This is a genomic window from Serratia sp. NPDC078593 (genome assembly GCF_050268245.1).
Classification (GTDB): domain Bacteria; phylum Pseudomonadota; class Gammaproteobacteria; order Enterobacterales; family Enterobacteriaceae; genus JBNNGK01.
In genome coordinates, this window is record NZ_JBNNGK010000004.1 from 172223 (window position 1) to 229893 (window position 57671).

Sequence of the window (57671 nt, forward strand, 5' to 3'; positions counted from 1 at the left end):
TGCCCCACTCGGCAGCGCCCCGTTGAGCGTATCGGCGGCGGCATTGGGCAGCAGCCCGGTACTGACCTATATCAACGATTACGGCGGCCGTCCGCAACTGACCTTCAGTTGTGCAGGCACCTCGTGTCGCGTTGTGCCAGACAAAAAGTAACCAGTAACGGCAGCGACACAGACAGCGGAGAAAAATACCTATGCGGAACGGACAACCCTTTGCACGCTACCAACGGCGCCTGATCGGCCTGACGGCAGCAGCAGCGATGATGGTACCGCTTACGGCGAGCATGATGTTCATGCTGTTGCCATCGGCACGCGCAGTCGATAACTGGGACGTAGAGGGGGCTAATGGCGTGTTGCACGTTTATGGCGCTCTGACGGAAAGCGCGTGCAGTCTGGAAATGGCCTCGGCGCGACAAGAAGTCTGGTTAGGTGAAACCGGTAGCGCGCACTTTCAGCAACCGGGCGATCGCGGTACGCCGGTGGCCTTTGAACTGAAATTGAAAGATTGCCTGCGCGCCCCGGCCAGCAATCGGGACACGTGGACCGGTGCGCTAGCGTGGAACGGCAGCCAGCCTGCGGTGTCGGTGGGCTTTATGGCCGCCGCCGATGACGATGCACCGATGCTGGTGAAAGTGAGCGGCGTCAGCGGGCTGGCGTTGCAACTGGCCAACAGCGACGGCCAGCCGGTGCGGCTGGGGACGCGCAATCCTCCGATGTTGTTGTCGCCGGGACAAAACACGCTGACCTATACGGTGACACCGGTCCGAACGCCGGCAACGTTGGGCGTGGGGGCCTATCGCGCGACGATCGACTTCCGGCTGTATTACGACTAATCGCCGGATAACGGCAAGGAACGGTGAGCGCAATGCGAATAAAGGAGAGTGACACCATGAGCGCGAGAACCATCGCCCGTCGCGGTAGCGCGTTGCTGGGCATCGGGCTGTTAGCGGTCGGGCTGGCCATGCCACCCGCGGTCGCCGATGAGAATATGCGCTTTCGCGGCGCATTGGTCGCAGAACCCTGCGTGATCCCACCCGGTGAAGAACAGATTCAGCTCGATTTTGGCACCATTGTGGATAAATACCTGTATCTGAACACCCGCACGCCTAGCCAACTTTTTACTTTGCATCTGGCGGAGTGCGATCTCAGCCTGGGGAATACGGTATCGGTGACGTTTAGCGGCACTGAGAACGCCAAGTTGCCCGGGTTGCTGGCGTTAGACAGTGCCAGTAGCGCGTCAGGCATAGCCATTGGATTGGAAGATCGTGAGGGTCAAGCCCTGCCGTTGAACAGCGCGAGTGACAAATACCGCCTGACGGCGGGCAGTAACCTGATTGCGTTACAGGCTTACGTGCAGGGCGAGCCGCAAGCGATTCAAAGCAAAACCATTGGCCGTGGGGAATTCAGTGCGACAGCAACGTTCAGTTTGGAATACGAATAATGCGCTGGTGGCGTGCTTTATCGCGCTGTTTGCCGTGTCGCTGTGTTATTTCCCGAATATGGGCGGTGTGGGGCTGGGTTTACCGCTCAATACGCTGACTTATGCGCTGCTGGCGGGGATGGTGCTGCTGATCAGCGTACGTGGCGTGAGCCGACGCGGTGGGTTTATCACGCCAACGGCGATGTATTTCTCCTGCGGCGTGCTGTTGCTTTGCCTACCGCTGGCTTTCAGCCCCGCAGGGGACACGAGTACCTCGGCCTGGCGTGTTGCAGGATTGTTGGCGGGATGGGGACTGTATTGCGCCTGGCTGCAACGGCGGCTTAATGCACGCTGGCGCGGTGCGCTGGTGGTGTGCCTCGTGCTGATGGTGAGCGTTCAGGCGGCGATCGCGCTGTTGCAGCTTTTCCTACCCGCCTGGAGCTGGGTGCCCATGCGCGGGTCGCGGGTGTTTGGCATCTTCCAACAGCCCAACGTGCTGGGCAGTTTTCTGGCCACCGGTTTGGCGCTGACGCTGATGCTGGCGTTATTACCCGGATATGTACTGCCGTCGGCTGTCTGGGAGAAGGGGCGAAAAGCGACGTTGTCGCTGCTGTTGCTGGTGTTGACAGCCTTGCTGGTTTGGGTGCAGTCACGCACCGGTTGGTTGGCGGGGGCGTTGGTGCTGCTGGGATATTGGGCGGTATGGGGAAGGCGCTTTCCTCGTCAGTTAGTCGTGCTCGGCGGATGGATGTTACTTGGCTGCGCATTGGGGCTTGGCGTGCTGCTGGCGGCCGATGAAGGGGGCGGGCTGCATTCCCATGCGATGTCGAATCAGGCGCGGCTCGCCATGTTGTTGGACACGCTGAAAATGATTGCCGCACATCCGTTCGTTGGCTGGGGTTACGGCAGTTTTGAGGCGGCGTTTCAACAATTTCGCATTAGCCAGCAGCCGCCAACGGCGGTGCTGGAAATCGCGCGCCATCCCCACAATGAAATTTTGTTGTGGTGGCTGGAGGGCGGTGTGGTGGCGTTGCTCGGTATGTTGGCGATCGTCGCAGGCGCAGTGCGCTTGTGCGTTCAGGCGTTGGCACACGATCGCCGCGCTTTTGCCGCCGGGCGCGGTGATGCCGGAGAGGCAACCTGCCTGTGTCTGGCCTTGCTGCCGATGGCGTTACACAGCCAACTGGAATACCCGTTTTACCTGTCGGCGCTGCATTGGTTGGTTTTTGTGCTGCTGTTGGCGACGGTTGACCGTCTTTCCTGCCGCCACTCTCGCTTGATTGGCACTGCCGGTCACGGGCTGATTGCCGTACGCGGTGGCGTCGCGCTGCTGTGTCTGGCGGGCATGGTATTGATGCTGGAGATATTTCGCGGTGGTCTGGCGTTAACCATCGTTGAACGCGGCGGGCTGCGGGATATGCGACCGTTGCAATCCATGTCGCCGCTGGCGAAATGGGGACTGCAACAGCGCAGAAGCTTTGATCTACAAACGCATCGGTTATTGGCCTACAACGTTTCGCGCGATGACGCTGAATTGGATCGCTACGCCGTTTGGGCGCAGCACTATCTGACGACGCGGGTTGATGCCAACGTTTATGCCAATTTGATCGCTATCTTGCGCCACCAGCAGCAAAGCGCGGTAGCTGAACGTTATCGCTCCAGCGCGGCACTGTTATTTCCACGTGACCGGCGTTTTTACCCGCCGACGGCAACATCAAAAGTGTAAATAAAAAGGAAGTTGAAGATGATCACAAAGCGTATGACGTTGCCCCTGCGGGCGGGGATTTTAACTGCCGTGCTAATCGGCGGGGTGGCGTGTCAGGCGACAAAAACCTCGAAAGCGGGGCAGCAGAGTGCAGCCGCCGCGCAGCCTGCGCCTTCGGAAGACGCGTTGCGTAAGCAGCGCGAGGCGGAGCGTTTGCAGCAGTGCCAACAAGAGTTGGGCGCATTGCGCACGGTGAACGAAAAACAGTTCCAGCACTATAAGCAGGCTTTTGACAGTTTGATGAGCGGCGCTTCGCTGTATGCCGGATTGCGCACCAAAGTGAATGGCGAGACACAAGAGACGGTGGACGCCCTGTATCGCTACAAGGTCAACCGCCTGTGTGCTGAGGTGAACCAAGCGGTGTTGACCGGTCTGGCTGAGCGCGGGGAACAGGTTAAATGAAGCAGGCACTGCGCACGGCGCTGGTAACACTGACTCTTGCTCAGGTGCCTTGCGGCGTTCAGGCCGATGATGGTGTACCGGCACTTCTGCAATTTGCAGAACAGTATCAGCAACAGACAATGCAGCGTGATCCGGCTCCCGAAGCGCAGGCGGCGAAACCCCCTGCGGCGAACCACAACGCGGAAACGCATCACCGTCGTCCCCCAGCAACATCTGCAACGACAACGGCTACCGCTACCACCTTTACGCTGCGCCGGGCATTGCTTGAACGTGAGAATCAACTGGCGCGGCAACGCGTGGAGCTGGGCGCCTTGCGTCAGGAACTGGCGGCGTTACGTGAGCAAAAACCGCTTGAACCGCCGGCACCCAGATTGCCTGATTTAGCCCCGTTGCAGCAGTGGTTGGGTGGATTACGGCAGGCCTGGCAAGGTACCCCGGATGCACAACGCAGTGCGGCATTGCTCAAGCGGGCTACTGAGCAACTGACTCAACTGGAAAAACAGCGGGCTGACAGTGACGCGCGTTATACCCGCGATCGGCTGGCGTGGCAGCAACAGCTCAAGACGTTGCAACAGTGGACGCTGACACCGAACCAACTGAAAGACCAGACTCACCGGCTGTCTTACGCGGCGGGTAGTGCGTTGGGGCGCGATATTCAGACGTTAATGGCAGAGCGCCAGGGCTGGGGGGTACCGGTTGACCGCAACAGCCTGTTGGCTGGCGTACTGGATAGCGTATCGGGCAAGCCACTGTTACCCAAAGAGGAGTTAACGGCGCTGATAGCGCAAGCCGACGCCGCCGCGAATACGGCACGCGAGCAGGTGATTAAACGGCAAGCGCAGCAAGACCGGGAATACGTTGCGCACTTTAGCCAGCAGAAGGGGGTAAAACGTGCGGATATGGGCTTTTGGTATCGGGTCGATTATGCCGGCGATCGGCCGTTGAGCGACGATGCGGTGATTGATGTGGTGGTGAAGGAGCAACTGACGGATGGCACTGTTATCCAAGATATGGCGCTCAGCGGTAAAGTGTTGTCGCAGCCATTATCCGCCTATCCACCGCTATTCCGTGCGGCAATCAGTCAGTTGAACGATCACGGCTCGTTGACCATGGTGGTGCCGCCAGCCTTGGCTTACGGCGAAAGTGGTTATCCTCCCCACGTTCCCCCTAATGCCACCATGGTTTATGAGTTGCGCATCGACAATAGCCGTCAACCGCAATAGCGAAGGAGAGCGAGCATGAAATCCGTGATGTCATTGGCTATATTTGACGAGAATAGCTATTTTGCCGAGGGGCTATTCTCTGCGTTAGCCGCCCATTTCGCTGCCCTTAACATTGAGACGCATCGCGTTGATCGGCAGCATGTGCATGAGGCTGATTTGATTTTTCACTATTTCCCGTTCGGCAACCCGAGCTGTTTTTGTCACTATGCGTCGCTGGTCGGCGCGTCTAATCCGCTGTATTTTGCCCTGCGTCGCCCAGAGAATCGGCGTAAGCGGCGGTTTTCCCCTCACTGTTTGTCGGAATGCGGTGTGATTTACCATGATATGTCGCGGGCGGCGATAGTGCATAAGGTGACGGTGGCGCTGGGGCAACGTCAGGCTCAACCGAACGATGTATATCATCGCGTTGACGACTGTAGCTGTTTGCAGCATTTACTCACGCAGCGTGAACAGGAAATCATGCTGTGTATGAAGCAGGAAATGCGGATTTCCGACATTGCCCGCAGCTTGGATATTAGCGTCAAGACTGCCAGTAATCACAAAATGAGCGTCATGCGCAAAATGGGATTTCAGCGTAATACCGAGCTGTACTGCTGGTTGAGGCAGGGGATCGTGGCGTTACAATCGCCTGTTTTACGGCAGAATCAACTTTCCCCACAACGTTAGCGGCATGGTCTATAGTTACCTTCATCATGGAGGAGGGGCTATGCGCTTTATCGTCGTCAGACATGCAGAATCACAAGGAAATCGTGACGGGATCATTCAAGGACAGCTTGATAGCCCGCTGACGGTAGAAGGCCATCGGCAGTTGGCTGCGCTGATGGGGGTGTTGAAACATTGCCAGCTTTCACAGATTATCAGCTCCCCTTCTGGCCGTGCGATGACCACCGCACAGGCGCTGGCGGCCTACTGCCATTGCAATGTGAGCAGTGATGTACGCTTATATGAGCAGCATTTTGGTTGTTACCAAGGCCAGCCCTATCATCAGGCGTTGTCCCGCGATCCCGCAGGTTTCGCCCAGATTTTTTCCGGGGTACCGTCTGCCATTGCCCCGCAGGGGGAATCGGCCGTGCAGGTGGTGCAGCGTTTAATGTCATTTTTCGCCAGCTTTTCCCCCCATCACCGGGGTACGGTGGGCGTCGTCACCCACGGTTATGCGTTACAGGCGTTGATTTGGCAGTTGCAAGGTGCCAATCTGCGCGAGGAAACCAGTAAATACAGTCACCTCAGTTGCAGCTATTCCATTGTGGACACCACGGCCAGTGGGCTGACGTTACAGCATTGGGGCATTGCGACCCACTTGCTTGCGCTACGTCAAGCGCCGATCTGAACGCCGCATTGTCCTGCCTAGTGTTAATTCCTGTTAGACGAAGCCAAACAGGCTGAAAGCGTCATCCTGCGGATGGTAATTCAATAGGTGGGAGGTTTCAGTCAATGACAGCCGTTTATAACGGTTGTTGGAGATGCCGTGAACCACTGCGTGATGTACGTCTTTGATACGAATGCAGCGATCGAGCAGATCGACGGCGTCGCGATGGCTGAGATAGGCGCTCATTTCACGGGCGCTGGGGTGGTGTTCGGTCGTCAGCGTGGTGAAGTTGGCGATACGCACCGACAGCGCGGAAAGCTTTTCCTGATGGGCAAAATAGGCGGCGATACCTTCCCCAAACGCTTTGCTCGCGCCGTATAAATTCTTTGGTCGTGGGGCATCGGCCGGGCGCACCTGATAATCCAACGGATAACCTTCTACCGCCTGTGCGCTGCTGGCGAATACCACTCGCCGACACCCGGCGTCTTTTGCGGCGCGAAAGATATTAAAAGTACCGAGAATATTATTGTCTTTCAACGAGTCACAAAAATCCGCGTCAGGCGAGGGTTCGGCCGCCAGGTGCAGCACGGTATCGATGCCCGTACAGGCGTCACGGCAGGCGGGGAGATCGGTGATGTCAAAGGTGACGACTTGATCATCGGTAGCGATATCGGTCAACAGACGGTGGTCGCGATCCGCCAGCCGCAGCGCGTGGCGGCCCGCCATTGCCTGACGATAAACGCTCGCTACACGCCCCCCGGCACCGGTGATCAGGATTCTTCCCATATCTGTACGCAATGTCATGACTCTTTTCATCCCTAAAGCAAATTACGCAGAGCCACAGTATTAATATGCTAAATAATTCTTGTCCAGCCTAATATCAGTTTTTCTGATGATTTAGATCAATGAAAGGGTGCGCTTAGCCTTCCTGTTGGGCGTTGGAGAGTCACGCAATGAAAGCAACGTAAATCGAGAGGGGAGGAAGCAGGTTGGCTTATTTAGACGACTGGAGAGGTTAAGGTAAATAACCTTATTGTGGGGGTTAAACAGCGTAATTCGTTATTTTTGTCTTTATTTTACCGTTGTTGTTTTCCGCGTCGTCGGCCAAATCTACACACTGTTTCTTGTTGTTTATCGGCCAGTGTTTGGAAATACCTGCCAGAAAAGATACGCGTCATAATAAACACAAGCTGAATAATTCAATTAGTAAACCTTATGCGTCTATCGTATGTTTGGTGTTGCCTGGGCATCCGCTGATGCCCGGGTGTCGGCGGTGACGAAATCTACGATTGTTACCGGTTAGCCGCCGTTTTGCCTGCGCGATCACATTTCCGTACTTTGCCACGTTAAACGCTTGCCGCGGCAAAAAACACGGTGTTAACGTCATCACTCAGCCGCTTTAGGGTTGTCACTGCTTCGGCAGGCAAAACCTAAACCTCGTGCTTCTGTTGAACCCATGCTGGGCGCAGAAGGCACGGGGTTTAGGTTTTTTTTTGCTCGGAACTTTACCGTCGCGTTTGGCCACTGCGTTGCTGGTGGTACCGTCGAATCAGGGAGTTAAGGATAATCAGATGAAATATCAACAACTAGCCAGTGAAATTTTGGCCGGTGTCGGTGGCCGTGACAATGTGAACAGTCTGGAGCACTGTGCGACCCGATTACGCTTTAAGTTGCGCGATCGCAGTAAAGCGGAGGCCGCGGTATTGAAGGGCAATCCCGGTGTGATCATGGTGGTTGAGAGCGGTGGTCAGTTTCAGGTGGTGGTGGGCAGCCATGTCGGCGAGGTGTATGCCGCAATCAATCAGGCGGCGGGGTGGCAGGATGGCGCGCCGGTGACCGATGACGGCAAGACCGACAATCTGTTCAGCCGCTTTATCGATGTGGTGTCGGGAATTTTTACTCCACTGCTGGGGGTGATGGCAGCGTCCGGCATTCTTAAGGGCTTCTTGGCGTTGGCGCTGGTGATGGATGGGTTATCGCAGGAGAGTGGCACCTATCGGCTGCTTTTTGCCGCCAGCGATGCGTTGTTCTATTTCTTCCCGATTATGTTGGGGTATACCGCGGGTAAGAAATTTGGCGGCAACCCCTTTATCACCATGACGATTGGCGGCGCGTTGACCCATCCGCTGATGATTGCCGCATTCGAGAGTAGCCAACAGCCCGGCGCGGCGACGGAATATTTCTTGGGTATCCCGGTCACGTTTATCAACTACAGCTCATCGGTTATCCCGATTATTTTTGCGGCTTGGGTGTCGTGCAAGTTGGAACCGTGGTTTAACCGCATGGTGTTCAGCTCGCTGCGTAATTTTACAACGCCAATGCTGTGTCTGGCGATCACCGTGCCACTGACGTTTTTGCTGATCGGCCCGGCGTCCACTTGGCTCAGTCACCTTTTGGCTAACGGCTATCAGGCGGTTTATGCCATTAACCCAATGATTGCCGGCGCATTTATGGGCGCGCTGTGGCAGGTTTGCGTCATCTTTGGTCTGCATTGGGGGCTGGTACCGCTGATGATTAATAATCTCAGCGTGATGGGCCGCGATACCCTGCTACCGCTGTTGCTGCCGGCGGTAATGGGGCAAACCGGCGCTGCACTTGGCGTGATGTTGCGCACCCGCGATGTCAAACTGCGTGCTTTGGCGGGATCCGCGGTCAGCGCCGGTCTTTTCGGTGTGACCGAACCGGCGGTTTACGGTGTGACCTTGCCAAACAAACGGCCGTTTATTTTTGGCTGTATCGGCGGCGCAGTGGGGGGCGCGGTGGTGGGGTATTTCCACACGGCGACCTACTCCTTTGGGCTGGTCAGTCTCTTTACCTTCGCACAAATCATACCCGCAGGTGGCATCGATGCGACGGTATGGGGCGCGATTGTCGGCACGCTGCTGTCGTTCTTGATTGCCGCCATTGCCAGCTATTGCTTTGGCATGCCTGCGGAAACCGCAACCGCAACCGCAACCGCAACCGCAACCGCAACCGCAACCGAAACTGAGCCGGACAACGCCACAGATCAACCGCCAGCCGCGGCGTTATTGAACCGCGCACAGCAGATCGCCAGCCCAATGGCCGGTGAGCGGGTGCCACTTGAACAGGTCAATGATGTGACCTTCGCCAGCGGTTTACTGGGCAAAGGGGTTGCGATTGTGCCGCAGAATGGGCGGGTGGTGGCCCCGGTCGATGGTTACGTGGCTTCGCTGTTTAGAACCAAACATGCGATAGGTATTGCGTCGGATGAGGGGGCTGAGGTGTTGATTCACATCGGTATCGATACGGTCAAACTCGACGGCCAGTTCTTTACCACGCACGTCGATCAGAACGATCGGATCAAGCAGGGCGATCTGTTGATCGAGTTCGATCTGGCGGCGATCCGCGCGGCCGGATATGACATCACCACGCCGATTATCATCAGCAATAGCGACGACTATGTTGATGTGTTGGTCAGTGATGCTACTGCGGTGCAGGAACAGGCACCGTTACTGACTTTATTACGTTAAGAGGAGAATGCGATGAGCAGTCAATTCCCTGAGCACTTTCTGTGGGGCGGGGCGGTAGCGGCCAATCAGGTAGAAGGCGCTTACCTGAGTGAAGGTAAAGGGCTTTCTACCTCCGATGTGCAACCGCAGGGCATTTTTGGCGCGTTGACCCCGCGTGAGGCGGGTGACAGCGGGATTAAAGATGTGGCGATCGATTTCTACCATCGTTACCCGGAAGACATCGCGCTGTTTGCGGAAATGGGCTTCAAATGCTTGCGCACATCGATCGCTTGGACGCGTATTTTCCCGCAGGGTGACGAGGAGACGCCGAATGAAGCGGGGTTGGCGTTTTACGATCGGCTATTTGATGAGATGGCCAAGTACGGTATTCAACCGCTGATTACGTTATCGCATTACGAAATGCCGTATGCGCTGACGCAAAAATACGGCGGCTGGGGCAGCCGGCAGACCATTGCGTTTTTCGACCGCTATGCGCGCACGGTGTTTGAGCGCTATAAACATAAAGTAAAACACTGGCTGACCTTTAACGAAATCAACATGTCATTGCATGCGCCCTTTACCGGTGTTGGTTTGCCGGAGAACAGCAGTAAAGGTGACATTTATCAGGCGATTCACCATCAACTGGTGGCCAGTGCGAATGCGGTTAAGGCCTGCCATGAGATTGTGCCCAACGGTAAAATTGGCAATATGCTGCTCGGGGGAATGCTCTATCCGCTGAGCTGTCGGCCGGAAGACGTGCTGGAAACCCAGCGTCAAAACCGCGATTGGCTGTTCTTTGGCGATGTACAGGCGCGCGGTTATTACCCTGCCTATATGCAACGTTTTTTCCGTGAGAACGGTATTCAGCTGGAGGTGAGTGACGAAGATCGGTTGGCGTTGCGCGAAACCGTTGATTTCATCTCCTTTAGTTATTATATGAGCGGTTGTGTGACCACTGACGAGGCGCAGAACCACACGACGCGCGGCAATATCCTGAATATGGTGCCGAATCCGCATTTGGTCAGTTCCGAATGGGGATGGCAAATTGATCCAATCGGGCTGCGTTACCTGCTCAATGTGCTGTACGACCGTTATCAAAAACCGCTGTTCATCGTTGAAAACGGGCTGGGGGCTAAAGATTCTATCGAAGCCGATGGCAGCATTAATGATGATTACCGTATTAATTATCTGAATGACCATTTGGTGCAGGTGGCTGAAGCCATTGATGACGGCGTCGATGTCATGGGGTACACCAGTTGGGGGCCGATCGATTTAGTCAGCGCATCAAAAGCTGAAATGTCTAAACGCTACGGCTTTATTTACGTCGATCGCGATGATGCGGGCAATGGCAGTTTGGCGCGCCGACGTAAAAAAAGTTTTTACTGGTATCGCGATGTGATCCGCAGCAACGGGAAGAGCCTGAAGAAAGACTGAGGGTGTGATGTATTGGCACTGTCACCCCCGCTTACGGCATTAGCGCACCTGTGGCTCACTGTCGCGATAACGCCGGTGCTGGTGTTCAAACCAGCTTGCGGGCACATTGTGCGGCGGCAAGCGCAGTGCCGCCAACCCGTGCTCGACGATGTGGTTTGCCTCGTGCCAGAGCGTGTTATCGCCTTCGGTGAGGACGTCGAGCAACCGTTGTTTTTCGACCAGATAGGTGCGCGCGAAGTGGCTGTCGTAGCTTAATAGCGAGCGGGTATTGTCGATCATATCCGCCAGTTTGATGGTTTTTGCCTGCGGTGAGGCGTTAGCGCTATGTTGACGATCGCGGTTTTTCCGCTCAAAACGGTTACCCTCACCCTTTTTGCTGACGTTAGTCAGCATCGCGACTAACTCTGCCACCGGGTGACCAAAATGACGTTCAATGTCGGTTAGCGTGGTTGGCGTGTCTTCCACCGTATCATGTAGCCAGGCAGCCGCCAGCATTGCTTCGGTGTGCGGGACACTGCGCACGATCTCCATGACCGCTTGCGGGTGGACGATATAAGGTGCGTGGGTGTATTTACGGCGCTGATCGATGGCCGCGTGCGCCTTGGTGGCGTAGCGACGTGCACGTTCTACCAGTATGGTCGTCATATCCTTTTCTCCTTAAGGCACCTTCCTCTCTAAAAAATAGCACAGTGTTTAAAAACTAGCTTGCTATAACATCGTGCGCTATCTATATTGAGGTCATGAAAAGTCAACAACCCACTTCACTCAACGAAAAAAACAGGCTGCTGCTCGATCAGCAGATGTGTTTTGCTCTGTATTCAACCAATTTGGCGCTGCACAAGGTGTATCGCAAGTTGCTAAATCAGCTCGATCTGACCTATCCGCAATATTTGGTGATGCTGGTGCTGTGGGAAAGGGATGAAATCACGGTTTCGGCCATCGGCGAGCGTTTGTTTCTGGATTCTGCCACCCTGACGCCGCTGTTAAAGCGGATGGAAGCGTCCGGTTTGTTGCTGCGTTCCCGTGCCATCAATGATGAACGGCAGGTCATTGTTGCGTTGACCGATGCGGGCCGCCTTTTGCGCGATAAAGCGCAATCGGTGCCGGAAGCGGTGATGTGCGCGACGGAGTGCAGCCTGGACGAAGTGAAGAATATAAAGCAGCAACTCGAAAGCTTGCGTGACAGGTTGATCAAGCAGATTTGATGTTGCACGAGATGGCGAAGCGTCAATCCTCGACTACACTGAAAGTGACTAATATATAGTGTACGATTTAATCGTGTTAAACTTAATGGCAGTGGCGAGGAAGCTCTTTTCACCGCCGTTGCTCTCCAACTCGACAGAAGGAAACAAGAATGTCTATTGAGAAAGTAGTTTACCGTGCTCATGCAAAAGCGACCGGTGGCCGTGATGGCCGTGCGACCTCATCCGACGGCGTGTTGGACGTAAAACTCGGCGTACCAAAAGAAATGGGTGGCGCAGGTGGTGAAGTGACTAACCCAGAACAGCTGTTTGCCGCGGGTTATTCCGCCTGCTTCCTGGGTGCGTTGAAGTTTGTCGCAGCGAAAGAGCACGTTAAGATCCCCGCGGAAGCCGCGATCGAAGGCACTGTCGGCATTGGTGAAATACCTAATGGGTTTGGCATTGAAGTGCAATTAGACATCAGCCTGCCGGGTATTGAGCGCAGTGTGGCAGAGGATTTGGTCAAGAAAGCCCATGTAGTATGCCCTTATTCCAACGCCACCCGTGGCAATATTGATGTCACGCTGAACGTGAAGTAAGCGACATATTCAACCGTAGCGGAGGGGAAACCCTCCTTTTTCCTGCCTGAAAATTCTCCTGCCTAATGCACAAAAGCGGCAATAAATGCCTATTTTGTGATAATTTACTTGCTTCTTGAGCTAAAAATAGCGCTTATTGCCGCTCGGCTGAACCTGCCAACGTATTGAGTGTCTGACTGTTTCAGAACTGTTAAAAATCCCCCCGGAGCCACCGTTTTAGATGAACAAAGTAAAATCGCTATCGCAGCAGAATTTATCGTTATTGTTAGCGATCTATATCGGCATATTTCTCAACCTTTCCGTTTTTTATCGTCGTTTTGATTCATTTGCGCACGGCATTCAGGGGATTAAGGTCATTTCAGCCGTGACAGAAGTGGTCGCCATCGTGCTCTTTACCTTCTTCATTATGCGGCTGGTGTCGCTTGGCGGGCGGTTGTTTTACCGTATCGTCGCCTCGTTGCTGGTGCTGATCTCCGTTGCCGCCAGTTACTATATGACGTTCTTCAACGTGGTGATCGGCTACGGTATTGTGGTGTCGGTTATGACTACCGATATTGACTTGTCGAAAGAGGTGGTCGGCCTGCACTTTGCCGTGTGGATGGTGGTGGTCAGCGCGTTGCCGCTGCTGCTTATTTGGCAGAACAACCTGCGTAATACGTTGCTCGAGCAGCTCAAAACGCCCGGCCAGCGCGTCAAGCCGTTGTTGATTATGTTAGCGGTGATAGCGTTGGTATGGCTGCCGCTGCGGACGCTGGACAAAGAGCAGAGTGCACAGGAAAAGATCACCAACATCGATTTGCCCAGCTACGGCGGCGTGGTGGCTCACTCCTACCTGCCGTCCAACTGGATTTCGGCGCTGGGGCTGTTTGCCTATACCCGCTACGATGAAAGCCTGGACGCGGCCAATCTGTTTGATCCGGCAAAAAACTTTACCTATGTTGCACCGCCGGGCATCGATGATACCTATGTGGTGTTTATCATCGGTGAAACCACCCGTTGGGATCACATGGGCATACTGGGCTATAGCCGCGATACTACGCCGAAGCTGTCGAAAGAGAAGAATCTGGTGGCGTTTCGGGGGGAGTCCTGCGATACCTCGACCAAGCTGTCGCTACGCTGCATGTTCGTGCGTGAAGGCGGGACAGCCGATAACCCGCAGCGTACGCTGAAAGAGCAGAACATATTTGCGGTGCTGAAAGAGTTGGGCTTTACCTCTGAGCTGTTTGCCATGCAGAGTGAAGTGTGGTTCTACAACAATACCGAAGTGAATAATTACTCTTTCCGCGAGATGATTGCCTCGGAAAAGCGCAATGACGGAAAATCGGTGGATGACATGCTATTAGTGAATGAGATGAAGGAGTCACTGAAGCGTTATCCGCAAGGTAAGCATTTGGTCATTTTGCACACTAAAGGCTCGCATTATCTGTATTCGCAGCGCTATCCGCGCGAATATGCCCGCTATCAACCAGAGTGCATGGGCGTGGATGATTCTTGTTCTAAAGAACACTTGATCAACGCGTTCGACAATACGGTGCTGTATACCGACACCTTTATCGATAAAGTGATCGATCAGGTGCGTGATAAGAAAGCGATAGTGTTTTATGCCTCCGATCATGGTGAATCGATCGGTGAGAACTCGCATCTGCACGGTACACCGCGTGAAATGGCACCGCCGGAGCAGTTCCGCGTGCCGATGATTGTGTGGGCTTCCGATAAGTATCTGGAAGAGGCCAACCACCGCAGTGCCTTTGAACAATTGCAGGCGCAACAGCGCATTGGCAAAACCCACCGCCATGTGGAACTGTTTGACACCATTTTGGGCTGTTTGGGTTATACCTCCCCGGATGGTGGCATCGTTGCTAAGAATAACTGGTGTAACAACCCGCAGGTTGCGCCATTATCCGCCAAAGCTGCGCCTTTACCCTCCGCGCCGACCACATCGGCAGTGTCCAAGCCATAATGCGAGAAGGGTGTTGATGGCGTAGATTTGCCATGTTGCGAATCTACGCCCGACGCGAACCACCACATTATCGGTAATCTGGCCGGGCGCATCGCGCCCGGTTTGGTTTAATACATTCCCCCTGTCAATTAATCTGGCTCACGCTTACGGTATACTTGCGTCTTTCCCCCTTAATGCGGAGCTTTCCATGACCTTGCGCGTGGCGTTTATTGACGATCATGACATTGTGCGATCGGGCTTTGTACAACTGCTGTCGTTAGAGGCCGATATTCAGGTGGTCGGTGAATTCAGTAGCGCAGCACAGGCGCGGGCATCGCTGCCGGGGCTAGAAGCGGAAATCTGTATCTGCGATATTTCCATGCCGGATGGCAGCGGGTTGGATTTACTGGCGGATATTCCGTCCGGAATTCGGGTCGTCATGCTGTCGATGCATGATAATCCAGCGCTGGTGGAACTGGCGCTGTCGCGCGGTGCCAGCGGTTTTTTGTCCAAACGCTGCAAGCCGGAAGATTTGATCACGGCGGTACGCACCGTGGCTGCTGGCGGGGTGTATTTGATGCCGGAAATTGCCCAGCAATTGGCACGGATTAATCAGGATCCATTGACTCGACGCGAGCGCGAAATCGCTTTATTGCTGGCGCAGGGTCTTGACGTGCGTAGCATTGCCGCAGAACTGGGTCTTTCACCGAAAACCGTTCATGTGCATCGCGCTAACCTGTTCGCTAAGTTGGGCATTAATAACAACGTCGAGCTGGCGAAACGGATGCTGAATCTGTGATTACTACCCTTGCGCTGTTTTTTATCTATGCGACCAGCGCTTTTTGTCTGTGGGGGATCGGCACTGCGTTGATCGACCCGCCGTGGCAGGCGATGCTGCTGTTTCCATTCGGATTACGGATGGGGATCTTGCTGCAAAGCCCGTATCGTTTTTGGCCGGGAATCGTACTGGGCGATGTTTTGCTGATGCTCTTACTGGCGGATCAGTTTGGTTACGGCCCGGCGCTGTGGGCGTCGTTGTTGGTGCTGGTGCTGACGTTGTTGCTTAGTTCTTGGGCCTCACCGTGGTTGTTGCGCCATCAGCAAAGCGACAGCGAATGGCGCTGGCCGTTGTTGCAAGGCGCAGTGGTGGCTGCCGCCGCGCTGGTGCAAGCGGCGGTGTGGCAAGTGATCAACGGTGATGGTGCGAGGGTGTTGTTGCTGGGATTAGCGGGCGGTTTCACGATTGCGCCAACCTGTCTGTTGCTGTGGCACTATCTGGCGCGTCAGATCTGGGTGCCGCTTGAACCGGGACTGATTCATAAACCCATTAGGTTACGCCTGCGCCACCTGGCCAGTTATGTCCTGTTATTCGCGCTGAGTATCTGGTTGCAACAGCAAGTGAATGTCGGCGAGCTAAGGCGTTTTGCTCCCTTTTGTCTGGCGATCCCGATTGTGTTTATGGCTTATCGCTATGGCTGGCAGGGGGCGCTATTGGCAACCTTGCTCAATGGGGTGGTGCTGGTGGCCGGTGAGCCACCGACGCCCGACGCTCATCGTGACCTGTTGCTGTCACTGTTGGCACAAAGCCTGACCGGTTTGTTGTTGGGGGCTGGCATACAGCGCCAGCGCGAACTGAATCAGCAATTGCGGCGGCGATTAAGCGAAAACCGGCAGTTGGCACGGGCACTGGTCACCACCGAAGAGCAAACCCGGCGTGCGGTGGCGCGTGAGTTGCATGATGAAGTGGGGCAGACGATCACGGTGATCCGCACGCAGGCCAGCATCATCAAACGGTTGGCACCGCAGCCAGCGGTCTTGACCAGCGCTGATGCCATTGATGCGCTGGCGTTGCGGGTGTATGACGGGGTGCATGACGTTTTGACGCAGTTGTGGCCGGCGGCTCTGAATAATCTACCGCTGTCGGCCGCGGTGGCGGCGCTGCTGCGTGAATTGTTGCCGCAAGACGACTCGATGATTGGCAGTATGCAGTGGCAGATCCCTGATACATTGCTGGACGAAACGTTGAAAATCACGCTGTACCGCGTTTGCCAAGAGGGGGTGACCAATGCCTGTCGTCACGCGCAGGCCAGCCGGATTGATGTCGATGCACGCTTGCGTGATGCCAGCGGCTTGCCGCAGATACACCTGACGCTGCGCGATAATGGTATTGGCATCGATATGGCGCAGCATGTGCCCGGTTATGGCCTGCGTGGCATGCGCGAGCGTATCAGCGCGTTGGGGGGGCAGTTGCATTTGACGGTGGATAACGGCACCTGTCTCACTGTGATCTTACCCACAGTTTCAGCACCAATCTGCCAAAACTAGGAAATTGTCTTAGGCCGGTAGGGAATCCGGCTTAGCGTAATTCTGAGTACGCGCAGCAATATAGCGGCACTTATCATAAAACGCTGAGGTTTCCATGTGGTCTTTCCTTAAAAGCCGCTCAGACGCGCCGCAGGTGGCCGATCAACAACAGATCGATGCCAGCTATAAATATTGGCGTGTCCAACTGATGTGCACCATGTACATCGGTTACGCGGCATTTTACTTCACCCGTAAAAGTTTCAATTTCATCATGCCAGCGATGCTTAGCGATCTGGGTCTGACCATGTCTGACGTCGGTATCCTCGGCACGCTATTTTACATCACTTACGGTTGTTCGAAGTTTATTTCCGGGATGATCAGCGATCGTTCTAATCCTCGCTATTTCATGGGGTTAGGATTAATCATGACCGGCGTGCTGAACATTTTCTTCGGTTTAAGTTCATCGTTGCTGATGTTGGGTACCTTGTGGATCCTCAATGCCTTCTTCCAGGGCTGGGGTTGGCCGCCGTGTTCTAAAATCCTGACCAGTTGGTATTCGCGTTCGGAGCGCGGCGGCTGGTGGGCAATTTGGAACACCTCGCACAACGTGGGCGGCGCGTTGATCCCGCTGCTGGTTGGTTTTATCTCGCTGCATTTCAGTTGGCGCTACGGCATGATTATTCCTGGCATTATCGGCGTCGTGTTGGGGGTGGTGATGTGCTGGCGTCTGCGTGACAAGCCTTCGACCATGGGGTTACCAAGCGTGGGGAAATGGCGTAACGACGCGATGGAATTAGTGCAGGAATCCGAAGGCCAGGGTCTGACGAACCGCCAAATCATCAAGCGTTACGTGTTAACCAACAAGTATATCTGGCTGTTGGCGGTATCTTACGTGCTGGTATACATCGTGCGTACCGCGATTAACGATTGGGGGAACCTGTATTTGACGCAGGAAAAGGGCTATTCGTTGATGACCGCGAACTCAGCCATTTCGCTGTTTGAAGTGGGGGGCTTCATCGGTTCGCTCGTCGCCGGTTGGGGTTCCGATAAGCTGTTCCGTGGCAACCGGGGGCCGATGAATTTGATCTTCGCTATCGGGATATTCTTGTCGGTTGCTGCTTTGTGGATCATGCCGGGTATCACCTATCTGCTGCAGGCGGCCTGTTTCTTCGCGATTGGTTTCTTTATTTTTGGCCCTCAGATGTTGATTGGTATGGCCGCAGCGGAGTGCTCGCATAAAGACGCGGCGGGCGCAGCCACCGGCTTTGTCGGCTTGTTCGCTTATCTGGGCGCAGCGCTATCTGGCTACCCAATTGCCCGAGTGATGGAAGTCTGGCATTGGAATGGTTTCTTCGTGGTGATCTCGATTGCGGCCTGCTTGTCTGCGCTGTTCCTGCTGCCGTTTTTGCGCGCTCAGTCACCGAAGCTAAAAACAGCCGAAGTATGATGTTTAATGGCAAACGCTGCCTGTTTCTTAGCTAATCCGCCGTTTTTATCAGCACTTGGAGTAGGGATATGAAAAAGTGATTGACGCTCTGGTTCGCCAGAAGTAAGATGCGCCCCGCATCGGCGAGTAGCGCAGCTTGGTAGCGCAACTGGTTTGGGACCAGTGGGTCGGAGGTTCGAATCCTCTCTCGCCGACCACTTTCAAGAAAACCTGCTTTTTAGCAGGTTTTTTTACGTCTGGAGTTTACGTAGAGGCGTGGCATGCCGCGCCCGCAGCAGCCTCGGCGGTTAAATGCAGGCCGGGCATGCCCGGCCACTACGAACGTTGTGATTGCTGGCATCGTGCCCATATTGTCCCCGGCCTCCATCGCAGGGGCGTGGCACGCCGCGCCCGTCAGCAGCCTCGGCGGTTAAATACAGGCCGGGCATGCCCGGCCACTACGAACGTTGTGATTGCTGGCATCGTGCCCATATTGCCACCGAGCTCCATCGTAGGGGCGTGGCACGCCGCGCCCGTCAGCAGCCTCGGCGGTTAAATATAGGCCGGGCGTGCCCGGCCACTACGATTGAGGTTATACCGTGCGGTATGTCGATGTCCGGCTATGACGAACGCAATGCCCATATTGTCCCCGGACTCCATCGTAGGGGCGTGGCACGCCGCGCCCGCAGCAGCATCGGCGGTTAAATGCAGGCCGGGCATGCCCGGCCACTACGCACAGTGCGGCCTCCGGTGTTAGCTGGCATCGTCTGTCAATGAACGTGAATTGCACCTGACCATAATGTCCCCGATTCCATCGTAGGGGCGTGGCACGCCGCGCCCGTCAGCAGCCTCAGCGGTTAAATATAGGCCGGGCATGCCCGGCCACTACGCACAGTGCGGCCTCCGGTGTTAGCTGGCATCGTCTGTCACTGAACGTGAATTGCACCTGCCCATATTGTCCCCGGCCTCCATCGTAGGGGCGTGGCACGCCGCGCCCGCAGCAGCCTCGGCGGTTAAATGCAGGCCGGGCATGCCCGGCCACGACGAACGTTGTGATTGCTGGCATCGTCTGTCACTGAACGTGAATTGCACCTGCCCATATTGTCCCCGGACTCCATCGTAGGGGCGTGGCATGCCGCGCCCGCAGCAGCATCGGCGGTTAAATATAGGCCGGGCATGCCCGGCCACTACGGTTGATGTCATATCGTGTGACATGCCGGTATCTGGCCACGAAAATATTCATTACAGGGTTATAATATATTCACTTTATATATTTACTGTGGGATGGTGAAGGTGAATTAAATAAAATTCATCCTATGTCGATAAAAGCCGATTGATAGCGCTATTGTATTAATTTTTCCTTTATCTATAGTCTGTGTATGCGCCGTTGAATTATTTATCTTCGGCGTGTATTAAGTCTATTTATTTTTGATAACTTTAATTATTTCATGATTATTGCGAGATCGTTCGCCAATAGACAATGGAATTAAAGTTTAATTTTATCCTCTCGGAATTAAAGGAATCAGTTATGCGCAAATTCAATAAACCATTGTTAGCGTTGTTGATCGGCAGTACGTTGTGTTCTGCGGCGCAAGCCGCGCCACCGGGGAAACCTACCATCGCTTGGGGCGATACCAAGTTCGCCATTATTGAAGTCGATCAGGCTGCGACGGCTTATAATAATCTGGTGACCATTAAAGATGCGGCTGACGTAGCCGTCTCTTGGAATTTATGGAATGGCGATACGGGAAGTACGGCAAAAGTATTATTAGATGGCAAAGAAGTGTGGACCGGACCATCAACCGGCGCGTCTGGCACGGCGAACTTTAAAGTTGATAAAGGCGGCCGTTATCAAATGCAGGTCGCATTATGTAATGCCGACGGTTGTACTCTCAGTGATGCCAAAGAAATCGTGGTGGCGGATACCGATGGTAGCCACTTGGCGCCGCTAAAAGAACCCTTATTGGAAAAGAACAAACCGTTTAAACAAGATTCAGGCAAAGTCGTCGGCTCATATTTTGTTGAGTGGGGCGTTTACGGCCGTAATTTCACCGTGGATAAAATGCCAGCGCAAAACCTGACCCATGTGTTGTACGGATTTATTCCGATCTGTGGCGGCGATGGTATCAATGACAGTCTGAAAGAAATTGAAGGCAGTTTCCAGGCGCTACAACGTTCTTGCCAAGGGCGGGAGGACTTCAAGGTGTCGATTCACGATCCGTTCGCGGCACTGCAGAAATCGCAAAAGGGTGTCACGGCATGGGATGAACCGTACAAAGGCAACTTTGGTCAATTAATGGCGTTGAAGCAGGCACAGCCCGATCTGAAAATTCTGCCATCGATCGGCGGCTGGACGTTGTCCGACCCGTTCTTCTTCATGGGCGATAAAGTGAAGCGCGACCGTTTTGTGGCGTCGGTGAAAGAATTCCTGCAAACCTGGAAGTTCTTTGACGGTGTGGATATCGACTGGGAATTCCCCGGCGGGAAAGGCGCTAACCCGAACCTCGGTAGTGCTGAAGATGGCGAAACCTACGTCCAACTGATGAAAGAGCTGCGCATTATGTTGGATGAACTGTCGCAGGAAACCGGCAAGCAGTATGAGCTGACCTCTGCGATCAGTGCTGGTAAGGACAAAATCGACGCAGTCGATTACAACGTGGCACAAAACTACATGGATCACATTTTCCTGATGAGCTATGACTTCTATGGCGCATTTGATCTGAACAATCTGGGTCATCAGACCGCGTTGAAAGCCCCGGCGTGGAAACCCGACACGGCTTACACCACCGTGAATGGCGTCAATGCGTTACTGAGCCAGGGCGTCAAGCCGGGTAAAATCGTGGTTGGCGCGGCCAAGTACGGCCGTGGTTGGACCGGTGTGAATGGCTATCAAGACAACAATCCGTTTACCGGTACGGCGACAGGCCCGGTTAAAGGAACCTGGGAAAATGGCATTGTGGATTATCGTCAGATCGCTAATGAATATATGAGCGGTGAATGGCAATACCACTATGACGCCACGGCTGAGGCTCCTTACGTCTTTAAACCGTCGACCGGCGATTTGATCACCTTTGATGATCCGCGTTCGGTGCAGGCTAAAGGTCAATACGTATTGGATAATCAACTGGGTGGGCTGTTCTCTTGGGAAATTGATGCTGACAACGGCGACATTCTCAACAGCATGAACCGTAGTTTGGGTAACACCAGTTCGGCGCAGTAATCACCTTCTCGCCACTTAAGAGGGTTAGCTGCTCACCACGCCGGGAGATAACGTTGTCTCCCGGCGTTTAACTGGGTGAAAGTTTTTTTACGTCACATAGATTGTCATCGGTGTGCGATCAAACTGCGCACATTTGGCTCACTCTTTCGAGTAAGTACGCAGCATTTCATCCTGTCTTTAACGGCGATCACAAAAATAACCGTTCAGATATTCATCATACAGCAACAAACTTTTTTAGTTTTTTATCGGAATTTAACGCCAGCTTGTCCGATTGACGAAGTGTATTGCGCTGACCTTTGGCCTATAGCATAAGTTTTCATGCTGCAAACGTTAAAAAAAGGTTTTTTTTATGTTTGTTTGCTGTTTCTCACAGACTGCGTAAAACCCCATTGGTTATATTGACGCCACCCCAAACAGTTGGCAATTTGTTACCCTCAGGGGTTAGCGCGCAAGCTGTTTGAGTGAATTCCACGCGCTCAAACGCCTACCCAAGGATGCGTTCCATCCGGTTTTTCGCGCCTTAACCCTTTCTGCCTTCGGGCAACCGCCGTACAGACCGCGCAATAAAAAATATAGGGTCTGACGGAAATACCCCCTGAGACTTCACGCTGCAGGAACGCGGCCACCTCACTTTCTCGTGCGCTTACATCAGTAAGTTGCTGGAGGAGCAAGGGCAGCCATGAAACGTAACGTGAAGGATAACGGGGTGACACACACCACATCACACAATGGAGCACTCACGATGACACATTCGTTGGGTAAATCGGGGATTCTGAAGTTCGGTATTGGGCTGGTCGCGCTGACCATTGCGGCTAGCGTACAGGCAAAAACGTTGGTTTACTGCTCTGAAGGTTCGCCTGAAGGCTTTAACCCGCAACTGTTCACCTCTGGCACCACCTACGATGCCAGTTCCGTGCCAATTTACAACCGTCTGGTCGAATTCAAAACGGGCACCACCGAATTAGAGCCGGGTCTGGCAGAGAAGTGGGATGTCAGCGAAGACGGTAAAACCTATACCTTCCATCTGCGCAAAGGCGTGAAGTGGCAGACGACCAAAGGTTTCAAACCCACGCGTGATTTCAACGCTGACGACGTCGTGTACTCTTTCGAACGTCAGTTGGATCCTAAACATCCGTACCATAAAGTCTCTGGTGGTAGCTATGAGTACTTCCAAGGGATGGGGATGCAGGATCTGATCGCCAAGGTCGAAAAAGTGGACGATAACACTGTGCGTTTCATCTTGACCCGCCCGGAAGCGCCGTTTCTGGCTGACTTAGGGATGGATTTTGCTTCTATCTTGTCGGCGGAATATGCCGATAACATGATGAAAGCCGGTACGCCAGAAAACGTCGATCTAAACCCGGTCGGCACCGGACCATTCCAACTGCTGCAATACCAAAAAGATTCCAAAATTCTCTACAAAGCGTTTGACGGTTACTGGGGCACCAAGCCGAAAATCGATCGCTTAGTGTTCTCCATCACACCAGACGCGTCGGTGCGATACGCGAAGCTGCAGAAAAATGAGTGTCAGATTATGCCGTACCCGAACCCGGCTGACATTGCTCGCATGAAGCAGGATAAGGACATTACGCTGCTGGAACAGCCTGGTCTGAACATCGGCTATCTGGCGTTCAACGTTGAGAAAAAGCCGCTGGATAATCTGAAAGTGCGTCAGGCACTGACGATGTCGGTGAACAAATCCGCGATTATTGATGCGGTGTATCAGGGCGCGGGGCAGACCGCGAAAAACCTGATCCCACCGACCATGTGGAGCTACAACGACGCGATCAAAGATTATGCCTACGATCCTGCGAAAGCGAAGGAACTGCTGAAAGAAGCCGGTATGCCGGAGGGCTTCACCATTGATTTATGGGCGATGCCGGTACAGCGACCGTACAACCCGAACGCGCGCCGTATGGCTGAGATGATCCAGTCTGACTGGGCGAAGATTGGCGTGAAGGCCAAAATTGTGACCTATGAGTGGGGTGAATATCTCAAGCGCGCTAAAGATGGCGAGCACCAGACGGTAATGATGGGCTGGACCGGGGATAATGGGGATCCAGACAACTTCTTCGCCACGCTGTTTAGCTGTGCGGCGGCGAAAGACGGTTCTAACTACTCCCGCTGGTGTGATAAGCCGTTTGAAGCGTTGATTCAGCCGGCGCGTGCCGAAGCCGATCACAACAAACGCATCGAGCTTTACAAACAAGCACAGGTGGTGATGCATGAGCAGGCTCCGGCGCTGATTATTGCTCACTCCACCGTCTATGAGCCGGTGCGTAAAGAAGTCAAAGGCTATGTTGTCGATCCGCTGGGCAAGCATCACTTTGATAAGGTATCAATCGACTGAGGATTAACCTGATGGCGAGGTTACGGTCGAACAGGGGCGGTGTCCCTTGATAACTATCAACAGTATGTGAGCGTTAATAAGCCCGGTGGCCTATGAGCTGCCGGGCATTCAGGCGAGCTATATTTTAAGCAGTATGCGCGTTGGTTATTCCCTCTCCTTGATGGCTCGCTGTCTGTGCCGCCGGGAGCGTTGGGTCTTATCAGGCTCATCTGGCGGGTTTGCCAGTGCGCTGCAACTTGAATGATTGAGCACAATTACAGAGAGTTCGGGATATGTTGCAGTTCATACTCCGACGTTTGGGGTTAGTTATCCCAACGTTTATCGGCATTACTTTGCTGACTTTTGCATTCGTCCATATGATCCCCGGTGACCCGGTGACCATCATGGCCGGGGAACGCGGGATTTCCGCAGAGCGCCATGCCCAGATCATGGCTGAGATGGGGCTGGATAAACCGCTCTATCAACAATACTTCACTTATGTTAACAACGTGCTGCATGGTGATTTGGGTACCTCACTCAAAAGCCGTATCTCCGTTTGGGATGAATTCGTTCCACGCTTTAAAGCGACGCTGGAGCTGGGCATTTGCGCCATGCTGTTCGCGGTGCTGGTCGGCATTCCGGTCGGGGTACTGGCGGCGGTGCGGCGCGGTTCCATCTTTGACCACACGGCGGTCGGTATTTCCCTGACCGGTTATTCGATGCCGATCTTCTGGTGGGGCATGATGCTGATCATGCTGGTGTCGGTGCAGCTCGATTTGACGCCGGTATCCGGGCGCATCAGCGATACGATTTTCCTCGATGATACTTTGCCGCTTACCGGCTTCATGCTGATCGATACCCTGCTGTGGGGCGAATCCGGTGATTTCCTGGATGCGGTAATGCACATGATTTTGCCTGCCATTGTGCTGGGCACCATCCCGTTGGCGGTGATCGTGCGTATGACCCGTTCCTCGATGCTGGAAGTGTTGGGCGAAGATTATATTCGTACCGCACGCGCCAAGGGCGTGAGCCGGATGCGGGTCATCGTGGTACACGCGCTGCGTAATGCCCTGTTGCCCGTGGTGACGGTGATCGGCTTGCAGGTCGGCACGATGCTGGCGGGCGCGATTCTGACCGAGACTATCTTCTCCTGGCCGGGCCTTGGGCGGTGGTTGATGGATGCATTGCAGCGCCGTGACTATCCGGTGGTGCAAGGTGGTGTGCTGTTGGTCGCCTGTATGATCATTTTGGTTAACCTGCTGGTAGATGTGCTCTACGGTGTGGTCAACCCACGTATTCGACACAAGAAATAAGGGGCGCCCAATGACTCATGTTACCGAGCCGGTTGTGACCGGCGCGCCGAAGCCAATGACGCCGTTTCAGGAGTTTTGGCATTATTTCAAGCGCAATAAAGGGGCCGTGGTCGGCCTGGTTTATATCATTCTGATGTTTGTGATCGCCATTGGTGCTGGTTTCCTGGCACCGCATGCGCCGGCGGAGCAGTTCCGTGATGCGTTGCTCAAACCGCCGGTATGGCAAGAGGGGGGCAGTTGGCAATACATTCTTGGCACTGATGATGTGGGGCGCGACGTGCTGTCACGGCTGATGTACGGTGCCCGGCTGTCGCTGTTGGTCGGCTGTCTGGTGGTGGTGCTGTCGTTGATCATGGGGGTGATTTTTGGTCTGCTCGCCGGCTATTTCGGCGGCGTGGTCGATGCCATCATCATGCGCGTTGTTGATATTATGCTGGCGTTACCCAGCCTGCTGCTGGCGTTAGTGCTGGTGGCGGTGTTTGGGCCGTCGATCGTTAACGCGTCGCTGGCGCTGACATTTGTTGCCTTGCCGCACTATGTGCGTTTGACCCGTGCGGCGGTGTTGGTCGAGGTGAATCGCGATTACGTCACCGCCTCACGCGTGGCGGGCGCAGGGGCGATGCGCCAAATGTTTGTCAACATTCTGCCTAACTGCCTGGCACCGCTGATCGTGCAGGCCTCGCTGGGTTTCTCGAACGCCATTCTCGATATGGCCGCGCTGGGTTTTCTCGGTATGGGGGCGCAACCGCCCACGCCAGAATGGGGCACAATGCTCTCCGACGTGTTGCAATTCGCGCAAAGCGCCTGGTGGGTAGTGACCTTCCCCGGCGTGGCGATTTTGCTGACGGTGCTGGCGTTTAACCTGATGGGGGACGGCCTGCGTGATGCTCTCGACCCCAAACTCAAGCAGTAACTGAGGAACGGATCATGGCATTATTGAATGTAGACAAGCTTTCGGTGCACTTTGGTGACGAAGGCACACCGTTTCGCGCGGTCGATCGCATCAGTTACCGCGTGGAACAAGGGCAGGTCGTCGGCATTGTCGGCGAATCCGGCTCGGGTAAATCGGTCAGTTCGCTGGCCATCATGGGGTTGATTGATTTCCCTGGCAAAGTGATGGCCGACAAGTTGGAGTTCAACGGGCAGGATCTGCGTAAGCTCTCCGAGAAAGAGCGTCGCCAATTAGTCGGTTCAGAAGTGGCGATGATTTTTCAGGATCCGATGACCAGCCTAAACCCGTGTTACACCGTCGGTTATCAGATTATGGAAGCGCTGAAGGTGCATCAGGGGGGCAATCGCCGTACCCGTCGCCAGCGCGCCATCGATTTGTTGAATCAGGTAGGGATCCCCGATCCGGCTTCGCGGTTAGACGTTTACCCGCACCAGCTTTCTGGCGGTATGAGCCAGCGCGTGATGATCGCCATGGCGATTGCCTGTCGCCCTAAGTTATTGATTGCCGATGAGCCGACCACCGCGCTCGACGTGACGATTCAGGCGCAGATCATTGAACTGCTGTTGGAGTTACAACAGCGGGAGAACATGGCGCTGTTGCTGATTACCCACGATCTGGCGTTGGTGGCTGAAGCGGCGCATCAGATTATCGTGATGTATGCCGGGCAGGTGGTGGAGTCAGGCAAAGCCGAGGAAATTTTCCGCGCGCCGCGCCATCCCTATACCCAAGCTTTGTTACGAGCCTTGCCAGAGTTCGCCGCCGATAAGGCGCGTTTGGCATCATTGCCGGGTGTGGTGCCCGGTAAGTACGACCGGCCTAGCGGCTGCTTGCTCAACCCGCGCTGCCCGTATGCCACCGAACGCTGTCGTCATGAGGAGCCAGAGTTGCGTAGCATTCCTGGCCGTCAGGTTAAATGTCACACACCGCTGGATGATGCGGGGAGGCCGACCGTATGAGCCAGAAACAACCTTTATTACAGGCTATCGACCTGAAAAAACACTACCCGGTCAAAAAAGGGCTGTTCACGCCGGAGCGGGTGGTCAAAGCGCTGGACGGCGTTTCGTTTACCCTTGAGCGTGGCAAAACCTTGGCGGTGGTGGGTGAGTCGGGCTGCGGTAAATCGACGCTGGGCCGCCTGTTGACGATGATCGAAGTGCCGACCGGCGGTGAGCTGTATTATCAGGGGCAAGACCTGCTGAAGCCGGATGTGACGGCGGAAAAACTGCGTCGCCAGAAGATCCAAATCGTTTTCCAGAATCCTTATGGATCGCTGAATCCGCGCAAAAAGGTCGGGCAGATCCTCGAGGAGCCTTTGTTGATCAACACCCCGCTGAGCAGCGCGGAACGGCGCGAGAAAGCGTTGGCGATGATGGCGAAGGTCGGGTTAAAGACCGAGCACTACGACCGTTATCCACATATGTTCTCAGGCGGTCAACGCCAGCGTATCGCTATTGCGCGCGGGTTGATGCTCAACCCAGATGTGGTGATCGCCGATGAGCCGGTATCGGCGCTTGACGTGTCGGTGCGTGCTCAGGTGCTCAACCTGATGATGGATTTGCAACAGGAGCTTGGCCTGTCATACGTGTTCATTTCACACGATTTGTCGGTGGTTGAGCACATCGCTGATGAAGTGATGGTGATGTACCTTGGTCGCTGTGTGGAGAAGGGCAGTAAGGAGGCGATCTTCAACAACCCGCGTCATCCTTACACGCAGGCGCTACTATCGGCTACGCCGCGTCTGAACCCGGATATGCGACGCGAACGTATTAAGCTGACGGGCGAATTGCCAAGCCCGATGAACCCGCCGCCGGGCTGTGCGTTTAATGCGCGTTGTCGCCGTGCTTTTGGTCTGTGTAGCCAGTTGCAACCGAAATTGCAGCAATACGGTGAGCAACAGGTCGCCTGTTTTGCCGTTGATCAAGACGAAAAAGAAGCGCAAAGCGCGTAGCGCGATCAGACTGCTGACAAAGCCCGTTATTAGGGAAAGCGTGGCGGTGGGGTCGTCGTGGTGTAAGCCATCGGAGTGCCCCTCGCTACGCTAGGCCCGGGTATCTCGGGCCATCAGGCGACTTCGTCATCAAGTGCAAAGCGCGATGGGTTTTTAACAACGGATGTGTCCAAATGCCAGTCAGTTATTCCGGACTGGCATTTTTATAAGAATAAAATGAAATGATAAACAGGCTAATAATATTGTTATTCACTCATCACATGTTTATTGAAAACGATTATTCTAAAAATAATCTCGATATTAGCGACGTTAAATGAAACGGGCACCTGATTAGGTGCCCGTTTTAATACTGCCGATTATTGTGGATACGGAACCCAATCTCCGCCATTTAATCGGATATACGATTTCCCCTGATATGGCATCACAATGGCGTTATCGTTTTCCGAAATCGCGGCGGTTTGCGGCAGACCCTGAGTCAGCGTTTGCCAATCAACGCTGGGGGTAGTGAAAACCTTACCGTCTACCAGCCGGGCAACCAACTCTGAGACGGCCAGATAGCTGCTTGGGGCGTTAATTTGCAGTGGGCTACCGGAGTGTGGCGCTTGCATGCCAACCAGTTTGATGCCGACCGGAATATGGGTAATGCTTGGGCTGGGGATATCGCGCAGGCCAGACATCTGCATTTTATCACCCGCCAATGCCGCTCCGTGCTCCGGTACAATCACCACCATGACGTGACGCCCTGAGCTCTCCAGTTCGTCGAGGAAGGTGTTCAACTGATCGAACAGTATCTTCGCTCGCGCCGGATAGTCGGCCGATGTTTTCGAGCCGACAAATCGGTTACCGTCATGCAGTGGAATAAGATTGAAGAAGGTCGCGCTGCGGCTGTCTTCGGCCTTTTTACGCTGTTCCAGCCAGCGATTGAGCAAGGCCAGATCGTTGAAAATCGGCTCGCCGTCAAACGAGGCTAACTCATTGCGAATACCGGCTTGCGACATCAGCGGTGCCTGTATATCCCCCTGTTCACGCAGCTCTTTGAGATAATTACCGAACACGCCGGAGTGATCCATCATCAACTGTTCTTTAAAGCCCAGTTTTGCCAGGTTATCAAACAGATAACACTGTTGATTCACCGGTTGATACAGATCGCGGTGTGAGGATTGGCCGCAGCTGGCGCGCAGCAAACGAATCGACGCCGGGCCGCTGTAGGCGGTGGCCGAGTTGAAGTTGTCGAACATGATATCCATCTTGGCCCACAGTGGATGATTTTCCAGCTTGGACGCCTCGATATCCGACCAAGCGAGCGAGCAGATGTTGATCACTAACAGGTCAAAGGGTTGGGCATCCGCGGGCAGCGCCGCCGGGAATGCGGTGATACGGTTTTTCTCTTGCTGGTAGAACTGGTTCAGATAGGCGGTCAGGTTCGCATTGGTCGGCGGGGCATCCGTCGCGGGCAGAGCGCCGCTGGCTGCGTTGCCCGGCTGCGGCGCGGGTGTGGGCTCAGCCGGTGCCGTGGTGTTGGCGCTGGGTAACAGCGAGAATGCCGGGCCGCTGACCGCCAGCACGTTGAGCCACACCAGCGCGGCGACGGTAAAGGCTGTAACCCGCACCCATTGTGCCAGGAACAGGTAAGCTACCAGTATCACGAAGGCGGCCCCTAACATCTGCCAGTTGATAAAGCGGTTAAGCAACTCGAGCAGATATTCGGCGCTAAAGCCGGTTAATTGCGAACCTTGGCTAAGAATACTGTTGATTCCGGGTAACCAGGTATCGTGATAAAACAGCGCGAAACCGATGGGAATGGCTATCCAGTGCCGCCAGCGATGCAAGCGTAGCGAGGGGATCGGCATCAGCAGAAACGCCATAAATACCAGGTTAGCCAGCGGGTGGAAATTCAGGTAGCCAAACCACAGTAGAGCGAACTTTGCCAGAAAGTAAACATTCCAACCGCCCAGTCCACGCCAGTAGCGCCAGAGCGCGTTATCGGTTTGCGTTTTGTTATTGTTCATGGTTATTTCTTACGCTTAATCTGAGAAGTGGAGCCGTCGCGCCGCCAGAGCCCGGTGAACCTTAAATAGCGTGGTGATAGCACCGCATTTTGCCAATGTTTGCGCCAGTGTGGGAATCGACAATGCAGGGCGTACCCTAGCGGAATAAAAATAATTGCGCATAGCATGACCAATTGCACAATATCGGTCAGGTTCATCATGCCAGTCTCTCCTGAACGCCGCTCAACAAACTGAGTGCCACCGGTTCGCAACGTGCTGGTGGGCTGTCTTCGGCGACGTGAGTGGCCTTGTTGGCCACCAGTGCAGTTTCGTGTTGCGCAGAGATGATGCTGGCGTCGTGCGTCAGCTGCTTAATTTCTGCCATGATGTCAACGTCTTGATGCCACACCAATTGATTGCTGAAGGCTTCGGTCACCGGCAGGCGGAAGATATGCGCCAGCGCGGTGTCCAGGTCGTTGATGCGACAGGTGGAGAGAAACAGGAACAGTCGCCCTTGCTCTACGGTCATCACATCGCCGAAACGTCGCATATGGCACAGCGTCATGGCTTGCTCGGCACGCAGGCCGGGTGCTGGGCGAAGCGCGACCATCACACCTTTGCCGTCTTCCGGCAACAGCATGTTGTTCATTAACGACAGTACCGCGTGGTTAAACGCATCGGGCTTCAGGTAGCCTTTGAGCTGTAACGGCCGCAGGCCGGCCAGTAGCGTGTCGATATCGGCAGGAACATGGCGCGAGAAGCGTTGCCCTTGAATGCCTTCCAGCATGGTCAGAAAGCGTGACAGCGGTGCGACATGGGGCACGATCAGATTCGCACCGCAGGCCAGCAATAGGCGCTCATCGCTGTAACGCAGGCTGGCGTCCATTTCACGCACCACAATTTTTAACCCGTTACCCCGGTTGCGGCGCAAGCTGTGTATTTGGTGCGCTAGCGCATCGATTTGATCGCTTTGATACAACGAAAAAATCAGCGTTGCTGATACGGTCTGCATACCGTGCTGCGTCAGTAGCGCGTTGTTTTCCAACAGTTGCCAGTTGGCCGACAGCGGTGGCGCGCCTTCCAGAATACTGTGTTCCGCCAGATAAAGATGTGCATCATTGTGGGCGGTGGTCAGTAACGATTTCTTACCATCATCTTCATTTTGCCAGCCGTGCTCAGCGGCATACAGCGTCAGCAACTGATTGGCGTTAATGCTGTTTTCCGTGCTCCACCAGTTAATCAGATATTGCGCGCTGTCCTGCTGCCATTGCAGGTTGGCTAAGCCATTGAGCAGCCGGTGCTGGTTGCTCAGTTGGCCGCGCAGCTTGTTTACGCCGCTGCCGTGACTGAAGATCACTAACGTGCAGCGTTGCTGGCGCAACCAGTTGCCGGTCGCCTTCATCCAGCGCTGGATTTCTTCACGGGTAAAGGTTTGCCACAGGCTAGCCGGGGCCAGCAGGATTAACAGACGATTTTGCGGTTTGAGTGCGCGCATCAGGTCGTCGCTGAAATGCAGCAAGGCGGCCCTTTTTTCCGGCAAGGTGTAGAGTGGGAATTTTTTCAGCGCCGGGGCGGCGAGTTCATTCAACATGCTCTCGGGCTTATCACCGCAGCAAATCAACGCCACCTTGTGCGTGTCGGATTGGGCGGAGATCATTTGCCGACACAGCAAATTAGCATCTATTTGGCGATCGATATTAACCCAATAGAAACCCGGGGATTGCATGACAGAAAGTTCTTCCCGAACCTGTCGAATTCCTAATGAGAAAGCGTGCGCCATAGATTTGTTCTACTTTCGTTGAAATTACTGCGAGCCAACGTCTGGAAACTGGATTTAGTGAATAGACAATTGTAACATTGCCATTAGCAATAACAAATATCCAAAGCTGTGTAATAATATCCATTAAGAATCATCTCGTTAACCCTATCTATAACGATCATTGCTATATTTATTTAACATTAGCCTATTTTCAAGGCGGCAGGATGAATAATCAAATCACACGCTTAAATACAGTTTCGTCATCGGAAGTACAAGATGACCTGCAAGCGCTGAGTCAGGCTTTTTCTTTACCGCCATTACGTTATGTCGATATTTCGCGTCAGGAGCGTTTAGCGCAAATGATGGCGCGTTGGCCATTATTGGCCGAATTATCCGAGCAGCCGGGGAGCCACTAATTTATGCCGGTGATTGCGCTGCAAGGCATTCGAGGCGGAACGGGGACGACGTCGATAACGGCGGCGCTGGCCTGGGCGTTACAACAGCTAGGGGAATCGGTGCTGGCCATCGATTTTTCGCCAGAGAATTTATTACGGCTGCATTTCAATACGCCGTTTACGCAGGCGCGCGGCTGGGCACGGGCAGAGCAGGATGGTATCGACTGGCGGGAAGGAGCCATGCGTTACGGTGAAAAGCTCGACTTTTTACCGTTTGGTCAATTAAACCCGTCAGAACGCGAAAAATATCTCTCCCTGGCTCAACCCAGTGCACCACCGTGGAAAAGCAAACTCGAACAGTTGCAACAGCGTGCGCAATACCGTTGGATTTTGCTGGATGTTCCAGCGGGGGACGATGCGCTGACGCGTCAGATTTTGGACGCTGCCGATCAGGTTTTTTTGTTACTCACACCGGACGTCAATTGTCAGGTACGTTTGCATCAGCAGCCGTTGCCGACCGGTTGCCGGTTTCTCGTCAACCAGTATTCCGCCGCTAGCCAGTTACAGCAGGACTTACATCAACTTTGGCTAACCACGCTGAATGGTTTATTGCCGATGATTATCCACCGTGATGAGGCCGTGGCGGAAGCGATGGCGGTGAAACAACCCTTGGGCGAGTATCGGCCGCAAAGCCAAGCCGCAGATGAAGTGCTGACGTTGGCGAGCTGGTGTTTGATTCATCTGCACGGTGCTGCGCAATGAGCCGGATGATGCACCTGTTGTTGATGCCCCCGGTTTATCAGGCAGGGCAGGCGCGCTATCGGCGCTATCGGCGCAACGGTTCTTCTGCGCTGGCCGCGTGGGTGACCACCCTGTTGGTCGCCTGTTGCTGGGTTTGTTTGCGTTTGGAGTCCCCCGCCTGGCAGCGTTTGCGCGCCGCGCGTGCTTATTGGTTCCCGCATATTTCCCCGCTGCGTCCACGGTTGGCGGATGGGCTACGTTATTTAGTGCAGGCGTTGTGGCTAATGGTGTTTCGCACCGGCCGCGCTCCGCGGGGCCGTTATGCGTTTGCCGGTTGGCGGCGATTGCAACTGCGTTATGTTAACTGGCTGCAGCGGTTACCGCATCGGCTGCACGATGCGGGGGTTGAGCACCGTACCATTGAGCGGCTGAGCCGGATGAATCGAACGTTGCGCCGTGTGATGTTTATTTTTGCGGGCGTCGTGGCCGTGATACTGGCGCTGATATGTATTTCCCAACCTTTTGGTTTATTTGCGCAGTTCATCTTTGTACTGTTGCTGTGGGGCATCGCGATGGTGGTACGGCGGGTTCCGGGTCGCCTGCCTGCCTTGATGCTGATTGTTCTGTCGTTAACCGTTTCTTGCCGCTATTTATGGTGGCGCTACACCGCGACGCTTAACTGGGATGATCCGCTGAGCCTGGTCTGTGGCTTATTGCTGCTGATGGCGGAAACCTACGCCTGGGTGGTGTTAGTGCTGGGGTATTTCCAAACCGTCTGGCCGTTGAATCGCCAGCCGGTATCGCTGCCTGAGGACAGCGATAGCTGGCCGACTATTGATGTTATGGTGCCGACCTATAACGAAGATTTGGGGGTGGTGAAACCTACGATCTACGCCGCGCTCGGCATCGATTGGCCGAAAGAGAAGGTCAACATCTACATACTTGATGACGGCAATCGCGCTGAGTTTCGCGATTTCGCCAACGAGGTGGGTGTGAAGTATATCGCCCGGCCGACGCATGAGCATGCCAAGGCCGGCAACGTCAATAATGCGCTTAAGCAGGCGACCGGTGAGTTTGTCGCGATTTTCGACTGCGACCATGTACCGACGCGCTCATTCTTGCAGCTGACCATGGGCTGGTTTTTTAAAGATAAAAAACTGGCGATGCTGCAAACCCCGCACCATTTTTTCTCGCCGGATCCGTTTGAGCGTAACCTGGGGCGTTTCCGCCAGACGCCCAATGAAGGCACGCTATTCTATGGGCTAGTGCAGGACGGCAATGATATGTGGGATGCCACGTTCTTCTGCGGTTCCTGTGCGATCCTGCGCCGCACGGCGTTAGACGAAATTGGCGGCATTGCGGTGGAAACCGTCACCGAGGATGCGCATACCTCGCTGCGTCTGCATCGTCGTGGCTACACCTCCGCTTATATTCGCATTCCACAGGCGGCCGGGTTGGCGACGGAGAGTCTGTCTGCACATATTGGCCAGCGTATACGCTGGGCTCGCGGTATGGTGCAAATCTTCCGGCTGGATAACCCCTTATTTGGCAAGGGACTGAAGCTGGCGCAGCGCTTGTGTTACGCCAACGCCATGCTGCACTTCTTGTCCGGTATCCCACGGTTAATCTTCCTGACCGCACCGTTGGCGTTTTTGCTGCTGCATGCCTATATCATCTTCGCGCCAGCGTTAGCGATCGCGCTGTATGTGTTGCCGCATATGATTCACTCCAGCCTGACCAACTCACGTATCCAAGGGAAATATCGGCACTCTTTCTGGAGTGAAATCTATGAAACGGTTTTGGCGTGGTACATCGCTCGTCCTACCACCGTGGCGCTGTTCAATCCGCACAAAGGCAAATTTAACGTCACCGCTAAAGGTGGGCTGGTAGAAGAGGAACATGTCGATTGGGTGATTACCCGGCCCTATATGGCGCTGGTGTTGCTCAATCTGGCCGGTTTATGCTTCGGCATCTGGCGCATTATGTATGGCCCAACCGACGAAATCATGACGGTGATCGTCAGCCTGGTATGGGTGTTGTACAACATGACGATTTTGGGCGGCGCGGTGGCCGTGGCGGTAGAGGCCAAACAGGTGCGCCAGTCGCATCGGGTTGAAATCGCGATGCCCGCGTCGATAGCCCGCGCTGATGGACATCTGTTCCCCTGTACGCTCCGTGATTACTCCGATGGCGGTGTGGGGGTTGAAATGCGTTTGCCTAATCAACTCAACGATGGTGACGGCGTGACGTTATTGCTCAAGCGTGGCCAGCAAGAATACAGCTTCCCGTGTGTGGTGACCCGCGCCTTCGGTGCCAAAGTGGGCTTGCGAATGGTGGCATTGTCTACACGCCAACATATTGATTTTATCCAATGTACGTTTGCCCGCGCCGATACTTGGGCGCTGTGGCAGGACGGTTTTCCTGAAGATAAGCCGATTGAAAGCCTGCGCGATGTGTTGGCGTTGGGCTTCCGAGGTTATCTGCGCCTGGCGGATTATGCGCCGCCATTGGTGCGTAGCATATTGGTGGGGTTCACCACCCTGATCGCCTGGGCCTTGTCTTTCATACCGCACAGCGTGGGGCGTAATCCTGGGTTCCGCGCAAAAGAAACCGTGGTGTAGGCCGTGTCCCGACTGCTCGTTCGCCATGGGGTGAACAGGCACTAACTTTGATGATGATACGATGACGAGAAAAATAAGCTGGTTTACTGCGTTGGCCTTAGGCATCAGTACGTTGTCGCAGGCCGAAACCGCGATGACGCCGACCGCTGTTGAACCGCCGCCGACAAGTGTGGATGTGCCAGCGGCATCGCAAGATCCGACGGTGCCAGTGCGCGATGTGCAACTGCCGTTCGCACAAATTGCGCCACCGCCGGGCAGCTTCATCCTGCGTGGTGTACACCCGGATGGGCAGGTTGAGTTCGGTGTGCGCAGTGACGAAGTGGTGTCACAGGCGGTACTCGATCTGGCGTTCACGCCTTCACCGTCGCTCATCCCGGTGGAATCACAGGTCAAAGTGTATCTCAACGATGAATTGATGGGCGTTACCGCTATCTCAAAGGAGCAGTTGGGGAAACCCAATCGTATCCAGATGCCGATCGATCCGCGCTATATCAGCGATTTTAACCGTGTGAAGCTGGTATTTGTCGGCCGTTATCAAAACATTTGTGAAAACCCGGCCAGTCCTTCGCTCTGGTTAGATGTCAGCAAATCCAGCGCACTGCAATTGCGCTATCAATCGCTGCCGCTGAAAAATGACCTGTCGTTCTTCCCGGAACCGTTTTTTGATAGCCGGGATAATCGGCCACTCGATTTGCCGATGGTCTTTGCCGGGCAACCGGATCTCACTCAACAGCGTGCGGCAGGTATTTTGGCGTCGTGGTTTGGCAGCAAGGCACAATGGCGCGGCCAGTCGTTCCCTGCGCTCTTTAATCAGTTACCAAACCAACACGCGGTGGTGTTTGCCACCAATGCCCAGCGGCCAGATTTTTTGCGCGATTATCCGGCGGTCAACGGGCCCACGGTGGAAATGATTAGCCACCCAGATAATCCCTACCTTAAGTTGCTGCTGATCCAAGGCCGCGATGACAACGATCTGATCACCGCTGTGAAGGGGATCGCACAGGGCAATATGTTGTTCCGTGGCCAGAATGTCACGGTGGATAACGTCGAGCAGTTGGCACCTCGTCAGCCTTACGATGCGCCAAACTGGGTGCGTACCGACCGGCCGATGACGTTTACCGAACTGCAACAGTATGCGGAGCAATTGCAAACCAGCGGTATTAAACCTGGGCCGATTTCACTGAACATGAACCTGCCGCCCGATCTGTTTTTGCTGCGCAGCAGCGGTATCGATATGCATCTAAAATATCGTTATACCCCGCCGCGTATGCAGAATGGTTCACGGCTCAATGTCAGCCTGAATAATCAGTTCATGCAGTCCTATGCATTAGTGCCGGAGCATGAGCAGGGTACGCAATTATTGCGCTTGCCGCTGACTCAGGGGCTAATCGATTCAGATAAAAGTGTCACCATTCCGGCGTTGCGGCTCGGTGCGGTTAACCAACTGCGCTTCGATTTCGATTACAGCACCTTAATCTCCGGTGGGGCGGAAGGGCAGTGTGAAACTTATTCGTTAACCCTGAATCATGCGGTGATTGACGGCAGTTCAACGATCGATTTCTCGGGTTATCGTCATTTTATGGCAATGCCGGATCTGCGCGCGTTTGCGAACGCCGCCTTCCCGTTCAGCCGCTTGGCGGATCTGTCACAAACGTTAGTGTTGGTTAATAAACAGCCGCAGCCTGCCCAGGTGAGCGCATTGCTCAATGCATTAGGTAACATCGGTGCACATACCGGGTATCCGGCACTGGCAGTCAGTTTGAGTGACGATTGGTCACAGGCCAAACAGCATGATGCCGATATTTTGCTGATTGGTACCATTCCGCCCGCGTTGCGTGATGATAAACAAATCGGTCTGCTGGTGGAGGCTACCGAAAGCTGGATTAAACAACCCCGGCGGCAGCCGGCGCTGCCCAGCATAGACGTGGAGGCGGAAGGCACCCAGCCGGACAGTAAGACCACCATCGGTTCGGAAGGGGCGATGGCCGCCATCATCGGTATTCAGTCACCGTTTAACGCTCAGCGCAGTGTCGTGGCGCTGTTGGCCGACAGTCCACGTGGGTATGAATTACTTAACGGCGCGCAGCTCGACAGCGGTAAACGTGCGGCGATGTTTGGATCGGTCGCGGTGATCCGTGAGTCGGGCGTTAACAGCTTGCGCGTCGGCGATGTTTACTATGTTGGTCACCTGCCGTGGTGGGAACGTATTTGGCACGGTTTGTCTACGCACCCGGTCTGGCTGGCGGTGCTGGCGGTGATCGTGGTGGTGATTCTGGCATTGATGTTGTGGCGAGGCCTGAAAGCCTTTAGTCGCCGTCGTTTGTCACCGGAAGAGTGGGATTAACGTCATGCATCTGGCAGGGAAATGGGCAGTAAGCCTACTGCTGTTATGTGTCTTCAACGCGACAGCGGCTTGCCCGTGGCCAGCCTGGCAGCAGTACAAGCAGGCGTATATTAGCGCAGGCGGCCGGATTATCGATCCCAGCAGCCCGAATAAGATAACGACGTCGGAAGGGCAAAGTTACGGGCTGTTTTTTGCCTTGGTTGCCAACGACCGCCCGATGTTTGATCGGTTGTTAAACTGGACGGAAGATAACCTGGCGAAAGGGGATCTCACCGCCCACTTGCCCGCCTGGCTGTGGGGGGAGGATGATCGCCAGCAATGGACCGTGTTGGATGACAATTCGGCTGCCGATTCCGATGTGTGGATTGCCTACAACTTACTTGAAGCGGGGCGGCTGTGGGGTAACCGACGTTACCAAACCTTGGGTACGTTGCTGTTGCAACGCATTGCGCGTGAAGAAGTGGCCGATCTGCCCGGTTTGGGCCCTATGCTGTTGCCGGGAAAAGTGGGTTTCGCCGACAGTGACCGTTGGCGGCTCAACCCAAGCTATTTGCCGCCACAGTTGTTAGCCCGTTTCGCTCAGTTGCGTGGCCCGTGGCGGATGATGCAACAAACCAATCAGCGCCTGTGGTTAGCAACGGCGCCGCACGGCTTTTCGCCGGATTGGGTCGTTTGGCAACGGGATAAAGGCTGGCAGCCGGATAGCGTAAAACCGAATATCGGCAGTTACGATGCGATTCGTGTTTATCTGTGGGCGGGCATGTTGGCGAACGACGATCCGCAACGCGCTGCGCTGGTAAAACGGTTCCAGCCGATGATTCAACTCACTGCCCAGCAGGGCGTACCGCCAGAGCAAACCGATGTCGCGACAGGCAAAACCCGCGGCCATGGCCCGGTAGGTTTCTCCGCTGCGTTGCTGCCGCTGTTGTCAGAGCATCCAGAGGTGCTGGCGGTGCAGCGCCAACGCGTCACAGATAATCCGCCGGGCAATGATGCCTACTTTAGCGCCTCGCTGACGCTATTTGGTCAAGGATGGGATCAACAACGTTATCGTTTTAACCATCAGGGTGAACTTCAACCCGCCTGGGGCAGTCAATGCACAACAACAGAATAACCTGGCTAAGCCTATTCCCGCTGAGTCTGGTGCTGATCCCTACCGCGCAGGGGGCAGAAACCGTGTCGCCGGAGCAGTGGCTGCTGGAACAGATACGCGTCGGTGAGGCCAGCCATAAAGAAGAACTGGTCAATCAGTCGTTATATCGCCTTGAGTTGATGGATCCGAACCATCCCGATGTGATCGCGGCACGTATGCGTTTGGCGCTGCGTCAGGGAAATCAGGCGCTTGCCCAGCAGCAGTTAGATAAATTGAAAAGGCTTGCACCTCAGTCCAATACCTATCGACAGGCCGAGATGAACATGCTGCTGACGCAGCCGGAAACCCGGCAACAATTGCAGCAGGCACGGCTAATGGCTACCGCCGGACGGCTAACGGAAGCTAAATCAGCCTATGATGCCCTGTTTAACGGCCAGCCGCCGACGCTCGACCTGTCCGTAGAGTATTGGCGGTTAGTGGCGCGGATCCCCGGCCAAGAACCTAATGCGATCAACAAACTGCAAGCGTTGGATCAACGCTATCCCGGCAGTGTGCAATTGCGTCTGGTGTTGGCGCGTCTGCTGTTTAGCCAGAAACAGGACGCGCTGGCGTATGAAGAATTGCAAAAAGTGGCCGCCGATCCTGCCGGGCGTGCAGAGGCCGCTGATTTATGGTTGGAAAAAATCAAAGAGATGCCGGTCAGTGCCAGCAGCGTGGCGGCACTGCAGCGTTATCTCAGCGTGTTTACCCTTGGCGAGCGGCAGGAGCGTGCGCGTGAAGAGTTAGCGCGCCAAGAAACGCTGTTGGCCGATCCCAGTTATCAGGCGCGAGCGCGTGGATTGGCGTTGGTGGATAACGGCGGGAGCCGCATGGCGATTCCGGCGTTGCGCAAAGCGTTGGCGGCAACGCCAAACGATCCTGAGTTGCTCGGTGCATTGGGGTTAGCTTATGCCCGTTCAGGCAATCGCCAGCAGGCATTAACACTGTTCCGTCAGGCGCAACGTGCGGATCAAAGTGGTTATAACAGCAGTAAATGGCAGAGCCTGATTCAAACCAACGCTTACTGGCTAGCGGTGAGCGAAGGTGACAAAGCGCTGAAGGCGAATAACCTTGCTCTGGCGCAGCAACAATATCAACAGGCACGACGGATCGACAAGACCGACAGCGATGCACTCATTGGTTTGGGCGACGTGGCGCTGGCGCGTCAGGACGACGCTGCCGCTGAAAGTTACTATCAGCAGGCGTTGCGAATCGATCCCGCTAGCAGCAGCGCGGTGCGGGGGTTGGCAAACCTTTATCAGCGCCAGTCACCGCAGAAAGCGTTGGCGTATCTCAATAGTTTACCGCGTAGCCAGCAGCACAAGATGCGTAGCACGCTCGACAGTCTACAACTCGATATACTGAAACAGCAGGCCGAAACGCTAGCGCAACAGCAGCAATGGCATCAGGCCGTAGAAAAATACCAACAGGCACAGGTGCGTGCGCCGAACGATGTCTGGTTAACTTACCATTACGCCCAAGCGTTGCGACAGGCCGGTCAACCTCAGCAGGCGGATGCGCTATTTAGCGCGTTGGCGCAAAAACTGCCCGACGATCCGCAACAGGTCTATGCCTACGCGTTGTACTTGTCTTCCAGCGATCGTGACCGGCAGGCATTGGCGCACTTGGCTACGCTGCCGGATGCGCAATGGGACGACACTATGCGTGAACTGGCGCAGCGATTGAATAGGCAGGCGGTTTTAGATCATGCCGAGCAGCTCCGTGCGGGCGGTGATGAGGCGGCGGCTATTGCCTATTTGAAACAGCAACCGGCGAGTATGCGTTTAGATTTAACCTTGGCGGATTGGGCATTGGCCGCCGGGGACTACGATGCCGCATTGGCGGATTATCAACGCATACGCGCACGTGAGCCAAATAATCCCGATGCGCGTCTGGGTGAGATTGAAGCCTATGTGGCACAGGGCAAAATGGCGGCGGCACGGCAGCGGCTGCAAACTGCTGATTCGCCAACTGACGCCTCAGTCAACAGCCGTCGCCGAGTGGCTAATGCCTGGGGAGCGGTGGGGGAACCGGGCAAGGCGCTGGTTATTTTCAGCCAGTTGAAAACGGCGGTACAGTCTGAGCCCATCGGGCAGAGTAAAGCGTTGGTCTATCGCGATGCGGCACAGTTAGAACGTGGGCAGGGCCTGCCAGAGACGGCACAACAAGACATCAAACAGGCGATGGTGGCCAGCGGCATTACGCCGACGGTGCCACAGGACAACCCGCGCTACACTCGCCTGATGCGCAATACGTCGACCGATGATTGGTTACAACGCGGCATTCGCGCCGATGCAGCAGAGCTGTATCGCCAACAGGATGTCAACGTGACGTTGAATCATGACTATTGGGGCTCAAGCGGCACCGGTGGCGTTTCAGATTATCAAGCGCATGACACTATGCTGCAGGTCGATATGCCGCTGTACGATGGCCGGGCATTTTTCCGCACCGACACCGTACGGCTTGATGCCGGCAATTTTTCCACCGATAGCAGCGGCCGATACTTTGAAACCTTTGGGACTTGCCACACCCAAGGTTGTCGCGGGGATCAGCGGCAAAAAACCACGGGTACCAGTGTCGCGCTGGGTTGGCAGAACGCGCGCTGGGCAGCTGACTTAGGCACCACGCCGATGGGCTTTGAGGTGGTCGATTGGGTTGGTGGCCTGGCCTACAGTGGCGATTGGAATCATATCGGCTGGACGTTGGGCGCTTCGCGCCGACCCATCTCCAGTTCGCTGTTGGCATTTGGCGGCACGCGCGATCCCAATACTGGGGTAACGTGGGGAGGCGTGCGGGCGACTGGCGTCAGCCTGAGCGGCAGTTACGATCGCGGTGAGGCGCATGGGGTGTGGGCCGATCTCAGCGCGCACAGGCTGAACGGCAAGAATGTGGCGGATAACCAGCGTGAGCGGCTGATGGCGGGTTATTACTACAAGCTGATTAACGAAGACCATCGCCGTGCCACCATCGGGTTGAACACCATGCTGTGGCATTACCAAAAAGACCTGAGTGGCTATTCGCTAGGGCAGGGTGGCTATTACAGCCCGCAGCAGTATCTGTCACTGGCGGTGCCGGTTAATTATCGTCAACGTACTGAAAATTGGTCGTTTGAGGTAGGGGGCTCGGTGTCGCTGTCCCATTCTAAAACCAAGGATCAGCGGCGTTATCCCTTGCAAGGGCTGATTCCTGACGCCTTAGCGGATAGAGATGCGATAGAGAAGGGCAGTTCCTCTTCTGGCGTCGGTTATACATTACGCGCCGTTGTTGAGCGTCGTTTAAGTTCGCATTGGACGCTCGGTGCGGGGGTTGATATTCAGCAGGCGAAAGATTATACGCCGAGCCACGCGTTGATTTATCTGCGTTACTCGCTGGGCGGCTGGCAAGGGGATTTGGATCTGCCACCGCAGCCGCTAACCCCGTATGCCGACTTCAAGTAGCGGTTGCTCGTGATTGAGCCAGCGTCGCCGCTGTTGTTAGCGTGTCGCCTGCTGGCTGTTTTGCTAATCTAAATGGGAACATGTGATTACGCCGCACGGTAGGTTTAACGAGTCGCTCGGGACATCAGAACCCTAGGAAAATGCTGAAACCTGTCCTTTTCCTACTGCTTCTAATGTGAAGGTGAGATAAAAACAAGACGCAATCGCGTATACTCAGACCGGTTCACATGCGGGTTCGGTGGTGTTTTCATTACTGCTCATTCTTTCAGCCCGATTAACGGAGAGCTGGTTTGCGGGTCAGGCGTTCACTTACGATTAAACAGATGGCGACAGTGTCCGGGGTGGCGTTGGTGACGATCTGTATTTTTATCGTCATTCAGTTATTTCATTTTGTGCAGCAGCGCAGGGATGACTACGCCCAGCAATTAGAGAATATTGCCCATTCGGTGCGCCAGCCGTTAGCGGAGGCCGTGCTGCGGATGGATGTACCAGAAACGAAACGTGTGCTGAACTCGCTGTTGCCGATCGGCATTTTAACCCGTGCCGATATTGTATTGCCGAATGAGTTTCAAGCCTTTCATTCTACCTTTCCGTCGGAACGACCGGTGCCGTCGCTGATCGCACGCGTTTTTGACTTGCCTGTACAAATTTCTGTGCCGCTGTATTCGTTGGAGCGTGTACCGGCGAACTCGCAGCCATTGGCTTATCTGGTGTTGCAGGCTGACTCGTACCGAATGTATCAATTCATCCTGAGTACGTTGTCGACCATGCTGGCCACTTATTTGTTACTGGCGTTGATACTGACGATCGCCATTACGTGGTGTATGAATCGGTTGATGGTCTATCCGCTGCGCGCGATGGTCAAAGAGTTGGAAAATATCAGCGAAGAAGAGGCGCCTTTTCACCAACTGATGCTGCCGACGTTACATCAGGATGATGAACTGGGTTTGCTGGTTCGTAATTACAATCGCAATCAGCAACGGTTGGCGCGTGCCCATGCTGATATGAGCCGCCTTAGCACGCGCCATGCCGTGACGGGTTTACCCAATCAGGTGTTGCTGACGGCGTTGTTGGAGCAGCATATTGCATCGAGTCTGCGCCCGGCGCGTTTTAACCTGTTAGTGATCGGTATTGAAACGTTGCATGAGGCTACCGGCGTGCTTACGTCAGATCAGCGCGAAACGTTGCTGCTGAAATTGACGGAGAAATTGCGCCAGTGTTTGGGGAAAGAAGCGGTATTGGCGCAGCTGACCCCTACCGAGTTTGCGGTGCTGGCCAAAGATATTGAGCGGCCGTTCCATGCGATGCAACTGGCAAGGCGTATTATGGCGCAGGTTAACGCTCCGCTCGATATCCAGCAGATGTCACTGCGGCCTAGCGCTAGCATCGGCATTGCGCATTATCTTGATCGTAACCAAAGTGCCGAGCAGTTGTTGCGCAGCGCAATGTCGGCCATGATGTCGGCGCATCGTGACGGTAAAAACCGTATCCTGTTTTTCGAACCTAGCCTGACTGAGCGTACGCAAAAGCGGCTAACGCAGGAAAGCGAAATTCTGCATGGCATCGAGCAAAATCAGTTTACGCTTTTTCTGCAACCGCAAATCGATATGCGTACCAATGCGGTGATCGGTGCTGAGGCATTGTTGCGCTGGCGCCAGTACGACGGCAGCGTGACGCTGCCAGCAGATGTTATCCCACTGGCGGAAGAACTCGGGGTGATTGTTCCGCTGGGTCATTGGGTGCTGGAAGAGGCGTGCCGCATTCTGGCAGATTGGCAGCTGCGCGGTATTACGTTGCCGCTGGCGGTCAATGTTTCCGCACTGCAAATGCAAGATGATCATTTCGTGGCGGATCTGAAACAGGTGTTAGCACAGCATCGGATCGACCCGAGTAAGCTGTTGCTGGAAATTACCGAAACGGTGCGTATTGACGATTTGGATCACATGTTGGCGCTGTTGCGTGAGCTGCGCGATCTGGGGTTGTCGATCGCGCTGGATGATTTCGGTATGGGGTATTCCAGCCTCAACTATCTCAATCGGTTAAAATGTGTACCCATTGATCTGATCAAAATCGACAAGAGCTTTACCCAAGGTTTGCCGGATGATGACGCGATGGTTCGCATCGTCAGTGCCATTTCTGACGTGCTGGGTCTACCGGTGATGGCCGAAGGTGTGGAAAATGCGGCCCAGCGTGACTGGCTACGGGTAAATGGGATCCACTGCGGGCAAGGTTTTCTGTTCTCATGTCCTTTACCACGCGAAGAGTTTGAAGCCCAATTTGCGGTTCGGGCTGCTGAACAGGGCTAATGTGCTGTTATCAGTGTGTTATTGCTCGCATAAATAATATCTTTTTCTCAACAAAACCGTAAACAATCCCTATGCTATGTTGCGTTCTTCGTACGGTTGATTAGCCGTACGATATTTTAACACCAAGGGATAACAATCATGGCTGATACTCCTCTGACACCCTCTACCGCCTCGCCGGCGACGCGAAGAGGGCTGCTGATTCTACTGGCCGACATCATTATTTTCGTCTTATTACTCAAATTGTTACCGTTCAGTCCACAGGAAAATGCCGGGCTGGCACTGTTAGCCTTTATCGGTATTCTTTGGCTGACAGAGGCGATACACGTCACCATTACGGCCTTACTGGTGCCGATTATGGCGGTGTTGCTGGGCATGCTTGATGTGAATAAAGCGCTATCCTCGTTTGCAAACCCCACCATATTTTTATTCTTCGGTGGATTTGCACTGGCGACGGCGTTACATATCCAGAAACTGGACCGGCTGATAGCTAACCGCTTACTGATGTTGGCCGGCGGTAAAATGCTGCTGGCCGCGCTGATGTTGTTTGGTGCCACGGCGGTGATGTCGATGTGGATCAGCAACACCGCCACGGCAGCCATGATGTTGCCGTTGGCGATGGGGGTGTTGAGTAATCTCGATCGTGAGCGTGACCATAACACCTACGTTTTCCTGCTGCTCGGCATTGCTTACAGCGCCAGCATTGGTGGTTTGGGGACCATGGTGGGTAGCCCACCTAATGCCATTGCCGCCGCCCAATTGGGGCTGGACTTTGTCGGTTGGATGAAGTTTGGCATACCGGTGGTGATTGTGTTGATGCCGCTGATGGTAGGCACGATTTACCTGATGTTGCGCCCTAACCTGAAGCACCGTTTTGAGACCCAATTGGAGCACTTCTCGTGGACGCAATCGCGTTGGATTACGCTGGGGATTTTCCTGCTGACGGTGTTTTCTTGGGTGTTCAGCAGCCAGCTGAGCGCACTCATGGGCGGCATCAAGCAGTTTGACACCTTGGTCGCGGTGGGGGCGGCGGTATTGATTGGTATCAGCGGTGTGGCAAGCTGGTCGCAAATACAGCAAAACACCGAGTGGGGGGTGCTGATGCTGTTTGGCGGTGGCCTGACGTTGAGCGTAATCCTTAAGGATTCCGGTGCCAGCGCAGTGATGGCAGAGGGCATGGCTTCACTGTTCGGCGCTAGCCACTGGTTTATCATCATCTTGGCGGTGGCAACATTTATCATCTTTCTGACGGAGTTCACCAGTAACACCGCCAGTGCTGCATTGTTGGTGCCGGTATTCGCCACGGTGGCAGAAGCGTTGGGGATGCCGTCGGCACTGTTGACGATTGTTATTGGTATCGGTGCTTCTTGTGCCTTTATGCTGCCGGTGGCCACGCCGCCAAACGCCATCGTCTATGGTACGGGCGAAATCCGTCAGCGTGAAATGGTGCGCGTTGGTTTTTGGCTAAATATCATCTGTGTGCTGGTGGTGACATTGTTCGCTTGGTATGTCTGGCGTTAATAAATTATAAAATTTTTATTATAAAACATCGGCTGTTGCGGCAGCCGATGACCTTCCTCTGAGCCTTTTACTGATAAAAATCCTGTTGACGATTATTTTTCGCCTTCCTAAGTGACATCCGCCAAGGCATGCGGTCTAACACAGTGATACACTTTCTACTTTGCGCCCCACTGTGAAACTCAGGGCGTATTTTTCTGATTTCATGAAATGGAATCCTCGTATTGACATATATTCAGAATAATTCAAGTCGCCAAGATGGACGCGTAATGTATCAATGCCCACCAAAGTGCCACTTGAAATAAGCCGGATATGAATAAATTGGATAGTGATTAAGTAGGGGTTCACATGCAGGGCACCAGAATTCATCTTATGGTTGGTGGGCTATTGTTGGCTTCAGCCTGTTTCAGTGTGCAGGCTGAGGCACTACACCCCGATCCTGCCTGGCAGCAGGGAGAACTTGCTAACGGTTTTTCTTGGCAATTTCTTGATACGCCGCAGCGGCCGAGCGATCGCATCGAGCTGCGATTGCTGGTCAACACCGGTTCGCTGGTTGAGTCTTCCCAGCAGCTCGGCTTTGCCCATTTGTTGCCGCGTTTGGCTATGACGCGCAGCGAAAGCTTTACGCCAGAGCAACTGCATGCGTTGTGGCAACAAGGGGTAGACAATGATCGTCCATTGCCGCCAGCGATCACCTCGTATGACTTCACCATGTATAATCTGAGCTTACCCAATAACCGCCCAGATTTGTTGAAAGAGGCGCTGGCCTGGCTTTCTGATACCGCCGGCAAGCTCAAACTCGACCAAGAAACGGTGCGTATGGCGGTGGATTCCAACGCCGATCCGATCGGTATCCTGCCGCCTAATCCGAAAGATGCCTGGTGGCGTTATCGTCTGAAAGGTTCGGCGTTACTAGCCCATGATCCGGGCGAGCCAGTGACGCGTCCGGTGAATCTCGAGCAGTTGCAAAAATTCTACCAGCAATGGTACACCCCGGATGTCATGACGCTGTACGTGGTAGGCAAAGTTGATGGCCGAAGCCTGAATGAACAAATCAATAAGGCGTTCTCGCCGCTGGAAGGTAAACGAGAAATGCCAGCGCCGATGCCAACGCTGACGCCGTTACCTCCCCTGCCGGTCAGTATGATGAGTGACGAAATTGCGCAAGATAGGTTGTCTATCATGTGGGATAAGCCGTGGCATCCAATCCGCGATTCGCAAAGTCTGCTGAGTTATTGGCGTAGCGATCTGGCGCGTGAAGCATTGTTCTGGCATTTGCAGCAAACGTTGGAAAACAGCTCGCAAAAAGAGATGAAACTGAGCTTCGATTGTCGCGTGCAGTATCAGCGTGCGCAGTGCGCTATCCATTTGGATACGCCGAATGCCAATCTGAATGCTGGATTGGAGTTTGTCGCGCAGGAAATGGCCAATATGCGTAATAATGGTCTGTCTCAGCAAGCGTTCGACGATCTGTTAGCGCAAAAAAATGATCAATTGAGTAAGCTGTTTGCGACCTATGCGCGCACCGATACTGATGTGTTGATGTCTCAACGTCTGCGTTCGCAACAAAATGGCGTGGTTGATATCTCTCCTGAGCAGTATCAGAAATTGCGGAAAGAATTCTTATCGACACTGACGCTGGAATCACTGAATCAGGCGCTTAAGCTGCAGCTATCGCAAGAGGCGACCTTGGTGTTGCTACAACCGAAAGGTGAACCAGAAATGAACATGAAGCAGTTACAGGACAACTATAACCGCATCATGAGGCCAGCGCCTGCCGTCGTGAGCGAAAAGGTGAAACCGGTCGGCGCGCAGTAATTAATTGCGATAAAGCACTTTGATAATATGATAGCCGAACTGGGTTTTGACCGGCCCATAAGGTTTTAATAGCGGTATGCTGAATACCGCTTTATCAAATGCCGCCACCATCGTGCCTTTGTTGAATTCGCCCAGCGAACCGCCGTTGCGTTTTGACGGGCAGGTTGAATATTTTCGTGCCAACGTGTCGAAACTGACGCCGCGCTTGAGTTTAGCCAGTAATTCATTCGCCAGTGTTTCGTTATCCACCAGGATATGCAGTGCGCTTGCTGTTTTTGCCATGGGGTTACCTTTGGTCATGTCATGCAGAAATTATGCTGATTATACCCGTCATACTTCAAGTTGCATGTGTGTTGGCTGCGCTCGTTCACCCGAATCACTGACCAGAGTAAGCTCATCGGGATTCGTTACTTGTCGCCTTCCTGCAACGCGAATTATTTAGCGTATAGATGCTGACTCTTTAACGCCGCAGCGTGGTGAACCGTTTTTCATTACGCCGCGCGGCGGGATTAGCGGTTAAATCTTGGCGGTGCTTTCTGCTACACTTCCCTCCCCACGTGAAGACAGTTGAGCAAAAAAACGCCATGCGATTAAACCCCAGCCAACAACAAGCCGTCGAATTCGTTACTGGCCCATGCCTGGTTTTAGCCGGCGCCGGGTCGGGTAAAACGCGCGTGATTACCAACAAAATCGCTCATCTGATTCACCATTGCGGCTATCAGGCACGCCATATTGCGGCGGTGACCTTTACCAATAAAGCCGCGCGTGAGATGAAAGAGCGCGTGGCGCAAACGCTGGGGCGAAAAGAAGCGCGCGGGCTGATGATTTCAACCTTTCATACGTTAGGGCTGGAGATTATTAAGCGCGAATACAAAGCGTTGGACATGAAATCTAATTTCTCGCTGTTTGACGATCGCGATCAACTGGCGCTACTGAAAGAGCTGACTAAGCAAGCGTTAGAGGAAGATAAAACGTTACTGGCTCAGTTGATTACCACGATTTCCAACTGGAAGAACGATCTGATCGATCCGCAGCGGGCGATGGAGCAGGCGCGTTCAGAGCGTGATAAACGTTTTGCACATTGTTATGGCCTGTATCACGCACATATGCGGGCGTGTAACGTGTTGGATTTTGACGATTTAATCTTACTGCCGACGTTATTGCTGCAACGCAATGAGGAAGTTCGTGAGCGCTGGCAGAATCGGCTGCGTTATCTGTTGGTGGACGAATATCAGGACACTAACACCAGTCAGTATGAATTGGTCAAATTGTTGGTGGGCAATCGTGCGCGCTTTACCGTGGTCGGCGATGACGATCAGTCTATTTACTCTTGGCGTGGCGCGCGGCCGCAAAATCTGGTGCTGCTCAAAGAGGACTTTCCGGCGCTGCAGGTCATCAAACTGGAACAGAATTACCGTTCCAGTGAACGTATTCTGAAAGCCGCGAATATTTTGATCGCTAATAACCCTCATGTATTCGAAAAACGGTTGTTCTCTGAATTGGGTTACGGCGAAGCATTGAAGGTGGTGACCGCCAATAACGAAGATCATGAGGCTGAACGGGTGGTCGGCGAATTGATCGCCCATCATTTCGTCAAGAAAACCCAGTACGGCGATTATGCCATTCTGTATCGTGGTAACCACCAGTCGCGGGTGTTCGAAAAAATGCTGATGCAGAACCGGATCCCGTACAAGATTTCTGGCGGCACGTCCTTTTTCTCGCGGCCGGAAATCAAGGATCTGTTGGCTTATTTACGCGTCTTGACCAACCCAGATGATGACAGCGCTTTCTTGCGTATCGTGAATACGCCAAAGCGAGAGATTGGGCCGACGACACGGCAAAAATTGGGGGAATGGGCCAGCCTGCGCAATAAGAGTCTGTTTCATGCCAGTTTTGATCTGGGGCTTAGCCAGCATCTGAAAGGGCGAGGTTTAGAGTCGTTACAACGTTTCACCGTTTGGCTTAACGGGATCGCTGAATTAGCAGAACGTGAGCCGGTCGCTGCGGTACGGGATCTTATCCACGGTATTGACTATGAAAGTTGGCTGTTTGAGACGGCAACTAGCCCGAAAGCGGCCGAAATGCAGATGAAAAACGTCAACACGCTATTCGGTTGGATGACCGAAATGCTGGAGGGCAGCGAGTTGGATGAACCGATGACACTCTCCCAAGTGGTCACCCGCTTTACCTTGCGTGACATGATGGAGCGCGGGGAAAGTGAAGAAGAGCTGGATCAGGTACAGCTGATGACGCTGCATGCGTCGAAAGGGCTCGAGTTCCCCTATGTGTTCTTGGTGGGCATGGAGGAGGGATTATTGCCACATCAGAGCAGTATTGATGAAGATAATGTCGATGAAGAGCGACGTTTGGCCTATGTTGGCATTACACGCGCCCAAAAAGAGCTGACATTTACCCTGTGCCGCGAGCGTCGCCAGTATGGCGAGTTAGTGCGCCCGGAACCGAGCCGTTTTCTGTTGGAATTACCACAGGATGATTTGGCCTGGGAATCGGAGCGTAAAGTGGTTAGCCCGCAAGAGCGGATGCAAAAAGGGCAAAGTAATGTGGCAAATATTCGTGCCATGTTAGCGAAAGCGAAAAGCGGCGGGTAAAGCGAGGTGAGCGGGTTCGGTATGCTGAACCCGCATCATATTACTGCTGTTCTTCCAACAACAACGGCCAGTGGACATAGCTCTGCCATTGGCTTTCCTGATCTAACGCTTCGGCGCGCAGTGGGTGCTGCTCCAGCCAACCGCGCGGCACAATGACATGCAATGCTTCATCATGGGTATTGGCGCGTAATCTGACGGCCGGTAACGTGTCGTCACGACGGCGGCTGGCGAAGATAATCGCTAAGCGCAATATGCGACACAAATGCTGCGCCATCCGCGGTGGAACGGCATTTTGCTGGCTAAGTAGCGTTAAATCGAGCGTATTGCTTTGATTTTGCAGCAGGGTGGCTAACAGTTTTTTCTGTGCGGGGGTGAAGCCGGGGAGATCCAAGTGGCGAATCAGGTAGGCCGCATGTTGTGGAGCCTGTTTGAAATCAACGCTGAGGCCGATTTCATGCAGCAGACAGGCCGTATGCAACAACTCACGACAGTGTGCATCCAGTTGCCACTCGTTGGCGACCTGTTGCGAGAAGTTAACCGCCAGTTGGCTGACGCGCGCCGCTTGCTCGGTATCTAACAGATAGCGGCGTTGCAGATTACGGATCGTGCGGCTGCGAATGTCCTGTTCCACCGGCAAGTGCAGCATGCCGTAAACCAGCCCTTCACGCAGTGCGCCACCGGCCAGCGTCATGCTGTCGATGTTGAGCTCTTGGAAAATAGCCAACAAAATCGATAGCCCACTAGGGAAAACCAAGGCGCGTTCCAGCGTCAGGCCTTCAATTTCCAGCTCTTCCAACTTGCCGCACTGAATCGCACGCTGCTTCAATTGACGCAGCTTTGGCAGGGTGATGCGTTCATCCATCCCTTGCGCGACCATGATTTCTTGGAGCGCCTGTACGGTGCCGGATGCGCCAACGCAAACTTGCCAGCCATGCGCCCGCAACGGTGACGCAATCGGCCGCACCATTTCCCGTGCTGCCAATTCGGCACGATCAAAATTATCCCGGCCAAGATTTCGATCGCTGAAGAAGCGTTCCAGCCAAGTGACACACCCCATCGACAGGCTATAAAGCTGAGCGGCCTGCGCGCCAGTGCCGGTTACCAGCTCGGTACTGCCACCCCCGATATCAACCACGAGTCGCTGATCTGAACCGCCGGTGGTGTGTGCCACGCCGTGATAAATCAACCGCGCTTCTTCTTCCCCGCTGATGACCTGCACGGGACAGCCGAGGATTGCTTCGGCCGTTTGCAGGAACTCCGCGGAATTCGACGCTAAACGCAGGGTCGCGGTTGCGACTACGCGAATTTGCGCGCGCGGGATGTCCTGTAAACGCTCAGAAAACAGTTTCAGACACTGCCAACCGCGCTGCATCGCATCATGTGACAGAAGGTTATTCTGATCTAACCCCGCAGCAAGGCGAACCTTGCGTTTAATCCGCGCTAAGGTCTGGATACTGCCCGCCACCTCGCGAACCACCAACATGTGAAAACTGTTGGAGCCAAGATCGATGGCGGCATATAGCGTGCTGGAACTGAGCATAGTTATCCCCTATTTCCTTTCAATTCGCATCGTTACTGGCGGTATGCGCTCATCTCTATCACTTACTGACGTAAGCCCCGAAGGATGGATGAGCTTACCGTCTGGATGCAACGTGAAATTCATTGGGTAATCAGCCTGAACGTTTACGGTTGTTACGGGGTGCTCCGCCGCGTCGTGGCGATGAATTGCGGCGCGGGCCATTGCCGCCGCGTGGGCGCGAAAGGCGCTTCGGCGCAGGCAAATCAGTCAGCAGTGCGTCGCTGTTGTACTTGCTCACGGGAATACTGTGGCCAGTATAGGTTTCAATCGCTGGCAGGTTGAGTGCGTATTCTTCGCAGGCCAGACTGATGGAATGGCCACTTTCACCCGCACGCCCGGTACGGCCAATGCGGTGAACATAATCTTCACAGTCATCAGGCAGATCGTAGTTGAAGACGTGAGTGACCAACGGAATGTGAAGGCCACGGGCTGCCACGTCGGTGGCGACCAATATATCCAGGTTGCCTTTGGTAAAATCGTCCAAGATGCGCAGCCGTTTTTTCTGCGCCACGTCGCCGGTCAGCAGGCCTACGCGGTGACCATCAGCGGCCAAGTGACCCCAGACATCTTCGCAGCGGTGCTTGGTGTTGGCGAAAATGATGGCGCGATCTGGCCACTCTTCTTCGATCAACGTCTGCAACAGGCGCATCTTTTCTTCGTTAGACGGGTAGAACAGTTCTTCTTTAATGCGGTGGCCGGTTTTTTGTTCCGGTTCAACTTCCACATATTCGGCGTTGTTCATTTGTTCAAACGCCAGTTCGCGTACGCGATAAGACAGGGTGGCGGAGAACAGCATGTTCAGGCGTTGATCGACCGCAGGCATACGGCGGAACAGCCAGCGAATGTCTTTGATAAAGCCCAGATCGTACATCCGGTCGGCTTCATCGAGTACTACAACCTGGATAGCCCCCAGATCGATATAATTTTGTTTAGCGTAGTCAATCAAACGGCCAGTGGTGCCGATGAGAATGTCAACGCCGCTTTCCAGCACTTTCAGCTGTTTGTCGTAGCCGTCACCGCCGTAGGCCAGACCCAATTTCAGCCCGGTGGACTGGGATAGACCTTGCGCATCTGAGTGGATCTGTACCGCCAGCTCACGCGTTGGCGCCATGATTAGGGCTCGCGGTTGGTTGGTTTGGCGATCCTGTTTCGCCGGGTGGGAAAGCAGATAATGAAACGTAGACGCTAAAAATGCCAGCGTCTTTCCGGTACCGGTTTGCGCCTGACCTGCAACGTCACGCCCAGAGAGCGTGAGCGGCAATGCTAACGCCTGAATAGGCGTGCAATTGTGAAACCCTTTTTTTTCAAGGGCTTCAAGGACTAACGGGTGCAGGGCGAAGTCGGAAAACTTCTGTTCGGTCAAGTGTGTTTTGCTCATAGTGTGGTAGAATATCAGCTAACTATTGCTTTACGAAAGCACATCCGTTGAAATAAACGCGGTGAAATAAAATCACCTTGAGTTGGTTGATGCTACACCAACAAGGTAGACATAATCCTGTGGAGTAGAACATGAGCGATAAAATTATTCACCTGACAGACGACAGCTTTGCTACCGAAGTCTTGCAGACCGAAGGGCCAATCTTGGTCGACTTCTGGGCTGAGTGGTGTGGTCCGTGCAAGATGATTGCTCCGATTCTGAACGAAATTGCCGAAGAGTTCGACGGTAAATTAACGGTCAGCAAACTCAACATCGACGAGAACCCGGCGACAGCACCGAAGTTCGGTATCCGTGGTATCCCAACGCTGTTGTTGTTCAAAAATGGTGAAGTGGCAGCGACCAAGGTCGGCGCGTTGTCCAAAGGTCAGCTTACAGATTTCCTGAACGCGAATCTCTAATCGGGCGGGATGCCCCGGGTCAGGCGCACGGTGGGGATGCTCACCGCCTGACCCAACGTCACGGGTTATGTCGCCAGGTGGCCAGTGCGTGTTCTCTAACGTCAAGTGCCGGCGATCGCACAGCGTTAACTGCGAAGCTTCAAGTACGAAGGGTGTAGACGCCTGCCAAGAAGCGTGTTAAGTTTAACCATACTGCATATAGAACTTGCCCGAAGTTTTAAATCTAAAGAGTTTGAATCTAAAGCGTTACTCTGTGTTGAACCATTGGCGTTATCACTAAACTGAATCAGCCCGTGTTTTGACAATCAAGGTTTTGACAATCAAACGGTTATGCAAAATCAATTTTAAGGTACCTTCGATCTTAAACCACCAATGTGCGCGTCCGACGTAAGCCATTTCTTACCATGACAGCTCTGTGGCACGGTGATCGAACGTCCAGTTAACAGGCACGAATACCCCGATGACGGGTATATCACGCTGCCATACCATTCACGTTATAAGTTCGAGACATACCCCGAGTTTAAGAACCCACCACTATGAATCTTACCGAATTAAAGAATACGCCGGTTTCTGAGCTGATTACTCTCGGCGAAAATATGGGGCTGGAAAACCTTGCCCGTCTGCGTAAGCAGGACATTATCTTCTCTATTCTTAAGCAACACGCGAAAAGTGGAGAAGATATCTTCGGCGACGGCGTACTGGAGATATTGCAGGATGGATTTGGTTTCCTCCGCTCTGCTGACAGCTCCTACCTCGCCGGTCCCGACGACATCTATGTATCCCCTAGCCAAATCCGCCGTTTCAACCTCCGTACAGGCGACACCATCGCCGGTAAGATTCGACCGCCAAAAGAAGGCGAGCGCTATTTTGCCCTGTTGAAAGTTAATGAAGTTAACTACGACAAACCGGAAAATGCGCGCAGCAAAATCCTGTTCGAAAACTTGACCCCGCTGCATGCGAACTCTCGTTTACGTATGGAGCGCGGTAACGGCTCTACTGAAGACTTAACCGCCCGCGTACTGGATCTGGCCTCACCGATCGGTCGTGGTCAGCGTGGTCTGATTGTTGCACCGCCGAAAGCCGGTAAAACCATGCTGTTGCAGAACATCGCGCAAAGCATCGCCTACAATCACCCGGATTGTGTGCTGATGGTATTGCTGATCGACGAACGTCCGGAAGAAGTGACCGAGATGCAGCGTCTGGTTAAAGGTGAAGTGGTTGCGTCTACGTTCGATGAGCCTGCTTCCCGCCACGTGCAGGTTGCGGAAATGGTGATCGAGAAGGCTAAGCGCCTGGTTGAACACAAGAAAGACGTGATCATCTTGCTTGACTCCATTACTCGTCTGGCGCGTGCTTATAACACCGTCGTGCCCGCTTCCGGTAAGGTCCTGACCGGTGGTGTGGATGCCAATGCCTTGCACCGTCCAAAACGCTTCTTCGGCGCGGCGCGTAACGTGGAAGAGGGCGGCAGCCTGACAATTATCGCGACGGCGTTGGTGGATACCGGTTCAAAAATGGATGAGGTTATTTACGAAGAGTTTAAAGGTACCGGCAACATGGAATTGCATTTGGCACGTAAAATTGCCGAAAAACGCGTATTCCCGGCCATTGACTACAACCGTTCAGGTACCCGTAAAGAAGAGTTGCTCACCACGTCTGAAGAACTGCAGAAAATGTGGATCCTGCGTAAGATTATTCACCCAATGGGCGAAATCGATGCGATGGAGTTCCTCATCAATAAGTTGGCGATGACGAAAACCAATGATGAGTTTTTCGATATGATGAAACGTTCATAAATTCAGAAAAATTTCAAAGAACGCCACGCCTAGTCGTGGCGTTTTTTGCTTTTGGCGGATACGATACACGGCAGAAATGGAATGTAAGTTCTTCTTACGACTTACGGTGAATCCAGCTTATTGCGAGAGTTATCGGTGTTTCACTTACGCACAGCATGTATTAAGTGGGATTTCAATAAGACTGTATTCCTGTCGTCATAGGAAATGACCGAAAGGTAGTGGGGATTTATGGTGCAAATTTCCGGCCATGATAAGCTACCTCATCCTCAAGAGAGATCTGTTAACTGTGAATTTACTCACTATGAGTACTGAAATCTTATTTGTTTTCCTGTTTTCTTTGGCATTTTTGTTTGTTGCTCGCAAGGTGGCAAAGCGAATAGGTTTGGTCGATAAGCCAAATTACCGGAAACGTCATCAGGGATTGATTCCTCTCGTTGGCGGTATTTCTGTCTACGCAGGCCTGTGTTTTGCCTTCCTTATTTCCGAACAAACGATTGCGCATGGAAAACTGTACCTCGCCTGTGCGGGGGTTTTAGTGTTTGTGGGGGCGCTGGACGACCGTTTTGACATTAGCGTTAAAATTCGTGCGACCATCCAGGCCTTTGTCGGCATCGTCATGATGGCCTTTGCTGGTCTTTATCTGCATAGTTTTGGCTATGTGTTCGGCAACTGGGAAATGTTGCTGGGGCCGTTTGGTTATCTGGTTACGCTGTTTGCCGTATGGGCCGCGATTAACGCGTTCAATATGGTGGATGGTATTGATGGCCTGCTCGGCGGGCTTTCCTGTGTGTCATTCGGCGCACTGGGGGTGCTGTTGTACGAAAGTGGCTATACCGATCTGGCCTTCTGGTGTTTCGCGATGCTGGCGGCGATAGTTCCTTACATTCTGCTAAACCTTGGCATTCTAGGCCGACGCTATAAAGTGTTCATGGGGGATGCGGGGAGTACCCTGATTGGTTTTACCGCTATCTGGCTGTTATTGCAAAGCTCCCAAGGCCCGAGCCATCCGATCAAGCCGGTCACAGCATTATGGATTATTGCTATTCCGCTGATGGACATGATCGCCATTATGTATCGTCGCTTGCGCAAAGGAATGAGCCCCTTCTCGCCTGACCGGCAGCACATCCATCATTTGATCATGCGGGCAGGCTTCACGCCACGCCAGGCTTTTGTGCTGATTACTTTGGCCGCCGCCATTTTGGCTGCGATCGGTGTGATGGGTGAGTGGTTAAGTTTTATCCCTGAATGGTTCATGTTGGCACTGTTTTTGCTTGCTTTCTTCTTCTACGGTTATTGCATTAAACGCGCCTGGCGTGTCGCGCGTTACATTAAGCGCATCAAGCGCCGGTTACGGCGTTCTAATGACGGCCAGAAAGTACCTTAATAGAGGTTTAGAAACGATGTCTGACAACAACAACTCGGCGGTGGATAACGAACTCGATATTCGAGGCTTGTGTCGTACCCTATGGCGTGGCAAAGCATGGATTATCGGTATTGCCGCGTTGTTTGCTGCCGTGGCGCTGAGCGTTTCCTACTTGGTGAAGCAGGAATGGAGTGCGACCGC

44 protein-coding genes and 1 tRNA gene (2 of these 45 running past the window's edge) are annotated in these 57671 nt (G+C 54.0%); 37 read left to right on the forward strand and 8 right to left on the reverse strand.

The genetic code is table 11. The annotated features are described in order from the left end of the window. The 8 genes in view from ACQKDS_RS06485 to ACQKDS_RS06520 are tightly spaced (at most 56 nt apart) and all read left to right on the forward strand, a layout consistent with a single transcriptional unit that may run on beyond the window. On the forward strand, positions 1-151 hold the 3' portion of the coding sequence (locus ACQKDS_RS06485; RefSeq protein WP_399667532.1) for a fimbria/pilus periplasmic chaperone. The gene continues 608 nt to the left of window position 1, outside the view; the window shows 151 of its 759 coding nt (coding positions 609-759); the start codon falls outside the window, past its left edge; its stop codon occupies positions 149-151. Between the two features lie 40 nt (positions 152-191). Further along, positions 192-830: a fimbrial protein gene (locus ACQKDS_RS06490; RefSeq protein WP_399667534.1), complete on the forward strand. Its 639-nt coding sequence runs from the start codon at positions 192-194 to the stop codon at positions 828-830. 56 nt (positions 831-886) lie between these two features. Then, entirely contained in the window at positions 887-1438 is a 552-nt protein-coding gene (locus ACQKDS_RS06495) for a fimbrial protein (protein ID WP_399667537.1), read from the forward strand. Further along, complete coding sequence (locus ACQKDS_RS06500) at positions 1404-3143, forward strand: PglL family O-oligosaccharyltransferase (RefSeq protein ID WP_399667540.1); 1740 nt, start codon at positions 1404-1406, stop codon at positions 3141-3143. The genes ACQKDS_RS06495 and ACQKDS_RS06500 overlap by 35 nt, the downstream gene beginning before the upstream one ends. Positions 3144-3161: 18 nt before the next feature. Next, entirely contained in the window at positions 3162-3584 is a 423-nt protein-coding gene (locus tag ACQKDS_RS06505) for a hypothetical protein (RefSeq protein ID WP_399667543.1), read from the forward strand. Then, the gene (locus ACQKDS_RS06510) at positions 3581-4807 is read left to right on the forward strand and encodes an FKBP-type peptidyl-prolyl cis-trans isomerase N-terminal domain-containing protein (protein ID WP_399667546.1); all 1227 of its coding nucleotides are present in this window, start codon (positions 3581-3583) and stop codon (positions 4805-4807) included. Before ACQKDS_RS06505 ends, ACQKDS_RS06510 begins: the two co-directional genes overlap by 4 nt. Before the next feature lie 15 nt (positions 4808-4822). Then, positions 4823-5473: a response regulator transcription factor gene (locus ACQKDS_RS06515; RefSeq protein ID WP_399667549.1), complete on the forward strand. Its 651-nt coding sequence runs from the start codon at positions 4823-4825 to the stop codon at positions 5471-5473. Positions 5474-5513: 40 nt separating this feature from the next. Then, positions 5514-6137 (forward strand): histidine phosphatase family protein, encoded by a 624-nt coding sequence (locus ACQKDS_RS06520; RefSeq protein WP_399667552.1) that lies wholly within the window; start codon positions 5514-5516, stop codon positions 6135-6137. Between the two features lie 33 nt (positions 6138-6170). Here ACQKDS_RS06520 and ACQKDS_RS06525 read toward each other — a convergent pair whose 3' ends face one another. Beyond that, the gene (locus ACQKDS_RS06525) at positions 6171-6920 is read right to left on the reverse strand and encodes an NAD-dependent epimerase/dehydratase family protein (RefSeq protein ID WP_399667555.1); all 750 of its coding nucleotides are present in this window, start codon (positions 6918-6920) and stop codon (positions 6171-6173) included. Positions 6921-7687: 767 nt separating this feature from the next. On the opposite strand from ACQKDS_RS06525, the gene bglF reads away from it, so the two are divergent. Then, the gene (gene bglF, locus ACQKDS_RS06530) at positions 7688-9607 is read left to right on the forward strand and encodes a PTS beta-glucoside transporter subunit IIABC (RefSeq protein WP_399667558.1); all 1920 of its coding nucleotides are present in this window, start codon (positions 7688-7690) and stop codon (positions 9605-9607) included. A 12-nt stretch (positions 9608-9619) separates the two neighbouring features. After that, positions 9620-11020 carry a glycoside hydrolase family 1 protein gene (locus tag ACQKDS_RS06535; protein WP_399667561.1) on the forward strand — a complete coding sequence of 467 codons (1401 nt, stop codon included), beginning with the start codon at positions 9620-9622 and terminating at the stop codon, positions 11018-11020. 39 nt (positions 11021-11059) lie between these two features. On the opposite strand, the gene ACQKDS_RS06540 is transcribed toward ACQKDS_RS06535, so the two are convergent. After that, on the reverse strand, positions 11060-11665 hold the full coding sequence (locus ACQKDS_RS06540) for an HD domain-containing protein (RefSeq protein WP_399667564.1): 606 nt from the start codon (positions 11663-11665) through the stop codon (positions 11060-11062). Positions 11666-11760: 95 nt separating this feature from the next. Between ACQKDS_RS06540 and ACQKDS_RS06545 the strand changes: the two genes are divergently transcribed. From ACQKDS_RS06545 to dppF, 13 genes are all read left to right on the forward strand, one after another. Next, complete coding sequence (locus ACQKDS_RS06545; RefSeq protein ID WP_399667567.1) at positions 11761-12225, forward strand: MarR family winged helix-turn-helix transcriptional regulator; 465 nt, start codon at positions 11761-11763, stop codon at positions 12223-12225. Positions 12226-12374: 149 nt separating this feature from the next. After that, positions 12375-12800 (forward strand): organic hydroperoxide resistance protein, encoded by a 426-nt coding sequence (locus ACQKDS_RS06550; RefSeq protein ID WP_399667569.1) that lies wholly within the window; start codon positions 12375-12377, stop codon positions 12798-12800. Positions 12801-13020: 220 nt separating this feature from the next. Further along, positions 13021-14760 carry a kdo(2)-lipid A phosphoethanolamine 7''-transferase gene (gene eptB / locus ACQKDS_RS06555; RefSeq protein ID WP_399667572.1) on the forward strand — a complete coding sequence of 580 codons (1740 nt, stop codon included), beginning with the start codon at positions 13021-13023 and terminating at the stop codon, positions 14758-14760. 187 nt (positions 14761-14947) lie between these two features. Beyond that, a complete protein-coding gene (gene uhpA / locus ACQKDS_RS06560) occupies positions 14948-15538 on the forward strand; it encodes a transcriptional regulator UhpA (RefSeq protein WP_399667575.1) in 591 nt (196 codons plus the stop codon). Further along, on the forward strand, positions 15535-17064 hold the full coding sequence (uhpB, locus tag ACQKDS_RS06565; RefSeq protein WP_399667578.1) for a signal transduction histidine-protein kinase/phosphatase UhpB: 1530 nt from the start codon (positions 15535-15537) through the stop codon (positions 17062-17064). Before uhpA ends, uhpB begins: the two co-directional genes overlap by 4 nt. 94 nt (positions 17065-17158) lie before the next feature. Next, positions 17159-18490 (forward strand): MFS transporter, encoded by a 1332-nt coding sequence (locus ACQKDS_RS06570; protein ID WP_399667580.1) that lies wholly within the window; start codon positions 17159-17161, stop codon positions 18488-18490. Between the two features lie 120 nt (positions 18491-18610). Further along, positions 18611-18687 (forward strand) — tRNA-Pro (locus tag ACQKDS_RS06575). A gap of 1310 nt (positions 18688-19997) precedes the next feature. Then, positions 19998-21689: a glycosyl hydrolase family 18 protein gene (locus ACQKDS_RS06580; protein WP_399667582.1), complete on the forward strand. Its 1692-nt coding sequence runs from the start codon at positions 19998-20000 to the stop codon at positions 21687-21689. Positions 21690-22431: 742 nt separating this feature from the next. After that, entirely contained in the window at positions 22432-24039 is a 1608-nt protein-coding gene (dppA, locus tag ACQKDS_RS06585; protein WP_399667584.1) for a dipeptide ABC transporter periplasmic-binding protein DppA, read from the forward strand. A 272-nt stretch (positions 24040-24311) separates the two neighbouring features. Beyond that, positions 24312-25331: a dipeptide ABC transporter permease DppB gene (gene dppB / locus ACQKDS_RS06590; protein WP_399667586.1), complete on the forward strand. Its 1020-nt coding sequence runs from the start codon at positions 24312-24314 to the stop codon at positions 25329-25331. A gap of 10 nt (positions 25332-25341) precedes the next feature. After that, positions 25342-26244 carry a dipeptide ABC transporter permease DppC gene (gene dppC / locus ACQKDS_RS06595; protein ID WP_399667588.1) on the forward strand — a complete coding sequence of 301 codons (903 nt, stop codon included), beginning with the start codon at positions 25342-25344 and terminating at the stop codon, positions 26242-26244. Positions 26245-26258: 14 nt separating this feature from the next. Next, on the forward strand, positions 26259-27239 hold the full coding sequence (gene dppD, locus ACQKDS_RS06600) for a dipeptide ABC transporter ATP-binding protein (RefSeq protein ID WP_399667591.1): 981 nt from the start codon (positions 26259-26261) through the stop codon (positions 27237-27239). Next, on the forward strand, positions 27236-28231 hold the full coding sequence (dppF, locus tag ACQKDS_RS06605; protein WP_399667594.1) for a dipeptide ABC transporter ATP-binding subunit DppF: 996 nt from the start codon (positions 27236-27238) through the stop codon (positions 28229-28231). The genes dppD and dppF overlap by 4 nt, the downstream gene beginning before the upstream one ends. A 356-nt stretch (positions 28232-28587) precedes the next feature. Here the strand turns inward: dppF and bcsG are convergent, their stop codons facing one another. The 3 genes from bcsG to bcsE are packed head-to-tail and all read right to left on the reverse strand — an operon-like array spanning position 28588 to position 31999. Continuing rightward, positions 28588-30240 carry a cellulose biosynthesis protein BcsG gene (bcsG, locus tag ACQKDS_RS06610; protein WP_399667597.1) on the reverse strand — a complete coding sequence of 551 codons (1653 nt, stop codon included), beginning with the start codon at positions 30238-30240 and terminating at the stop codon, positions 28588-28590. Positions 30241-30242: 2 nt separating this feature from the next. Next, the gene (bcsF, locus tag ACQKDS_RS06615) at positions 30243-30440 is read right to left on the reverse strand and encodes a cellulose biosynthesis protein BcsF (protein ID WP_399667601.1); all 198 of its coding nucleotides are present in this window, start codon (positions 30438-30440) and stop codon (positions 30243-30245) included. Further along, positions 30437-31999 (reverse strand): cellulose biosynthesis protein BcsE, encoded by a 1563-nt coding sequence (gene bcsE / locus ACQKDS_RS06620; protein WP_399667604.1) that lies wholly within the window; start codon positions 31997-31999, stop codon positions 30437-30439. The genes bcsF and bcsE overlap by 4 nt, the downstream gene beginning before the upstream one ends. Before the next feature lie 203 nt (positions 32000-32202). Here bcsE and bcsR point away from each other — a divergent pair, with 203 nt between their 5' ends. The 9 genes from bcsR to ACQKDS_RS06665 all read left to right on the forward strand — a co-directional run bounded on the left by bcsR (position 32203) and on the right by ACQKDS_RS06665 (position 48287). After that, positions 32203-32394 carry a cellulose biosynthesis protein BcsR gene (bcsR, locus tag ACQKDS_RS06625; RefSeq protein WP_399667606.1) on the forward strand — a complete coding sequence of 64 codons (192 nt, stop codon included), beginning with the start codon at positions 32203-32205 and terminating at the stop codon, positions 32392-32394. A 3-nt stretch (positions 32395-32397) separates the two neighbouring features. After that, the gene (gene bcsQ, locus ACQKDS_RS06630; RefSeq protein ID WP_399667609.1) at positions 32398-33135 is read left to right on the forward strand and encodes a cellulose biosynthesis protein BcsQ; all 738 of its coding nucleotides are present in this window, start codon (positions 32398-32400) and stop codon (positions 33133-33135) included. After that, positions 33132-35735, forward strand: a complete 2604-nt coding sequence (gene bcsA, locus ACQKDS_RS06635) for a UDP-forming cellulose synthase catalytic subunit (RefSeq protein WP_399667612.1) — start codon at positions 33132-33134, stop codon at positions 35733-35735. Before bcsQ ends, bcsA begins: the two co-directional genes overlap by 4 nt. Positions 35736-35796: 61 nt before the next feature. Then, the gene (gene bcsB / locus ACQKDS_RS06640; RefSeq protein ID WP_399667614.1) at positions 35797-38079 is read left to right on the forward strand and encodes a cellulose biosynthesis cyclic di-GMP-binding regulatory protein BcsB; all 2283 of its coding nucleotides are present in this window, start codon (positions 35797-35799) and stop codon (positions 38077-38079) included. Between the two features lie 4 nt (positions 38080-38083). Next, the gene (bcsZ, locus tag ACQKDS_RS06645; protein ID WP_399667617.1) at positions 38084-39193 is read left to right on the forward strand and encodes a cellulose synthase complex periplasmic endoglucanase BcsZ; all 1110 of its coding nucleotides are present in this window, start codon (positions 38084-38086) and stop codon (positions 39191-39193) included. Next, positions 39175-42648: a cellulose synthase complex outer membrane protein BcsC gene (gene bcsC / locus ACQKDS_RS06650; RefSeq protein WP_399667620.1), complete on the forward strand. Its 3474-nt coding sequence runs from the start codon at positions 39175-39177 to the stop codon at positions 42646-42648. The genes bcsZ and bcsC overlap by 19 nt, the downstream gene beginning before the upstream one ends. A 290-nt stretch (positions 42649-42938) precedes the next feature. Continuing rightward, complete coding sequence (gene hmsP, locus ACQKDS_RS06655) at positions 42939-44954, forward strand: biofilm formation regulator HmsP (RefSeq protein ID WP_399667625.1); 2016 nt, start codon at positions 42939-42941, stop codon at positions 44952-44954. Between the two features lie 138 nt (positions 44955-45092). Continuing rightward, positions 45093-46472: an SLC13 family permease gene (locus ACQKDS_RS06660; protein WP_399667628.1), complete on the forward strand. Its 1380-nt coding sequence runs from the start codon at positions 45093-45095 to the stop codon at positions 46470-46472. 345 nt (positions 46473-46817) lie between these two features. Beyond that, on the forward strand, positions 46818-48287 hold the full coding sequence (locus ACQKDS_RS06665) for a M16 family metallopeptidase (RefSeq protein ID WP_399667631.1): 1470 nt from the start codon (positions 46818-46820) through the stop codon (positions 48285-48287). Here ACQKDS_RS06665 and ppiC read toward each other — a convergent pair whose 3' ends face one another. After that, entirely contained in the window at positions 48288-48569 is a 282-nt protein-coding gene (gene ppiC / locus ACQKDS_RS06670; RefSeq protein ID WP_399667634.1) for a peptidylprolyl isomerase PpiC, read from the reverse strand. Between the two features lie 302 nt (positions 48570-48871). Here ppiC and rep point away from each other — a divergent pair, with 302 nt between their 5' ends. Then, on the forward strand, positions 48872-50896 hold the full coding sequence (gene rep, locus ACQKDS_RS06675; protein ID WP_399667637.1) for a DNA helicase Rep: 2025 nt from the start codon (positions 48872-48874) through the stop codon (positions 50894-50896). Between the two features lie 40 nt (positions 50897-50936). On the opposite strand, the gene gppA is transcribed toward rep, so the two are convergent. Both gppA and rhlB read right to left on the reverse strand, forming a co-directional pair. Continuing rightward, positions 50937-52436: a guanosine-5'-triphosphate,3'-diphosphate diphosphatase gene (gene gppA, locus ACQKDS_RS06680; protein ID WP_399667640.1), complete on the reverse strand. Its 1500-nt coding sequence runs from the start codon at positions 52434-52436 to the stop codon at positions 50937-50939. Between the two features lie 130 nt (positions 52437-52566). After that, positions 52567-53853, reverse strand: a complete 1287-nt coding sequence (gene rhlB, locus ACQKDS_RS06685) for an ATP-dependent RNA helicase RhlB (RefSeq protein ID WP_399667643.1) — start codon at positions 53851-53853, stop codon at positions 52567-52569. Positions 53854-53984: 131 nt separating this feature from the next. On the opposite strand from rhlB, the gene trxA reads away from it, so the two are divergent. From trxA to wzzE, 4 genes are all read left to right on the forward strand, one after another. Beyond that, positions 53985-54311 (forward strand): thioredoxin TrxA, encoded by a 327-nt coding sequence (gene trxA, locus ACQKDS_RS06690; protein WP_399667645.1) that lies wholly within the window; start codon positions 53985-53987, stop codon positions 54309-54311. Positions 54312-54847: 536 nt separating this feature from the next. Further along, on the forward strand, positions 54848-56107 hold the full coding sequence (gene rho, locus ACQKDS_RS06695) for a transcription termination factor Rho (RefSeq protein ID WP_399667648.1): 1260 nt from the start codon (positions 54848-54850) through the stop codon (positions 56105-56107). Between the two features lie 286 nt (positions 56108-56393). Further along, positions 56394-57491 carry a UDP-N-acetylglucosamine--undecaprenyl-phosphate N-acetylglucosaminephosphotransferase gene (gene wecA / locus ACQKDS_RS06700; RefSeq protein WP_399667651.1) on the forward strand — a complete coding sequence of 366 codons (1098 nt, stop codon included), beginning with the start codon at positions 56394-56396 and terminating at the stop codon, positions 57489-57491. A 16-nt stretch (positions 57492-57507) separates the two neighbouring features. Beyond that, positions 57508-57671: the start of an ECA polysaccharide chain length modulation protein gene (gene wzzE / locus ACQKDS_RS06705; protein WP_399667654.1), read on the forward strand. 874 nt of this gene lie beyond the right edge of the window; 164 of the gene's 1038 nt are visible here — the first part of the coding sequence; the start codon lies at positions 57508-57510; its stop codon lies off the right edge, out of view.

Excerpts from the sequence above, each read along its gene's own strand:
- trxA (WP_399667645.1), top strand. The coding sequence starts at position 53,985 with ATGAGCGATAAAATTATTCACCTGACAGACGACAGCTTTGCTACCGAA.
- ACQKDS_RS06490 (WP_399667534.1), top strand. The coding sequence starts at position 192 with ATGCGGAACGGACAACCCTTTGCACGCTACCAACGGCGCCTGATCGGC.
- ACQKDS_RS06660 (WP_399667628.1), top strand. The coding sequence starts at position 45,093 with ATGGCTGATACTCCTCTGACACCCTCTACCGCCTCGCCGGCGACGCGA.
- ACQKDS_RS06525 (WP_399667555.1), bottom strand. The coding sequence starts at position 6,920 with ATGACATTGCGTACAGATATGGGAAGAATCCTGATCACCGGTGCCGGG.
- bcsG (WP_399667597.1), bottom strand. The coding sequence starts at position 30,240 with ATGAACAATAACAAAACGCAAACCGATAACGCGCTCTGGCGCTACTGG.
- ACQKDS_RS06665 (WP_399667631.1), top strand. The coding sequence starts at position 46,818 with ATGCAGGGCACCAGAATTCATCTTATGGTTGGTGGGCTATTGTTGGCT.
- bcsZ (WP_399667617.1), top strand. The coding sequence starts at position 38,084 with ATGCATCTGGCAGGGAAATGGGCAGTAAGCCTACTGCTGTTATGTGTC.
- bglF (WP_399667558.1), top strand. The coding sequence starts at position 7,688 with ATGAAATATCAACAACTAGCCAGTGAAATTTTGGCCGGTGTCGGTGGC.
- ACQKDS_RS06505 (WP_399667543.1), top strand. The coding sequence starts at position 3,162 with ATGATCACAAAGCGTATGACGTTGCCCCTGCGGGCGGGGATTTTAACT.
- dppB (WP_399667586.1), top strand. The coding sequence starts at position 24,312 with ATGTTGCAGTTCATACTCCGACGTTTGGGGTTAGTTATCCCAACGTTT.
- ACQKDS_RS06570 (WP_399667580.1), top strand. The coding sequence starts at position 17,159 with ATGTGGTCTTTCCTTAAAAGCCGCTCAGACGCGCCGCAGGTGGCCGAT.
- ACQKDS_RS06520 (WP_399667552.1), top strand. The coding sequence starts at position 5,514 with ATGCGCTTTATCGTCGTCAGACATGCAGAATCACAAGGAAATCGTGAC.
- uhpA (WP_399667575.1), top strand. The coding sequence starts at position 14,948 with ATGACCTTGCGCGTGGCGTTTATTGACGATCATGACATTGTGCGATCG.
- ACQKDS_RS06580 (WP_399667582.1), top strand. The coding sequence starts at position 19,998 with ATGCGCAAATTCAATAAACCATTGTTAGCGTTGTTGATCGGCAGTACG.
- ACQKDS_RS06550 (WP_399667569.1), top strand. The coding sequence starts at position 12,375 with ATGTCTATTGAGAAAGTAGTTTACCGTGCTCATGCAAAAGCGACCGGT.
- bcsQ (WP_399667609.1), top strand. The coding sequence starts at position 32,398 with ATGCCGGTGATTGCGCTGCAAGGCATTCGAGGCGGAACGGGGACGACG.
- eptB (WP_399667572.1), top strand. The coding sequence starts at position 13,021 with ATGAACAAAGTAAAATCGCTATCGCAGCAGAATTTATCGTTATTGTTA.
- rho (WP_399667648.1), top strand. The coding sequence starts at position 54,848 with ATGAATCTTACCGAATTAAAGAATACGCCGGTTTCTGAGCTGATTACT.
- ACQKDS_RS06540 (WP_399667564.1), bottom strand. The coding sequence starts at position 11,665 with ATGACGACCATACTGGTAGAACGTGCACGTCGCTACGCCACCAAGGCG.
- rep (WP_399667637.1), top strand. The coding sequence starts at position 48,872 with ATGCGATTAAACCCCAGCCAACAACAAGCCGTCGAATTCGTTACTGGC.
- bcsF (WP_399667601.1), bottom strand. The coding sequence starts at position 30,440 with ATGATGAACCTGACCGATATTGTGCAATTGGTCATGCTATGCGCAATT.
- ACQKDS_RS06495 (WP_399667537.1), top strand. The coding sequence starts at position 887 with ATGAGCGCGAGAACCATCGCCCGTCGCGGTAGCGCGTTGCTGGGCATC.
- dppF (WP_399667594.1), top strand. The coding sequence starts at position 27,236 with ATGAGCCAGAAACAACCTTTATTACAGGCTATCGACCTGAAAAAACAC.
- ACQKDS_RS06515 (WP_399667549.1), top strand. The coding sequence starts at position 4,823 with ATGAAATCCGTGATGTCATTGGCTATATTTGACGAGAATAGCTATTTT.
- gppA (WP_399667640.1), bottom strand. The coding sequence starts at position 52,436 with ATGCTCAGTTCCAGCACGCTATATGCCGCCATCGATCTTGGCTCCAAC.
- bcsC (WP_399667620.1), top strand. The coding sequence starts at position 39,175 with ATGCACAACAACAGAATAACCTGGCTAAGCCTATTCCCGCTGAGTCTG.
- ACQKDS_RS06510 (WP_399667546.1), top strand. The coding sequence starts at position 3,581 with ATGAAGCAGGCACTGCGCACGGCGCTGGTAACACTGACTCTTGCTCAG.
- ACQKDS_RS06535 (WP_399667561.1), top strand. The coding sequence starts at position 9,620 with ATGAGCAGTCAATTCCCTGAGCACTTTCTGTGGGGCGGGGCGGTAGCG.
- bcsB (WP_399667614.1), top strand. The coding sequence starts at position 35,797 with ATGACGAGAAAAATAAGCTGGTTTACTGCGTTGGCCTTAGGCATCAGT.
- dppC (WP_399667588.1), top strand. The coding sequence starts at position 25,342 with ATGACTCATGTTACCGAGCCGGTTGTGACCGGCGCGCCGAAGCCAATG.
- ppiC (WP_399667634.1), bottom strand. The coding sequence starts at position 48,569 with ATGGCAAAAACAGCAAGCGCACTGCATATCCTGGTGGATAACGAAACA.
- bcsE (WP_399667604.1), bottom strand. The coding sequence starts at position 31,999 with ATGGCGCACGCTTTCTCATTAGGAATTCGACAGGTTCGGGAAGAACTT.
- bcsA (WP_399667612.1), top strand. The coding sequence starts at position 33,132 with ATGAGCCGGATGATGCACCTGTTGTTGATGCCCCCGGTTTATCAGGCA.
- bcsR (WP_399667606.1), top strand. The coding sequence starts at position 32,203 with ATGAATAATCAAATCACACGCTTAAATACAGTTTCGTCATCGGAAGTA.
- dppD (WP_399667591.1), top strand. The coding sequence starts at position 26,259 with ATGGCATTATTGAATGTAGACAAGCTTTCGGTGCACTTTGGTGACGAA.
- rhlB (WP_399667643.1), bottom strand. The coding sequence starts at position 53,853 with ATGAGCAAAACACACTTGACCGAACAGAAGTTTTCCGACTTCGCCCTG.
- dppA (WP_399667584.1), top strand. The coding sequence starts at position 22,432 with ATGACACATTCGTTGGGTAAATCGGGGATTCTGAAGTTCGGTATTGGG.
- ACQKDS_RS06545 (WP_399667567.1), top strand. The coding sequence starts at position 11,761 with ATGAAAAGTCAACAACCCACTTCACTCAACGAAAAAAACAGGCTGCTG.